We start from the raw sequence: 57,671 nt of genomic DNA on the forward strand, positions 1-57,671 counted from the left end.
TTTTGGAACAATTTGCCATAACATGGCACGGCCAACAGTGGTATCAACCATCTTGGTTTCTGTTGTGCTGTTACCATCATCATCAATCACTGTCTCAGTGATACGGACTTTAACACGAGCGTGAAGTGCCGCAGTCTTAGTACGATATGCTTTCTCAGCCTCTGTCGGGCCGGAAAGGTACATACCTTCACCTTTTGCGTTCACCATTTCACGAGTCATGTAGTAAAGACCCAATACCACGTCCTGAGAAGGAACGATAATAGGATCACCTGATGCTGGAGACAGAATGTTGTTTGTCGACATCATCAATGTACGGGCTTCAAGCTGTGCTTCTAATGTAAGAGGCACGTGAACCGCCATCTGGTCCCCATCGAAGTCGGCGTTATAAGCAGCACAAACAAGTGGGTGCAACTGAATCGCTTTACCTTCAATCAGAACCGGTTCAAACGCCTGGATACCCAGACGGTGAAGGGTAGGTGCACGGTTTAGCATAACCGGATGTTCACGGATAACTTCGTCCAGAATATCCCATACCACCGCTTCTTCACGCTCAACCATTTTCTTAGCAGCTTTGATTGTCGTAGCCATACCACGAGTTTCAAGCTTGCTGTAAATAAATGGTTTAAATAATTCCAGCGCCATCTTCTTAGGAAGACCACACTGATGTAAACGCAGGTAAGGACCTACTGTGATTACAGAACGTCCAGAGTAATCAACACGTTTACCCAGAAGGTTCTGACGGAAACGACCCTGTTTACCCTTGATCATATCCGCAAGAGATTTCAGAGGACGTTTGTTTGAACCTGTGATCGCACGACCACGACGACCGTTATCCAGCAACGCATCAACAGACTCTTGCAACATACGTTTTTCGTTACGTACGATGATGTCCGGAGCAGCCAGCTCTAGGAGACGTTTCAAACGGTTATTACGGTTAATCACTCGACGGTATAAATCGTTAAGATCCGACGTTGCAAAACGGCCACCATCCAGAGGAACAAGTGGACGAAGATCCGGTGGAAGCACAGGTAACACTGTCAGAATCATCCACTCTGGGTTATTACCAGATGCGACAAACGCTTCAACCAGTTTTAAACGCTTAGTGACTTTCTTACGTTTGGTTTCAGAGTTAGTGGTTTCCAACTCTTCACGCATAAGTTCCGCTTCAGCAGAAAGATCCATTGTCGAAAGCAGGTCTTTAATCGCTTCAGCGCCCATTTTCGCAACGAATTCGTCACCCCACTCTTCCAGGCGATCCAGATATTCTTCTTCTGTCAACAACTGACCTTTTTCCAGATCAGTCATACCTGGTTCAGTAACAATGTACATTTCAAAATAAAGTACACGCTCAATATCACGCAGCGGCATATCCATAAGAAGACCGATACGAGATGGAAGAGATTTTAAGAACCAGATGTGAGCAACAGGTGACGCTAACTCGATGTGACCCATACGATCACGGCGAACTTTAGTTTGAGTTACTTCAACGCCACATTTCTCACAGATCACACCACGGTGTTTCAGGCGCTTGTATTTACCACAAAGACATTCATAGTCTTTAACTGGACCAAAAATACGCGCACAGAACAAACCATCACGTTCTGGTTTGAACGTACGATAGTTGATCGTTTCAGGTTTTTTCACTTCACCAAATGACCATGAACGAATCATGTCCGGTGAAGCTAGACCGATTTTGATAGCATCAAATTCTTCGGTCTTATGCTGCGCTTTAAGAAAGTTTAATAAGTCTTTCACAATCAGCTCCTGTGAGGAGTTAAAAGGCGCTCGTAAAGCACGAGCCCCTTTCTACCAGGTAACCCGGTTTTTCTTATCGAAAAACCAAATTACTCTTCGTCTTCTAGCTCAATATTGATACCCAGTGAGCGAATCTCTTTCAATAACACATTGAAAGACTCAGGCATACCAGGTTCCATACTATGGCTACCGTCGACAATGTTTTTATACATCTTCGTACGGCCGTTAACGTCATCCGACTTAACGGTTAGCATTTCCTGTAGAGTATAAGCAGCACCGTAAGCTTCAAGTGCCCACACTTCCATCTCACCGAAACGCTGACCACCGAATTGAGCTTTACCGCCAAGTGGTTGTTGAGTCACAAGGCTGTAAGAACCTGTTGAACGAGCATGCATTTTGTCGTCAACCAAGTGGTTCAGTTTCAGCATGTACATGTAACCTACAGTAACCTGACGTTCAAATGCATCACCAGTACGTCCGTCAAACAGAGTTAACTGACCGGACTCTGGCAAATCAGCCAGTTTCAGCAATGCTTTGATATTTGGCTCAGAAGCACCATCAAATACCGGAGTGGCAATTGGTAAACCTTTACGTAGGTTACTTACCAGTGTACGAACCTCGTCATCAGACATGGCATCAATGTTAACTTCCTGACGAACATCGTTACCAAGATCATAAACCTTCTGTAAGAAGCCACGGAATTTCGCTATTTCCTGTTGCTCTTTCACCATCTGATTGATCTTGTCACCAATGCCTTTCGCAGCAGCACCCAGGTGAACTTCCAAAATCTGACCGATGTTCATACGAGACGGTACACCCAGTGGGTTCAGAACGATATCAACCGGATTGCCTTTTTCATCGTATGGCATATCTTCAATAGGGTTAATCTTAGAAATTACCCCTTTGTTGCCGTGACGACCGGCCATTTTATCACCAGGCTGGATACGACGTTTCACGGCAAGATAGACTTTAACGATTTTCAGGACACCCGGTGCTAAATCATCACCTTGAGTGATCTTACGGCGTTTCGCTTCAAATTTCTTATCGAAGTCCGCTTTCAGCTCATCCCACTGTTCAGCAAGCTGTTCAAGCTGTGATTGTAACTCATCATTTTCCAGAGTCTGATCAAGCCATTTCTTACGCTCGATACCATCTAATCTGGATTCAGAGAAACCACCGGCCAACAGAACGGCTTTAACACGGGCAAGCAAACCGCCTTCAAGAATCTGGAACTCTTCGGTCAGATCTTTTTTCGCTTCTTTAAGCTGCATCTGTTCAATTTCCAGAGCACGCTTATCTTTTTCAACGCCATCACGAGTAAATACCTGGACATCGATAACCGTACCGGTTACAGATCCTGGTACACGCAGAGACGTGTCTTTCACATCAGAAGCTTTCTCACCAAAGATAGCACGAAGTAGTTTTTCTTCTGGTGTCAGCTGAGTTTCACCTTTTGGTGTTACTTTACCAACCAGAATATCGCCACCTTTCACTTCAGCACCGATATATACAATACCGGACTCGTCAAGTTTCGATAATGCAGCTTCACCCACATTAGGGATATCAGCCGTAATCTCTTCAGAGCCAAGTTTAGTATCACGCGCCACACAAGACAGTTCTTGAATGTGAATCGTAGTGAAGCGATCATCCTGTACAACTTTTTCAGACACTAAGATAGAGTCTTCGAAGTTATAACCATTCCATGGCATAAATGCGATACGCATGTTTTGACCAAGTGCCAGTTCACCTAAGTCGGTAGACGGGCCATCAGCCAGAACATCACCACGGGCAACCGGTTCACCAGGCATAACGCAAGGACGCTGATTGATACAGGTATTTTGGTTTGAACGTGTGTATTTCGTTAAGTTATAGATATCGATACCGGCTTCACCAGGAACCAATTCATCTTCATTAACTTTAACAACAATACGAGACGCATCAACAGACTGAACATGGCCACCACGTTTCGCAACAGCCGTAACACCAGAGTCAACAGCTACGTTACGTTCAATACCGGTACCAACTAAAGGCTTATCTGCTTTTAGTGTCGGAACCGCCTGACGTTGCATGTTTGCACCCATCAATGCACGGTTAGCATCATCGTGTTCCAGGAATGGAATCAACGACGCAGCGATAGAAACAACCTGGTTAGTAGCAACGTCCATATAATTAATGGACTCACGAGGGTGCAGGCCTGATTCACCTCTCTCACGAGCAGTGATCAGTTCATCGGCAAATGTGCCTTCTTCAGTCAATTTCGCATTCGCCTGAGCAATGACAAACTGACCTTCTTCAATTGCTGATAAATAATCAACTTCATCGGTAACCACACCATCGATAACACGACGATAAGGCGTTTCCAGGAATCCATACTCATTACAACGCGCAAACGCTGACAATGAGTTGATCAAACCGATGTTTGGACCTTCAGGAGTTTCGATAGGACACAGACGACCATAGTGAGTAACGTGTACGTCACGCACTTCGAAACCGGCACGTTCACGAGTCAAACCACCAGGACCCAATGCTGAAATACGACGTTTGTGCGTCACTTCAGATAATGGGTTGTTCTGGTCCATGAACTGAGATAATTGTGAAGAACCAAAGAATTCTTTAACTGCAGCAGAAATCGGTTTCGCATTAATCAAATCCTGCGGCATGATGTTATCCAGATCGCCTAAACTCAGACGTTCTTTGACCGCACGTTCCACACGAACAAGACCAACACGGAATTGGTTTTCTGCCATTTCACCAACGCTACGAATACGGCGGTTTCCTAAGTGGTCGATATCGTCCACTTCACCTTTACCATTACGGATAGCAATCAGTTTTTTCATTACTTCGATGATATCTGTTTCATCGAGAGTTCCCTGCTCTCCGGCATCTTCACGACCGATAGAACTGTTGAACTTCATACGACCAACAGTTGACAAGTCGTAACGATCTTCAGAGAAGAACAAGCTTTCAAATAAGGCTTCAGCCGCTTCTTTTGTTGGCGGCTCGCCAGGACGCATCATACGGTAAATTTCAACTAACGCGGAAATACGATCTGTTGTGCTGTCAACCCGGAGTGTGTCTGCCATGAACGGACCATTGTCCAAATCATTGGTATACAACACTTCGATTTGCTTGTAACCGGCCTGAGACAGGTTCGCCAGAACTTCAAGAGTGATTTCCTGGTTTGCTGCAACAATCAGCTCACCAGTTGATTCGTCAACATAATCTTTAGAAGAAATCTTGCCAACAATATACTCAACTGGAACTTCAATAAATTCAACGCCGTCTTTATCAAGCTGGCGAATATGACGAGCGGTTACACGACGACCTTGCTCAACATACACCTTGCCATTTGCTTCGATATCGAAACTTGCGGTTTCACCACGTAAACGATCAGGGACCAACGCCATCATCAGAGTCTGATCTTTTACTTCGAAGTTCACTTTTTCGAAGAATAGATCAAGAATTTCTTCCGTCGACTTACCTAAAGCACGAAGGATAATTGAAGCTGGTAGTTTACGACGGCGGTCTATACGCACGTACAGATGATCTTTCGGATCAAATTCGAAATCCAACCATGAACCACGGTATGGGATCACACGTGCATTATAAAGTACTTTACCTGATGAGTGGGTCTTACCCTTATCGCTGTCGAAGAACACGCCTGGGCTTCGGTGCAGCTGGGATACGATAACCCTCTCGGTACCATTAATTACGAAGGTACCATTATCTGTCATGAGTGGAATTTCACCCATGTAGACTTCTTGTTCTTTAATATCTTTTACAGTACCCGCCGGCGCATCTTTATCATAAATCACCAGGCGTAGTTTAACGCGAAGTGGCTTCGAATAAGTTACACCACGTATTTGACATTCTTTAACATCAAATACTGGCTCACCAAGACGGTAGCTAACGTATTGCAGCTCAGAGTTACCATTGTAGCTCTGAATAGGAAATACAGAACGAAAAGCAGCCTCTAGACCATATTGTCCCTCAGGATCCTGTTCGATAAATTTATCGAATGAATCGAGCTGGATCGATAGCAAGTATGGAATGTCCAAAACTTGTGGACGAGTACCAAAGTCCTTACGGATGCGCTTTTTCTCGGTATAAGAGTAAACCATGGGGTTCCTCAGCTCGCTGATAAGTGACCCAAACTGTCCGCCTGAAAAGGCGTAGGACAGTAACTAACTAGCTGTTTATTGTAGTAACGAACACATAAAAATAAATAATATGAACGTTTTTTTGCACGGATATCTGACGCTTAAACAGCGGAAAAATTCGCCGACACCCTACAGCGCAAAAAGGCCGGTGGTCAATAAACCACCAGCCATTAGCCTTTCGGCTAAGCAATTATATAATAATTACTTAAGCTCAACAGTTGCACCAGCTTCTTCAAGTTGTGCTTTAAGAGCTTCTGCTTCAGCTTTCTCAATGCCTTCTTTGATAGCCGCTGGAGCACCGTCAACAAGACCTTTAGCTTCTTTAAGACCAAGGCCAGTTGCACCGCGTACAGCTTTGATTACAGCAACTTTGTTACCGCCTGCAGAAGACAGGATAACATCAAATTCAGTTTGTTCTTCAGCCGCTTCACCAGCAGCAGCACCGCCAGCAACAACAGCAGCAGCAGCAGAAACGCCGAATTTTTCTTCCATCGCTTCTACTAGTTCAACAACTTGCATTACAGACATTTCTGCAATAGCGTCTAGGATTTGCTCGTTAGTAATAGACATAACAATTCTCTTTTAAGTCAACAATTAGTTTATTATGCAACCAGTAAAAAGCAAGGCTTATGCTGCTTCTTCTTGTTTTTGGTCGCGGATAGCAGCGATAGTACGTGCCAGCTTGCCTGCTGAAGCTTCTTTCATGCACATCATCAAACGTGCAATCGCTTCGTCGTAAGTTGGTAGTGTCGCCAGTACTTCTACGTCAGTAACTGCGCCTTCAAATGCAGCTGCTTTGATCTCAAATTCTTTATTTTCTTTCGCGAAATCTTTAAAGATACGCGCTGCAGCACCTGGGTGCTCGTTAGAAAAAGCGATCAAAGTAGGACCTACGAATACGTCTTTAAGACATTCGTAGTCAGTGCCTTCTACTGCGCGACGTGCCAAAGTATTACGAACAACTCTCACGTAAACACCCTCTTCACGAGCTTGTTTACGTAGAGAAGTCATTGCACTTACTTCAACGCCACGAGAGTCAGCAACAACTGCAGAAAGTGCACCACTGGCCGCTTCGTTGACTTCAGCAACAATTGCTTTTTTGTCTTGAAGGTTTAAAGCCATCTTGGATTTACTCCTGGTTGTCGTTACACCACTCACTACAAAATAGTGAGAGATCATTTGGTGCATTCCCAGAAGAAAGGTATAAAAATAGAGCTTTCTGTCAGTTCGGGCACCATCTACGTAGGTTCGATTAAGTCATTAAACAGATTTAATAACGCCTACGGTCTTGGACGGAGACTGGGTTATTGTTCCGAAAAGAACCAAAGTTCAGCCCCAACCACAAATATAGGCGCAAGATTATACATCAATCATGCGCCTACGCAAATAGAATTATGCTTGCGTATTTAGTGTTGCCTGATCAACAGAAACACCAGCACCCATCGTAGTAGAGATGCTTACTTTTTTCAGATAAACACCTTTAGCCGCAGATGGTTTTGCTTTTTTAAGAGCCACCAGAAGAGCTTCCAGGTTCTCTTGAATTTGGTTAGCTTCAAAAGAAACTTTACCAATTGTTGTATGGACGATGCCATTTTTGTCATTACGGTAACGAACCTGACCTGCTTTAGCATTTTTAACAGCTTCCGCAACATTAGGAGTTACAGTACCAACTTTAGGGTTTGGCATAAGACCACGGGGGCCCAGGATTGTACCCAGCTGACCTACAACACGCATCGCATCAGGAGAAGCGACAACAACATCAAAGTTTAGTTCGCCTTTCTTAACCTGAGCAGCAAGGTCTTCCATACCAACGAGATCTGCACCTGCTTCTTTTGCAGCTTCAGCATTTGCACCTTGAGTAAATACAGCAACTCGTACTTCACGACCAGTACCATGAGGTAGCACTGTTGCACCACGTACGTTTTGGTCTGATTTACGAGCATCAATGCCCAAGTTTACAGCAACGTCAACAGATTCTACGAATTTGGCTGTTGCCAGTTCTTTAAGAAGAGCAACGGCTTCATTGATTTCGTATTCTTTAGTCACATCCACTTTCTCGCGGATTGTGCGCATGCGCTTAGTTAGTTTTGCCATCGTATTAACCCTCAACCACTAGGCCCATTGAACGAGCAGTACCCGCAATTGAGCGTTTCATTGCTTCAACGTCAGCACCAGTCATATCAGCAGCTTTAGTTTCTGCGATTTCCTGAAGTTGAGCGTCAGTGATTGTACCCACTTTTTCAGTGTTAGGACGACCAGAACCAGACTTAACGCCAGCCGCTTTTTTGAGTAAAACAGCAGCAGGAGGAGTCTTAGTAATGAACGTGAAAGAACGGTCATTATAAACAGTGATTACTGTTGGAATTGGTAGACCTTTCTCAACAGATTCTGTTTTTGCATTAAATGCTTTACAGAATTCCATGATGTTAACACCACGCTGACCTAGAGCAGGACCAACCGGTGGACTTGGGTTTGCCATACCAGCTGCAACTTGCAGCTTGATATAAGCTTCAACTTTCTTAGCCATGATATTTCCTAAATTATGGGTTCAAACGCTAATCCTCTGATCAGCTCCCCGCTTTCTTTTCATAAAGACCTGTAAAAAGGCGCGAAATTATAAACAGATTCCGCGCCTTTCACAAGAATAAAATGACGATTATTTAGTCAAGTTTTTCAACTTGTCCAAATTCAAGCTCTACAGGCGTCGCACGACCAAAGATCGAAACAGACACCTTCAAGCGACTTTTCTCGTAATCAACTTCTTCAACGGTACCATTAAAGTCAGCAAATGGACCATCAGTCACACGAACCACTTCACCAGCTTCAAACATCGTTTTAGGTCTTGGCGCTTCACTCGCTTTTTCCAAACGATTTAAAATAGCATCCGCTTCTTTATCAGAAATCGGTGCTGGGCGGTCTGAGGTACCACCAATGAAGCCCATAACTCGAGGAACGCTGCGTACTAAATGCCATGATTCGTCATTCATGATCATTTGAACAAGTACATATCCGGGGAAGAATTTACGTTCACTTTTACGTCTCTGACCAGCACGCATCTCTACCACTTCTTCCGTAGGGACAAGAACTTCACCGAATAAGTCTTCCATACCATGCATTTTGATATGTTCACGTAGCGATTGAGCTACCCGACCTTCAAATCCAGAGAAGGCTTGAACTACATACCAGCGTTTTTTTGGAGCTTCACTCATGTATAAACCCTCTATGCTCCAGTCGCTAAGGCAACAAGACGAACCATAATGCCGTCAATGCCCCATAGAGCCAGAGCCATTACAATACTAACAGCTAACACGATTAACGTAGTTTGCATCGTTTCCTGACGTGTAGGCCATATCACCTTACGTATTTCCAAACGAGCTTCACGTGCAAAACTAATCGCAGCTTTACCTTTAATTGTTGTAGCAGCAACGCCTAACGCAGCTGCAATTAGCACAACAACACCTGCAGTGCGAATCACTACATTGAACGTCTCACTATAAAATGAGTTACCCACAACAGCCACAGCCAGTAAAAGAATGGTAATAAACCATTTGAACTTATCTGCTGCACTTGAGCCATCAGGAGTTTCAGCATGATTTGCTTTCATAAACCAACCTGCACAAGTCTTACTATAGACGACAATAACCCCGCTGTTGCAGGGCAAAACCAATAATGATGTTCAGAATTTCTTTAACATCTATCTAAAAAGCACTTTTTCTAAACCAATCTTATTCTTAATCTGGCATTTCGTTCAAAAATAACACTTTTCGATTACTAAATCACCGCCATTTGAGTTTAGCGCAGAAAAAGGGCATCAAATGATGCCCTTTTTACTAGTGATTAGTCAAATCATTATTCAATGATTTTAGCAACAACACCAGCACCAACTGTACGACCACCTTCACGGATCGCGAAACGTAGGCCATCATCCATCGCGATTGGGTGAATCAAAGTAACAGTCATTTTAACGTTGTCACCAGGCATTACCATTTCTACACCTTCTGGAAGCTCGATGTTACCAGTGATGTCAGTCGTACGGAAGTAGAACTGTGGACGGTAGCCTTTGAAGAATGGAGTATGACGGCCGCCTTCATCTTTAGACAGTACGTATACTTCTGATTCGAACTTGCTGTGTGGAGTGATTGAACCCGGTGCAGCCAGTACCTGACCACGTTCAACTTCATCACGTTTAGTACCACGTAGTAGTGCACCAACGTTTTCACCCGCACGGCCTTCGTCCAGAAGTTTACGGAACATTTCAACACCAGTACAAGTTGTTGTTGTAGTTTCGTGAATACCCACGATTTCTACTTCATCACCAACTTTCAGAATACCACGCTCGATACGGCCAGTTACTACTGTACCACGACCCTGAATTGAGAATACGTCTTCGATAGGCATCAGGAATGGCTGATCGATTGCACGCTCTGGCTCTGGGATGTACTCATCAAGCGCTTTTGCCAACTCAAGGATTTTTTCTTCCCACTGTGCTTCACCGTTTAGTGCGCCTAGTGCAGAACCCTGGATTACTGGTAGGTCATCTCCTGGGAAATCGTATTCAGACAGAAGTTCACGAACTTCCATTTCTACCAATTCAAGTAGCTCTTCATCATCTACCATGTCACATTTGTTCATGAATACGATGATGTATGGGATACCAACCTGACGACCTAGAAGGATGTGCTCACGAGTTTGTGGCATTGGGCCATCAGTCGCAGCTACTACCAGGATACCACCGTCCATCTGCGCAGCACCAGTGATCATGTTTTTAACATAGTCAGCGTGTCCTGGGCAGTCTACGTGTGCGTAGTGACGAGTTTCAGTATCATACTCTACGTGTGAAGTCGCGATTGTGATACCACGTTCACGTTCTTCCGGTGCGTTATCGATTGACGCAAAGTCACGAGCTTCACCGTCACCATGTTTTGCAAGTACAGTACAGATAGCTGCTGTTAGAGTTGTTTTACCGTGGTCAACGTGGCCGATAGTACCAACGTTTACGTGCGGTTTCGTACGTTCAAATTTTTCTTTAGACATGGGTTGTCCCTCTAGGTACGGATTTAAGGTGGCTTAAATGACCACGCAACCAAAGTTTATTGGTAATAAAGTATATATCAAAAGGAAAAATTTGCTTAGAGTGGTGCTGATACCCAGAATTGAACTGGGGACCTCATCCTTACCAAGGATGCGCTCTACCGACTGAGCTATATCAGCACTCATAAAATTGGAGCGGGCAGCGGGAATCGAACCCGCATCATCAGCTTGGAAGGCTGAGGTAATAGCCATTATACGATGCCCGCACACGTAACTCTGAGAGCTATTTCCTTATGAAAATGGTGGAGGGGGACGGATTCGAACCATCGAAGGCGGAGCCGGCAGATTTACAGTCTGCTCCCTTTGGCCACTCGGGAACCCCTCCAAAAACCTAAAAATACTATGGTGCCGACTGCCGGAATCGAACTGGCGACCTACTGATTACAAGTCAGTTGCTCTACCTACTGAGCTAAGTCGGCGTAAGTGGAGCGCATTCTATTGAATGATTTATTTCCTTGCAACCCTTTCCTTAAAAAAAATAGTAAAATATTCATGTTTTTGTTCGATCGCCGCTTTTTGAGGCAAATTTTGCTGCAAAAGCATACGAAACATCACTTCTGGGTTGCTTTATCTGCTCCTTAAGGTATTTTGCAGTCTACCTTATTCACTTAGAGAGCAAAGATGAGCCCTTTTCTTTCATTCTCCAGAGAACAATGGTCCCATTTAAGGGATAGTGTCCCTATGACTTTGTCGGAAGACGATCTGCAAGAGCTTCAGGGGATCAATGAAAATCTGACAATGAAAGAAGCAGTAGAAATCTATTTGCCATTGGCGCGTCTTCTTAATCTGTACGTTGCGGCAAGACAAAGCCGGAATTCCGTTCTTCATGAATTTTTGGGCAACGATGAAACATCCCCCCCTTTTATTATTGGTATTGCCGGAAGTGTTGCCGTCGGGAAAAGCACCACAGCTCGTATATTGCGGGCACTTTTAGCTCGCTGGGGAAACCATACTAATGTGGAATTGATAACAACCGATGGATTTCTTTACCCTAATGAAGTTCTGATGGAAAAAGGCATAATGCACAAGAAAGGGTTTCCTGAATCTTATGATATTAAGAGGCTAATTGAATTCGTTTCAGATGTAAAAGCATGCAAACAAGACGTTTATGCGCCTATCTATTCTCACATTACTTATAATATTACCAATAAAATAAAGGTGGTTAATGTCCCCGATATTTTAATTATTGAAGGACTTAATGTACTTCAGAGTGGTATGAATTACACTCATTCGCCCCATAGGGTTTTTATTTCGGATTTCCTCGATTTTTCTATTTTTGTTGATGCTCAACCAGAACTTATTGAAAAATGGTATATTGAGCGCTTTATGAAATTAAGGCACAGTGCATTTAAACAGCCAGGCTCTTATTTCAGTCACTATACCAAGCTATCTGAAGAACAGGCTGTCAATAAGGCAAAAAACATTTGGCATACGATTAATGGTAAAAACCTCAAACAAAATATTTTACCTACCAAAGGCCGCGCACATCTAATACTCACAAAAGGGGCCAATCATACCGTGGAAGAAATATTACTGAGGAAGTAGTTATCCCGGGGAAGCAATATTCCCCTATTCCGTCTGGTCATAAATCATTTTTTCTTAATGATATTTCCCCACCGATATACGATTCGATTCCTTGTTCTGTTTCAAGAATAATCGCACCCCGGGAATCAATTCCTTTGTCAATACCGCAAATTTCTCTTTTGCCAATCAGTAACTTCACTGAACGGTCAATAAAGTTATCCAGTTGATTCCACCGGGCAACAAATGAACTCATACCTTTAAATTCATACTCTTCTAATGCGTTGTTCCAACAAGAAATTATCTCCACGGCCAGTTTATTTCGATCAACTGATTCACCGTCAAGCACATCAGATAAACAGCTCCATGGCTGGTCAATAATTTCTGAATTTCCAACCTGCATAGAAAGATTCATCCCCATGCCGACTATCAAACTGGCTGACCCGCCAGCCTGTCCAGACATCTCAACCAAAATTCCAGCTAATTTTTTATCATTAAAATAAAGATCATTAGGCCACTTCAACTTAACGCCAGATATACCTAATGATTCAAGAGCATCTATCACGGCAATTCCAGCAACCAAACTTAGTCCCATCGCCCCGGCAATACCTGCTTCTAAATTCCAATACATGGATAAATACAAATTGGAACCAAAAGGAGAATACCACTGCCTTCCTCGTCTTCCTCTGCCATTTTCCTGATATTCCGCCAGACAGACAGTTCCAGATTCTAAACTGTCTGTTCTATCCATTAAAAATTGGTTCGTTGAATCTATAACTGGATACAGATAAAGAGGATTATGGATGCGCTGCTTCAAATAAACTTCATTTAATAAATTCATGGGCTTAGCCAACTGGTAACCTTTCCCCTGAATCCGGAAAATGTCAACACCCCATTCTTGTATCCCTTTAATATGTTTACTGATTGCGGCCCGGGAGATTCCCAGAGATATCCCTAATGCTTCCCCGGAATAAAAGGCACCATCAGAAAGCGTCTTTAATAAAGCTATTTTCACACTATGATCTTTCAATTTTACTATCCATAAATTTATCCAGAAATACCTCTCCGGTTTCTCCCATAAAGCGAACTTCATGCTCTAACATCACACCATAGCGTTCATAAACCTGGCTACGAACATGAAGTGCCAGATTAATCACATCTGCAGACGTTGCGTTATTTTCATTAACCAGAACCAAGGCCTGTTTGGGATGGACCTTTGCTCCTCCAATACAAAGACCTTTCAAACCACACTGTTCGATCAGCCAACCGGCAGCCAATTTCATCCCATTCGAAGTATGATAATGAACAATATCCGGATACTGTTGCCTCAATAAATCGAACCGATCTGACGTAACAACCGGGTTTTTAAAAAAACTTCCGGCATTGCCGGAAACGATAGGATCAGGCAGTTTTTCAGATCTGACCTTACAAATAACATCAAAGATTTTTTGACACGAACTATCACTAGCAAGTGACCGTAATGGCCCGTAATCCAGTAAAGGGACATACCGTTTTGATACTTTCAAACCAACAGAAGTAACAAAAGCCTTAGTTTTCAGGCTGTGCTTAAATACAGAATCCCTATATCCAAATTGGCATTCGCGAGCACTCAACTGAACCATATCCTGTGTCTCTGTGTTAACGTATTCAACATATTCACAAATATCTTTGAACTCAAGGCCATAAGCGCCAATATTCTGGACAGGAGCACTCCCCACACATCCAGGAATCATTGCCAAATTTTCAAGCCCGGCAATTCCTTTTTTCACCGTGTGTTCAACCAGTAATGGCCAGTCTTCTCCACCTGCTACATTCAGATAATAAAACGAGTCGTCTTCTCTGACATTGATGCCCATGATCCTGTTAATAATGACAACACCCCGATAATGTTCGGTAAACAACACATTGCTTCCTTTACCCAGAACTAACTTAGGCAAACCTCTCCATTTATCGTTTCGAAAGACATCCTTTACCTCTTCAACACTAAAAACCTCGATAATGACATCTGCAGTCTGATTAATAGAGAAAGTATGGAAAGGCTTTAAACTTGAGTTATAGTAAATTTGCATATCGTTCATCAATTCAAATACACTGTGGTCATTCTACAACAGTTAAGTCAGATAAAGTGCTGGAAATGGAAAAATTACAGTTTCATCATCTAGAACCTATCCAGTTTCCATTAATACAACGCTTTTATAAGCAATTTTACCCGACATCAAAACCAAAACGAAATGAGAAAGCCCTTATCGTTCGCGCTGCTGACACATTGAATATTGTTGCTTGTGTCAGATTCAGACAGGTAGATCCACACTATCAACTTCTTACCGGGATGGCAGTATCAACCGAACAAAGAGGGCAAGGTATTGGAAAAGCACTGTTAGCATATTGCCAACAAAATATTTTGGACAATAAGTGTTATTGTTTTGCCTATTCACACCTGACGGATTTTTATAAAGCACATGGTTTTGTTCCTTTGGAAGCGGGCCAACTGCCACTATCAATTAAAGTTCTGTATCATCGCTACACAAATAGTGGAAAATCATTAGTTGCTATGCAATATTTGTAGAATATTCATCATATTTACACTGCTCGTGTAGCTTTTATAAACCTGAATTTGGTAGTATCAGACATTCGCAACTTTGCAAGAAATGAAGGTAATACACTAAACATGATCGCTCGTAGAAATCTTTTCGAACAGCTACCTACTGTTGCGCTCAACCCAGATAACTTTGAAGCATTATATTCCGCAGAGCAATTTCGAACCTATCTTATAAACAAAATTCGCAACGCAAGTAACCGAATTTATATTGTTGCTTTATATTTGGAAAACGATGAAGCTGGACGAGAGATACTGACAGAGCTATACGAGACGAAGCAACGAAACCCAGGTTTAGATATACAGATTTGTGTCGATTGGCATCGGGCTCAAAGAGGACTTATCGGTGCGGTGAAATCTCAGGGTAATGCCCAGATGTATCAGGAGTTTGCCAACAATTATGATCACAAAATACCCGTCCATGGTATACCGGTAAGAAGCAGGGAAGTCTTTGGCGTACTCCACCTGAAAGGGTTCATTATTGATGATACTGTAATATACAGTGGAGCAAGCCTGAATAATGTCTATTTAGGCTATAAAGATCGGTATCGCTACGACAGATACCATACTCTTGAAAACAAAACACTGGCAGATGCAATGGTTTCTTACATTCTTGATTCCATTATTACTCATTCAGCCGTCCATGAATTAACAAATGAGTCCCGGCCAACGACCAAAGAGTTAAAACCGGCAATTCGTCAGTATAGAAGCAGTCTAGCACTGTCTTCTTATCGCTTTGATTCCCAGCAAATATCAGAAAATGAAGTTGCAGTAACGCCTCTGGTTGGTTTAGGGAAAAGACGTAACAATCTGAATCGTCATATCGTCAATTTAATTGCTCAGGCAAAAGAAGAGATCTTTATTTGCACCCCTTACTTTAACTTTCCGAAAAGTGTGTCATCCCAGGTAAAAAAAGCGCTCAAACGAGGAGTAAAAGTACATATAATCGTGGGTGATAAAACTGCAAATGACTTTTATATCCCTCCAACAGAAACATTCAAGACAATTGGCGGACTTCCTTATTTGTATGAACTAAATCTGCGCCGGTTCGCTAAGTTAAACGAAGCGCGAATTGCCAGCAGACAACTGTCAATCCACCTATGGAAACACGATGACAATAGTTTTCACCTAAAAGGTATCTGGGTTGATAAGAAATTCATGTTGCTTACAGGGAATAACCTGAATCCAAGAGCATGGAAACTTGATTTAGAAAATGGTCTGTTTATACAAGATAGAAATTATCTTATCAAAGATAAATTTGAGCGAGAATTTGATTGTATACTCCAACATACCCAGCTGATTTGCTGTTACAAACAAATTGAAAAGTTGGATGACTATCCTCTGGCTGTTCAGAAGTTAATTAAACGAATACTACGAATTAAAGCAGATCGAATCCTGAAACAAATATTGTAAATCTATAGTGGGGGGCCATCCCCTCTCTATTCCTTTCCTCAGGTTAAACGAACCGTTTGTACCAATCTGTATATGCACTTAGACAAGGCATAATGCAAAAAGCCCCGACCAGAAGGTCAGGGCTTAAAATCAAGTGGCGGAGCGGACGGGACTCGAACCCGCGACCCCCGGCGTGACAGGCCGGTATTCTAACCAACTGAACTACCGCTCCGCATTGGCTAGCTAAAGTGCTAATCTGTGTCATCAGAATCTCTGATAACAGAAAATAAAAGCCTGGCGATGTCCTACTCTCACATGGGGAAACCCCACACTACCATCGGCGCTAATTCGTTTCACTTCTGAGTTCGGCATGGAGTCAGGTGGGTCCAAATCGCTATGGCCGCCAGGCAAATTCGTTAATTCAGAAAGCTGTCTTATTCTCAACCCACAACCAAGATTCTCTCTTGAGTCCGCCAAAACCTTTTCGGTGTTGTATGGTTAAGCCTCACGGGCAATTAGTACAGGTTAGCTCAACGCCTCACAACGCTTACACACCCTGCCTATCAACGTTCTGGTCTCGAACAACCCTTCAGGACACTTAAAGTGCCAGGGAAGACTCATCTCAGGGCTCGCTTCCCGCTTAGATGCTTTCAGCGGTTATCGATTCCGAACTTAGCTACCGGGCAATGCGATTGGCATCACAACCCGAACACCAGAGGTTCGTCCACTCCGGTCCTCTCGTACTAGGAGCAGCCCCCTTCAATCTTCCAACGCCCACGGCAGATAGGGACCGAACTGTCTCACGACGTTCTAAACCCAGCTCGCGTACCACTTTAAATGGCGAACAGCCATACCCTTGGGACCGACTTCAGCCCCAGGATGTGATGAGCCGACATCGAGGTGCCAAACACCGCCGTCGATATGAACTCTTGGGCGGTATCAGCCTGTTATCCCCGGAGTACCTTTTATCCGTTGAGCGATGGCCCTTCCATTCAGAGCCACCGGATCACTATGACCTGCTTTCGCACCTGCTCGAGCCGTCACTCTCGCAGTCAAGCGGGCTTATGCCATTACACTAACCTCACGATGTCCAACCGTGATTAGCCCACCTTCGTGCTCCTCCGTTACTCTTTGGGAGGAGACCGCCCCAGTCAAACTACCCACCAGGCACTGTCCTCATCCCCGATTAGGGGACCAAGTTAGAACATCAAACATACAAGGGTGGTATTTCAAGGATGGCTCCACACAATCTGGCGACTGTGTTTCATAGCCTCCCACCTATCCTACACATGTAGGCTCAATGTTCAGTGCCAAGCTGTAGTAAAGGTTCACGGGGTCTTTCCGTCTAGCCGCGGGTACACTGCATCTTCACAGCGATTTCAATTTCACTGAGTCTCGGGTGGAGACAGCGTGGCCATCATTACGCCATTCGTGCAGGTCGGAACTTACCCGACAAGGAATTTCGCTACCTTAGGACCGTTATAGTTACGGCCGCCGTTTACCGGGGCTTCGATCAACCGCTTCGACCAAAGTCTAACAGCATCAATTAACCTTCCGGCACCGGGCAGGCGTCACACCGTATACGTCATCTTACGATTTTGCACAGTGCTGTGTTTTTAATAAACAGTTGCAGCCACCTGGTATCTGCGACTCCCGTCAGCTCCATCCGCAAGGGACTTCACCATCAGGAGCGTACCTTCTCCCGAAGTTACGGTACCATTTTGCCTAGTTCCTTCACCCGAGTTCTCTCAAGCGCCTTGGTATTCTCTACCCGACCACCTGTGTCGGTTTGGGGTACGATTCCTTACTGTCTGAAGCTTAGAGGCTTTTCCTGGAAGCATGGCATCAATGACTTCACCACCTTAGTGGCTCGACGTCGTGTCTCAGCCTTAAAAAGAGCCGGATTTACCTGACTCTTAAGCCTACGCACTTGAACCTGGACAACCATCGCCAGGCTCATCTAGCCTTCTCCGTCCCCCCATCGCAACAGTAAGAAGTACGGGAATATTAACCCGTTTCCCATCGACTACGCTTTTCAGCCTCGCCTTAGGGGTCGACTTACCCTGCCCCGATTAACGTTGGACAGGAACCCTTGGTCTTCCGGCGTGGAGGTTTTTCACCCCCATTATCGTTACTCATGTCAGCATTCGCACTTCTGATACCTCCAGCGTGCGTTACCACACACCTTCAGCGGCTTACAGAACGCTCCCCTACCCAATACGATAAATCGCATTGCCGCAGCTTCGGTTTACAACTTAGCCCCGTTACATCTTCCGCGCAGGCCGACTCGACTAGTGAGCTATTACGCTTTCTTTAAATGATGGCTGCTTCTAAGCCAACATCCTAGCTGTCTGAGCCTTCCCACATCGTTTCCCACTTAGCTGTAATTTGGGACCTTAGCTGGCGGTCTGGGTTGTTTCCCTCTCCACGACGGACGTTAGCACCCGCCGTGTGTCTCCCGGATAGTACTTACTGGTATTCGGAGTTTGCAAAGGGTTGGTAAGTCGGGATGACCCCCTAGCCTTAACAGTGCTCTACCCCCAGTAGTATTCGTCCGAGGCGCTACCTAAATAGCTTTCGGGGAGAACCAGCTATCTCCGAGTTTGATTGGCCTTTCACCCCTAGCCACAGGTCATCCGCTAATTTTTCAACATTAGTCGGTTCGGTCCTCCAGTTGATGTTACTCAACCTTCAACCTGCCCATGGCTAGATCACTCGGTTTCGGGTCTATATCCAGAGACTAAACGCGCAGTTAACACTCGCTTTCGCTACGGCTCCCCTAATCGGTTAACCTTGCCACTGAATATAAGTCGCTGACCCATTATACAAAAGGTACGCAGTCACCTAACTAGTAGGCTCCTACTGCTTGTACGTACACGGTTTCAGGTTCTGTTTCACTCCCCTCACAGGGGTTCTTTTCGCCTTTCCCTCACGGTACTGGTTCACTATCGGTCAGTCAGGAGTATTTAGCCTTGGAGGATGGTCCCCCCATTTTCAAACAGGATATCACGTGTCCCGCCTTACTCGATTTCACTCATACAATGCCGTCAGTTACGGGGCTGTCACCCTGTATCGCGTGCCTTTCCAGACACTTCACCTGACACTGTATCAGCTTAAGGGCTACTCCGATTTCGCTCGCCGCTACTTTCGGAATCTCGGTTGATTTCTTTTCCTCGGGGTACTTAGATGTTTCAGTTCTCCCGGTTCGCCTCATTAAGCTATGTATTCACTTAATGATACTTACTGCTGTAAGTGGGTTTCCCCATTCGGAAATCTCAGATTCAGGTGGCTCTTACTGCCTCATCTGAGCTTATCGCAAGTTAGTACGTCCTTCATCGCCTCTGACTGCCAAGGCATCCACCATGTACGCTTAGTCACTTAACCATACAACCCGAAAAAGTTTCGGAATGTGGTCTTGTCACCAAGATTTGTCTGCCATTTTTATACATGCGGCAGACTATGATATTGCCGGACTCAATTTCCAAGAACACTTGATTGTGTTGGTCTTTCTTATACAAGAAAGTATTGAGAACTTTTACAAACAGTTTTGTTTAAAAACAAAACTGCTTTGTCAGCTTTCCAAATTGTTAAAGAGCGTGATTCATAAAGAACCATGTTTAACCATTCTCTTCCCATTCACAAAGAAAAGAACACTTAAAGATGGTGGAGCTATGCGGGATCGAACCGCAGACCTCCTGCGTGCAAGGCAGGCGCTCTCCCAGCTGAGCTATAGCCCCATCAGGTGTCGATACCGCTTCAATTCAATGTGAATTGGTGGGTCTGAGTGGACTTGAACCACCGACCTCTCGCTTATCAGGCGAACGCTCTAACCACCTGAGCTACAGACCCAGTATCGTCTCTTAATAACATAAACCTTCAATCTGTGTGAACACTCGACAATAATCATCATCGTGTAAGGAGGTGATCCAGCGCCAGGTTCCCCTAGCGCTACCTTGTTACGACTTCACCCCAGTCATGAACCACAAAGTGGCAAGCGTCCTCCCGAAGGTTAAACTACCTGCTTCTTTTGCAGCCCACTCCCATGGTGTGACGGGCGGTGTGTACAAGGCCCGGGAACGTATTCACCGTGGCATCCTGATCCACGATTACTAGCGATTCCGACTTCATGGAGTCGAGTTGCAGACTCCAATCCGGACTACGACGTACTTTTTGGGATTCGCTCACTTTCGCAAGTTGGCCGCCCTCTGTATACGCCATTGTAGCACGTGTGTAGCCCTACTCGTAAGGGCCATGATGACTTGACGTCGTCCCCACCTTCCTCCGGTTTATCACCGGCAGTCTCCCTGGAGTTCCCACCCGAAGTGCTGGCAAACAAGGATAAGGGTTGCGCTCGTTGCGGGACTTAACCCAACATTTCACAACACGAGCTGACGACAGCCATGCAGCACCTGTCTCAGAATTCCCGAAGGCACTCCTCTATCTCTAAAGGATTTTCTGGATGTCAAGAGTAGGTAAGGTTCTTCGCGTTGCATCGAATTAAACCACATGCTCCACCGCTTGTGCGGGCCCCCGTCAATTCATTTGAGTTTTAATCTTGCGACCGTACTCCCCAGGCGGTCTACTTAACGCGTTAGCTCCGAAAGCCACAGCTCAAGGCCGCAACCTCCAAGTAGACATCGTTTACGGCGTGGACTACCAGGGTATCTAATCCTGTTTGCTCCCCACGCTTTCGCATCTCAGTGTCAGGTATCTGTCCAGGGGGCCGCCTTCGCCACCGGTATTCCTTCAGATCTCTACGCATTTCACCGCTACACCTGAAATTCTACCCCCCTCTACAGTACTCTAGCCAACCAGTTTCAAATGCGATTCCGAGGTTAAGCCCCGGGCTTTCACATCTGACTTAATCAACCACCTACATGCGCTTTACGCCCAGTAATTCCGATTAACGCTCGCACCCTCCGTATTACCGCGGCTGCTGGCACGGAGTTAGCCGGTGCTTCTTCTGCAGCTAACGTCAAAATAACAGAGTATTAATCTGTCACCCTTCCTCACTGCTGAAAGTACTTTACAACCCGAAGGCCTTCTTCATACACGCGGCATGGCTGCATCAGGGTTTCCCCCATTGTGCAATATTCCCCACTGCTGCCTCCCGTAGGAGTCTGGACCGTGTCTCAGTTCCAGTGTGGCTGATCATCCTCTCAGACCAGCTAGAGATCGTCGCCTTGGTGAGCTCTTACCTCACCAACCAGCTAATCTCACTTAGGCGTATCCGGTAGCGCAAGGTCCGAAGAGCCCCCGCTTTGACCCATAGGTATTATGCGGTATTAGCCATCGTTTCCAATGGTTATCCCCCTCTACCGGGCAACTTCCTAAGCATTACTCACCCGTCCGCCGCTCGTCAGCAAGAAAGCAAGCTTTCTTCTGTTACCGCCCGACTTGCATGTGTTAGGCCTGCCGCCAGCGTTCAATCTGAGCCATGATCAAACTCTTCAATTAAAGTTTTTTGATGCCTTAGCATCGGCTCAATGAATACTGATAACATGCACTACTTTATCAAAAGTAATGTTATGTTGAATTGACTGTGCCAAACATTCATTCTAAAAAGAAATCCTGTTCGTTTTGGTCACTCGTATCATTGATAAAATCTTTTGGATGTTTATCCGACGAGTGCCCACACAGATTGATAGGTTTATATTGTTAAAGAGCTCTAGCCTTCATGCTTACCACTCTCGGCCAGGGGAGCGTATAATACGCTTTTAAAATTCAGAGTCAAGGTTTAATTTACATTAACTTCTTTTTCTCTTTTACCTTGGGTTTGTGAGTTATCTCACATCCCTTTGGTGGAGCGGCATTATAGAGAGCTTTCGACACATGACAAGCTTTTTTGTATCATTTGGGTTTAAACGGTCAAAAAGAAGGCAAATACTATCAATATTAAATTCAAGCTTTGAAATCAATCACAGCAATTCGTTGGCAAAACCGTGAAGTTACACGTAAGATTAAATTATCTGTTCTCTAAAAAAGATTCATTTACTCTATCTTTCTATTAACAAAATTAGAATGTTAACTATGTATTCAAACAAAACATTATTAATCGTTGCTCTGGTAACTATCTTAGGGGTGGTCATTCTTTCATATGTCGATCACTTATCTCCTGTTCTTACTTTCGTTATAGGAGTCGTCGCTACATTTATTATCTTCAGTCTTTTTGGCAAGTCATCAGGTGATCAATCATCATCTTCTCAACTGGGTACAACCACTTTATACGTCGGTAACCTACCTTATAAAGCGAATGAATCTCATGTAAAAACGCTTTTTTCTGAGTATGGTGAAGTTTTTGCCGTTCGTCTTATGAAGGATAAGAAAACCGGTAAGCGTCGTGGCTTTGGGTTCGTTGTCATGTCTGAATTAGATGCACCGAAGACCATCGATGCTTTAAACGAATATAATTATATGGATCGCACGCTCAAAGTAAGAATTGCCAACGATCCAAAATCTACTGATAAGGAAAACAATCTGTAACGTTGAATCCAAACCAATTAAGGCATTCTTCTAACGCGATACTTTTGTCATCGATTTGCGTGGAGAATGCCTTGTTTACTCTCCGCACCCGCAGCGCTTGAGACTGTCCTAACAAATCAACCACTCTCCTTGCTATGGCTTCCCCTGAATCAATCAATTTAACAGCGGGACCAAGAACTGTCTTAATTTCTTCTCTAATTAGTGGGAAATGCGTACACCCTAGTACCGCGACATCGATTTTATCCTTTAGCCCGTACAACTCAACCGTCAGCGAATCAAGATTAACGGCTTTTCCCTGTAACTTATTCTCAGCCATATTCACCAGTGCAGTACTTCCCAACATATGAACCGGTATATTATTTGAGAACTCATTAATAAGTATATTGATGTAATCTCTCTTTACTGTTGCCGGGGTAGCAATTAATCCAACGGCTTTTTCAGCCGCCAGACAAGCGGGTTTAATGGCAGGGACGACACCAACAACCGGAATTGTCAGCGTCCGACGCAAGTCCGGTAACGCTATGGTACTGGCTGTATTACATGCAATAACAACAAGGTCAATCGCTTCCTGCGCTACAACCCGGGAGACCAGATTTACAACCCGGTCGATAAGAACCGACTCTGGAAGTTCACCATAAGGATAGCCTTCGTTATCATAGAGATAAGTATAGTTACACTCTGGTAGCTTCTGTTTTACCTTTTGAAAAACGGAAAGACCTCCGACGCCGGAGTCGAATAGCAATATATTTACAGTTGAGTTAACGAACACAAGGTTACAACTATCAAACAGAAAGGTGGAAATAATACTCCACAACGACACTGAGTCAAACAAACCCATTCACTTTAGATAATTTGGCCGCCTTCCTACGGCCAAATTCTCCTAGAACTGATAAGTCAGCTCCACAAAAACCGTTCTACCTTCTCCTCGGTAATAACCACCGCTGCCATACCCTGTCTGATAGCCTTTATCAAAAAGATTATTTGCTTTCAATCCAGCAGAAAAGTGATCGTTAACTTGGTATTTTAGAGCTGAATCTAGGGTTATATAGGAATCTAGCCACTCACTACTACTGACTCTTTGACCTACATAGTTTGTGACTATTGAACCAGACCATTTATCTAAGTTATAGAGCATAGTCCAACTATAAGTATGCCGTGCTCTTTTATCCAATTGTGCACCATCTGATGCGTCCTCTGGATCTTTCCAATCGGCCGTCAACTTATGATTAATATCCCACGTATCAAAACTAGCACTGAGTTCTATACCCGTAATTACGGCATTCTCTACATTTGAAGGCCGCCAAACACTATCACTTCCAACTTTCCAGTCAATCATATTCTTAATGTCATTCCGGTAGACTGACATTTGCCAAGACAAGAAGCTGTGATAGCCTCGGACACCAAATTCCCGAGAAGTAGAACTTTCTGGCTGTAGATCGGGATTACCTGCAGTAAAAGTCGAAGCTGGCCAATACAAGTCATTGAACGTTGGTTCTTTATACCCAGTGCCATAACTTGTAAATAGTTGCAGTTCATCTGTAAACCAATATCCTAACCCGGTATTCCAGGTGGAATGATGACCAAATGCACTCGAATCATCATACCGAGCACTAAGCTCGTACGTGAAATCATTGTATTCTGTTGAAGACGTAACATACGCAGACTGTATGTGCTTTTCGGTTCCGCCATAGTTAGTGGTATAACCGCCAAGCCGATCTGCTTTATCCTGAGAATATTCAAACCCGAGTTGTAGATGAGTGATATCTTTTACTGAGAAGGTATTCAACCAGCTCAGTGAGTTCTTTCGAGTCCTGAGAATTTGCTTGGCATCAGAGTCATCCGCAAGTCCATAACCATCTTTATTATATTTAGTTGAGACTTGAAATTCTGACGATAAATTGTTCTGTGTATATCTGAGTAAACCTGTAAGAAGCTTAAAATCTATATCATCACGATATTTAGAATATGGAGATGAGATACTAGAACTCTCATTATATGAATTTTTCATATAACCGGAAAACTGACCTAACCACTTATCATTAAACTGATTACGTAAGTGACCGACTAAAGTTTGAGCCTCATACCCATGGTGATCTGAAGACAGACTATAGACGTTGTAACCCTTACTTCTTTCTTGAGAGGCAATGATTTCACCTTTCGCAGAATCGCTAATTTTTCCAACACTCTTAATACCAACAAAACTATGATCATGTGAACCATAACCCAATTTTGCTTTGTGCTCAGATTTAAATTCTGCACTGGTCGTAATACTAATCACACCACCTATAGCATCAGAACCATACGCAGCAGCTCTAGGTCCTCTTATAACCTCAATCTGTTCAATTGCAAAAGCAGGGATGAGGCCAATAGACGAGCCACCGCTAGTAAGAGAATTAATACGAACACCATCCAAAAGAACAAGTGAGTGTTTAGAACTCGTCCCTCTTAAAAAGATAGAAGTTGCTTGCGCTTTTCCACCGGATGAGACGACTTCCACACCGACAAGCGCTTTTAAAATGTCCAAAACGTTATCCGCAGGTAGAGCTTCAATATCCTGTTTAGTAATGGTTGTTGTTGCAGCTAGTACCGATGTTGCTTTCTGCTGAAACCGATTCGCCGTCACAACCACAGTATCGGTATCATTATCAGTGGATGTCTGGGCGTAAGAAAATGAGGTGTAAGAAGATAGCGATATGGCGACGGCCATCGCTAAAGCTGACTTTTCCATTGTTATATCCTAAATCGCGTTAAAAATAACCGAACACTCCTAAAATTCGGCTGTTGGCAGGTCTTCGGACTTAAGAGCTCAGCAAGGATGAATTGCCACCTAGGATTCGACTTCCCCTATTTACAAGAGTGTCTGATGAATCTTCGTTCTCTTTTACCGCTGCGCGTCAGTTCTGGATTTACACCAGATTCCCTTTTCAGTATTCGTAGCACGACAAATACACCAACATTTCGAGAGCAGGATGATATTGACCAATATTGAATTTGTCTACACTAAATTCAGTACGACTGAACGATTTGATACACAAAATGCCAGTGAATTCTCGATGAAGACTGGACATCAACAATGAATTGACTAAAATCTGCGCTCCCTAAGCTTGAACTAGATAAAGGTAATATTAGAATGGCGATTTCGGATATGAACTCACAGCGCTACCAAACTCAGTTAGCAGAAAAGATTTCCCGCCTGACTGACCTGTTTTCACCTTTTGGTATACCTGAATTAGAAGTTTTTGAATCACCAGAAAAAAATTACCGTATGCGGGCAGAATTCCGAATCTGGCATGAAGGTGATGACCTTTTCTACATCATGTTTGATCAGGAAACAAAATCGAAATATCGGGTTGATCAGTTCCCGGCAGCAAGTCGACTCATCAACACAATGATGTCAGAGCTGATCACTCAGCTAAAGGCGAATGACATTCTAAGAAAAAAATTGTTTCAGGTGGACTTTCTGTCAACACTCAGTGGCGAGATTCTAATTTCATTGCTCTATCACCGGCAGATAGACGAAACATGGACAGAAAAAGCGAAAGAATTAAAACAAACACTACAAGGGAAAGGCTACAACGTTAATTTAATCGGACGGGCAAGAAAAATTAAAATCGTCGTCGATCAGGATTACGTAACCGAAAAGCTTCATGTGCATGGAAAACCCTATGTATACCAGCAAATTGAAAATAGCTTTACTCAGCCGAACGGTAAGGTAGCTGAAAAGATGCTGGACTGGGCTGTCGATTGTACCCGGCAAAGTGTTGGCGATTTACTTGAGCTCTATTGTGGAAATGGCAACTTTTCACTGGCATTAGCACAAAATTTTCGTCAGGTACTGGCGACGGAACTGGCAAAACCTTCAGTTCAGTCTGCTCAATTTAATATTGCCGCCAATAAAATCGATAATGTACAAATCATTCGCATGTCTGCAGAAGAATTTACTCAGGCAATGGAAGGAAAAAGAGAGTTTCGCCGCCTTAAAGATGCCAATATCGATTTGCAGAGCTACGACTGTCATACTATCTTTGTCGATCCACCAAGGTCAGGAATGGATGCTGATACCTGCAAAATGGTACAAAACTATGAACGTATTATGTATATTTCCTGTAATCCGAAAACGCTGAAAAGCAATTTAAACATCCTGTCCCAAACCCATAAAATTACCCGCTTTGCTCTTTTTGATCAGTTCCCTTACACCCACCACATGGAATGTGGCGTTTTGCTAGAACGATTATGATTCTGCCCTAACAAAACAAGCCGCGAATTCGCGGCTTGTTTAACTTAGCTCACCAGCTAATCCCGACTGAAGTACCCCATTTTTTTGCCAATCCATAGCATTAATACCAAAACAATCACAATCGCAATGAAATTGGAACCGGATTCCGGATATTCAGCTTTTACAAACGCCGAATGTCCAAACACCCCGACAAAGAAACTCGCCAGCCCAACAAGAGGAAAATCCTCCGAGACTGGTTTTTTTAAATATTCTTGGTAAAGCGACTGCACTGAAAGTGCTAGCGCAATGATCGGAAAAATTGAAAAATTGATTTCAGCCATGGTTAACCAAGATAGGATCGCATCACAGCACATCCCTGCAATCAATGCTAACACTAAGTTTTTTAACTCTGTGTTTCTGTATGTATTTTTACCTTCATTCGACATGAATTGAATCCACCTTCGGTTTATTACTTATGCAATCATGGTGATAGCTACGCACTCCTTTTGCTATCACCCTCAGTTGAGTAATAAGACGCTCAGCCAAAGCATCCCGTTCACTTTTATCCAAATCCAAAGCCAAAGCCCCCGAGCTGAAAACTAACGTCACTGAAGCTTCCGCCTGAATCATGGCATGTTCTCGATCTAATCCGGTTGCCACCAGATATTCCGTCAATTCAGCAATAAAATGCTGAATCTCACGAGCAACGGCGGCACGGAAAGCATAAGACGTTCCAGAACGCTCCCGGAGTAAGAGACGAAAAATATTTGGGCTGTTTTCGATAAACTCCATAAACGTTGCTACTGACGTTTTAATCACACTTCCCTGAGCCACAATCCGCTGCCTTGCCTGACGCATCAATTGTCGTAAAATCAATCCACCTTCATCAACCATGGTCAAACCCAGTTCGTCCATATCCTTAAAATGACGATAGAATGATGTCGGAGCAATACCGGCTTCTCTTGCAACTTCCCGAAGACTTAAATTAGAAAAACTGCGATCCGTACCCAGTTGTCTAAAGGCTGCATCAATTAACGCACGTCGAGTTTTTTCTTTTTGTTGAGCGCGAATACCCATCAGATGACATCCCAGACCAGAAATCAATCAAACCACAAAACACCGTGGATGCAGATAAAATTAATTTACTCATTAAAAGGAGAATCTACAACATAACATTCTTGCTGACATTTATAAAACAGACATTTCACTATTAGAATAAAAGTCTCTGAATAGCGTCACATTCTCGAAAGGAAACATTAAGTTACAATCACAAAAAAATAACGTACAAAGCCGAAAGGAAGAAAAAGGAAGGTATATGCCACAATTAAACCATTTTGATGTCATTGTTATTGGCAGCGGTCCGGGAGGAGAAGGTGCTGCCATGGGATTAACAAAGGCAGGATTGGATGTCGCGGTTATAGAAAAAGAAAGTAGTGTCGGAGGAGGCTGTACGCACTGGGGAACTATTCCATCAAAAGCATTAAGACACGCGGTCAGTCGTATTATTGAATTTAATAACAACCCGATATTTCATACTGAAAATACGGAATTACATTCAACTTTTTCGACCATTCTTTCACATGCAAAAAACGTAATTGATAAGCAGACAAAGCTGAGACAAGGTTTTTATGACCGAAACCAATGCACGATTATCAATGGCACAGCCAGCTTTACCGATGAGCACACTGTTCAGGTCATCCACAGCGATGGTAGCATCGATTACTACTCTGCCAACAAATTCGTTATCGCAACCGGTTCACGCCCTTATCATCCGAATGATGTAGATTTTTCTCACGAACGTATTTATGACAGTGATTCAATCCTCAGTCTTGAGCACGATCCAAGGCATATCATCATCTACGGAGCTGGTGTTATCGGATGTGAATACGCCTCAATCTTCCGGGGATTGGGGGTTAAAACAGATTTAATCAATACCAGAGACCGGCTGCTCGCTTTTCTTGACAATGAAATCTCAGATTCTCTGTCTTATCATTTCTGGAATAATGGTGTCATCATTCGCAACGATGAAACTTACCAGTCAATAGAAGGCGTTGATGACGGTGTGATTGTTAATCTTAAATCTGGTAAAAAAATGAAAGCCGACTGTATCCTCTACGCAAATGGTCGGACCGGTAATACAGACACACTTAATTTAGAAGCCGTTGGCCTGGAGGCTGATTCCAGAGGCCAGTTGAAAGTTAACAGTAATTATCAGACAACTGTCGCGCATATTTACGCAGTTGGAGATGTTATCGGCTACCCCAGCCTGGCCAGTGCGGCTTACGATCAAGGACGCTTTACTGCCCAGGCTATAAGTCAGGGGCAGGCTGCAAACAGATTGATAGAGCACATTCCAACAGGCATTTATACCATTCCAGAAATTAGCTCTGTTGGTAAAACGGAACAGGAACTAACGGCAGCTAAAGTCCCTTATGAAGTGGGACGTTCTGCTTTTCAACACCTGGCCCGAGCACAGATCGCAGGAAAAGATGTCGGCAGTTTGAAGATTTTATTTCACAGGGAAACTAAAGAAATCCTGGGAATACACTGCTTTGGTGGACGTTCGTCAGAAATTATTCACATCGGACAAGCCATCATGGAACAAAAAGGGGAAGCAAATACTATCGAATACTTTGTTAATACCACCTTTAACTACCCAACGATGGCCGAAGCCTACCGGGTGGCGGCTCTTAATGGTTTAAACCGTTTATTTTAATCGTCGTCGGTTCCATCATATTAAAGCCTGACAACTTATCAGGCTTTAATGAATAATAACAATGTGTTACGAAATTAGCACAATTCTACATCCAGTCTGTATTGCGAATGATGCCAACAGCTAAACCTTCAATAGTCAACTGCTGATAAGTCAGATCGACCTCGATTGGGGAAAATTCTTCATTTTCGGCATGAAGAAGTACCTTTTCGCCTTTCCTCTCAATGCGCTTGACCGTTACATCATCTTCGACCCGGGCAACGACGACCTGACCATCACGCACATCCTGTGTTTTATGCACCGCCAGTAAATCACCATCCATAATACCGATGTCTTTCATACTTTCGCCATGAACTCTCAGCAGAAAGTCAGCCTGCGGCTTAAACATCGTTGGATCAACCTGATAATGTGTCTCAACATGTTCCTGTGCCAGAATAGGCTCACCAGCGGCAACCTGACCAATTAACGGTAATCCGCTTTCCTCATCGCCTACCGGGTCCGAAACGGATCCTAAAATACGTAAACCTCTGGATGCACCAGGAACAATTTCAATCACCTGCTTCCGGGCCAACGCTTTCAAATGCTCTTCTGCTGCATTGGCAGAACGAAAGCCTAATTCTTTTGCTATTTCAGCACGCGTTGGAGGCATGCCGGTTTCGTCTATCTTTGTCCGAATTAAATCGAACACTTCTTGCTGTCGGGGAGTGAGAGGCTTCATGATTCACCTGTTTTTTTATACAGTTAACTGTGAGTATATCCAGTATTTTATGAAATGAAAAGCTATCAACCCATTTTTTAATCAACTAAAACCAAATAATGCTGATCCAAACAAAAATCGCCAGTCCCATAGCAATAAAAACAGCCGCCGAGCCCATGTCCTTAGCCTGACCGGCCAGTTCATGATGTTCAAGACCGATCCGATCGACAACGGCCTCAACGGCACTATTCAGTAATTCTACCACCAGCACGAATAAAAGAACGCCAATCATTAAAATTCGTTCAACTGTGGTTACGTTCAGGTACGTCGCTAATGGAATAAAAACAAGACACAATAACAGCTCTTCCCGAAAAGCAGCCTCATTAACAATCGCGGACTTCAACCCCTGATATGAGTATCTGGCAGCCTTAATAATTCGAGTTATACCCTGAGGATTTTTTTTCTGCACATTTATTCCTTTCTGCCAAACTGACATGGCTTAATTGATTCCGGTTATCCTGATTAAATCTTAAGTAAACGAACAACGATAACTAACAGGTTCGACCAGTATCTGTTATCCTGACACAAGAGTGATGCGAACGATGCTCTTTTGACGAACGTATATCAAAAAAGACGGACTACAATCTTATGTCTTACAGACAAAATTTCACCAGCGCTATTCTACAGTTCCCTTTATCCCTTTTCACTAAAAGTAAAATCATTCCAAGGGATTATAGCGTTAATTCACAGCAACCGATTATTTATACGCTACCTTTTTCTTCCAATATTGATCTGGCGACATTGAGAAAAAGCTGTAAAACACTGGGACTTCCTGATCCTAACGATCCACTGATTATCGACAGTAAGTCCTATCCAAGAGTCGTTTTTATTCGGCCTTCGCCTTCTCTTTTCAGCAATAAGCGCTTAATGCACAGTAATGCGACTTCTTATCTTACGGATCTTCTGGAACTTCACAAAACCAAACCCGATCTGGATATTCACATTATCCCGGTGGCCATCTTGTGGGGAAGAAAACCTGGCAAAGAAAACCAGACGAATCCCATGTTGCACCCTATGGGATTATTAAAAAAATGGAAAACCATCATCCGATATGGCCGGGATTGCGTTATACGATTCAGTCCCTCATTTTCTCTAAGACACATTACTGATACGCACGGTTCGGATACCGGGATTGCCCACAAACTTGCCCGTGTTGCCCAAATTCATTTCGCCAGACAACAACTTGCGGCTTCAGGGCCTGCACTACCAAAAAGAAAGCAGTTATTACGGCGGTTAATTCAGTCAAATATTGTAAGAAAGACGATAAGAGAAGAAGCAAAGTCACGCGATGTCAGTTATGAAAAAGTTCAGAAAGAAGCGTTTCATATCCTGGATGAAATTGCTGCGGATTTCTCTTATTCACTGGTAAAAAAAGGTGACAAGCTGCTGGGGTGGCTATGGAACCGGATCTATCAGGGCATCAATGTCCATAATGCCGACACGGTCAGAAAATTAGCTCAGGATGGCCACGAAATCGTATACGTTCCCTGCCATAAAAGCCATATTGATTACCTGCTGCTTTCCTATGTGTTATTTCACGAAGGGCTGGTTCCTCCCCACATAGCCGCAGGAATCAACCTTAATTTTTTCCCCGCTGGACCGTTATTCCGCAAAGGCGGAGCCTTTTTCCTCAGGCGCACATTTAAAGGCGACAAACTCTATTCCACAATTTTTAAAGAGTATCTGGCCGATCTGTTTGCGAAAGGTTATGCCATTGAATTCTTCAGCGAAGGAGGACGTTCCCGGACAGGAAGACTGCTTCCGGCGAAAACCGGTATGCTTTCCATGACCCTTCAGGCCATGCTAAAAGGTTTACACCGCCCCGTTACACTGGTTCCTGTTTACATAGGTTATGAGCATGTTTTGGAAGTCTCCACCTACGCAAAAGAACTACGGGGCAAACAAAAGGAAAAAGAAAATGCCGGTATGGTATTTAAAACAATAAGAAAGTTAAAAAACTTTGGACAGGGTTATGTTAACTTTGGTGAACCTATCCCTCTGAACCAATACCTTAACCATCATGTTCCTGAGTGGTCAGATGCGATTAATAAAATGGCTTCACCACACCCATCCTGGCTAAAACCAACGGTTAATGACCTTGCCGTAGAAATGATGAACCACATCAATGATGCCGTTGCAGTGAATGGAATCAATTTATGTGCAATGACCTTGCTATCATCAAAACAAAGAGCTCTATCAAAAGAAAACCTGATTGAACAGATATCACTGTATCTTACTTTATTAAAAAATGTACCTTATTCCGATTATTGCACTTTACCGCAACAATCGGCCTCAGAGCTGGTTGAAAGCGCAATTGAACTGGATAAATTTCTTATCGAAAACGATTCCATGGGACAAATTATCGCCCAGGATCGAAAAGAATCGGTTCTCTCTACCTACTATCGGAATAACATCATTCACTTATTTATTATCCCTGCCATTTTGGCTCAGTTGCTACTAACAGATAAAGACATAACGTTACACATGATTCACCACCGGATCGGAAAACTCTTTCCATTCATTAAAAATGAGCTGTTCTTAAGCCTGACAAAAGAGAAGTTGCCTCAGAAAGTCACGTCCTATATTGCTGAATTTAGTAAGCAACATTTAATTTTAAAAAATGCCGAAACAATCCGAATCAATCCGGAAAAGGTTGATACCCTGATTCTGTTTTCCCAGATAGCCATCGATACCCTGCAAAGATACGCAATCACAATGCACATCTTATGTCAGAATGCATCCATTAAGCCTGACGATTTACAGGAGAAAGGCCAGAAAATGGCAAGACGACTGGGGCGTTTATATGGGATTAATGCTCCGGAATTCTTTGATAAGCATATCTTTGCCACGATGGTAAACACCATTCAGGAACAAGGGTACATCAACAACATAGACCAAAGCCGGGAGTTTAAAGATCAACTCTTTGCTTGCTTATCGCCAGAAATTCAGCTGGCTATAAAAGAACATCGGGCTTAATCATTAAATACACCTCTTTATCTGTCTTCTTCCGACCAAAGTCGTCAGCCAGCTAAAGAGGTCCTTTCTATAAGAGATAAGTACTAAACAAACCCACCGTAATGATCATTCCAACATAGTTGTTATTAAGGAAGGCCTGAAAACACAGCTCTCGTTTTCTGTCTCTGATTAAATGCTGCTGATAAACAAAAAGGCCGCAGACAACTAAGACACTCCAGTAATACAAAGCGCCCTGATGGTATATTGATCCTAAACCGATTAACAATCCAAGCGTAACCAGCTGCAAAAAACCAATGATTAATTTATCAAAACGCCCGAAAAGAATAGCTGTAGATTTAATACCAATAGTTAAATCGTCGTCTCTGTCTACCATCGCATATTGAGTATCGTAAACGATTGTCCATATAGCATTAATGGAAAAAATCACCCATACCCCGACAGGCAAATGATTCGACTGTGCGGCCCAGGCCATTGGTATTGACCAACTGAAAGCCAGTGCGAGAAATAACTGAGGCAGGTGTGTAAACCGCTTCATAAAGGGATAGATAAACGCCAGTACAATACCAACAAAAGACAATTTAACGGTCAGTGAATTCATCGTAAGAACAAGAAAAAAAGAAATGACAGACAATACTAAAAATAAAGTAACGGCTTCCCCTGAAGTCACCATTCCGGAAGGAAGCGGCCGGTTTTGAGTTCTTTTGACAAACCCATCCACTTTTCGGTCAGCATAATCATTAATGACACATCCAGCGGAACGCATGAGAAACACACCGGAGATAAACACGATCAACACATCGATGTCGGGAGTTCCCTGAGCCGAAATAATCAAAGCCCATAACGTCGGCCACAAGAGCAGAAGCGAGCCAATGGGTCTGTCCATCCGCATTAATTGCCAGTACGCTTTTGCTTTTATCATTGTCATTCAGATAGTTCCTTAAGCATAAATCGGAGAGTCCGACAGAAATAATTCAGTAACCAGTAAAGGATTCTCTTCCATCCAGAGACGAGAACGACGAATATCCAACATGTCACCATCCGTATTCTTAATTTTAGACATCATCAGACAATCCCGTCTTACTTTATTTGCACTAAAAATGGTCTCACCCAATGGTAATTCGCCAATATTGGTTAAATCATAATGCTGACTTAATGCCGTGGTTTCAGGAATAACAGAGTACCCGAAAACCCATGGCATTCCATCTCCTCTCAAAATAACCTTTCTTATCAGGTAATGGCTTTGGTCTGGCAATAACCATTTTTCATCGTCCTGTAGTTGCTCATAGCCTACCCAGGAATTTTCCAATAATTCAACCGTCAGAGAATCACAGTGAGATTTAAGCAAAACGGATAGCGATCCCTGTTCTGACAACCAGTGTAATGTTTTTTCTGATGAAAACGTAAAGTCCGTCGGACATACCCATTTTATGTTTTTTATTTGAGATAAATTGAGCGAAAAAGTTTGATTCATACTAGTATTCAATTAGAAATCTTCATATACAACACGGTAACTGATACTGTTTACTTTATCTTTATGATATATAAACCATTACTGTATGATAATTTTAGTTATCAACCATATGCTAATTGTAGCAAGGCTGACGCTATCCGAATATCAATTAACCCGAAATTAAGATGATTATGCTAAAACGTTATTTACCTCTTATTTTTTTAGTAATCGCTACCCTCTTCTTATCTATAAATGTAAAAGCAGAAGATCAAGAAGGAGCACCGAAGCTTGCCTACTTTACTTTAGAGCCAGATTTAACCACAAACTTTTATACTAAAGGAAAGAATTTAGGCTACATTCAGGTCCGGATCGATATCATGGTTGCCGACAGCAAAGATTTACCAGTTGTAGAACATAATCAACCTTTAATCCGGGACGCTATCGTCGAACTACTGGGTAAACAAACCGAAGACACCATAAAGTCATTAGCAGGGCGGGAAGACCTGAGAAAATCGCTGGTAAAAATCATTAATGACCTGTTACTTCCCGAAACAGGACGGGCTGTTGTTGCCGATCTTCTCTTTACAAAATACATGTATCAGTAAAAACAACATATCCCCTTCTCATACTATACACCCAACTCTCGCCGTTATTTTTCGTAACGGCGGACATCCATGGCTCCGAACAACACCCCGACAATCAAACCGGTCAGATGAGCCGTATTAGCAATTGCCATAAACGGCTGAACAAAACCAAGAACCAACCAGACCAAAAGAAAAACCAATACCGGCTTTTGAATGGTTAACCCAACCTGAGGACATTTCCACCCCATCACCCAGATATAGCCAACGAGGGCATAAACGACACCAGATAAGCCACCAAAATAAATCCCTTTCACCCAGTCCTGCCCCAAACCGGAACAAGCCGATGACAGGATAAAAAGACCAATTAATTTCCCAGAACCAACCCGCTTCTCTATATCGCCACCGAGTTGCCACCACCACAGCATGTTAAATACAATATGAATGACGGAAAAATGCAATAAAGCATGGGTCACCCAACGCCATAACTGCCACTGCTGTAATGATGACGCCGGAAAATGCAGCAACGAAAAAACGTCCTGCTCAAAACCAAAGATTTGCAGAAAATAAATAATAAACGACAGCGCAATAATAGTCAGGGTAAACCAACCCGCTTTACTCTTAATCAAAGTAAGTAAGCTAGGGGATGCATAACTGAATGCAATATTTCTTTTAGTATTTAACGACCAGGAAGCTGCCTGATATCTAGGCGCATTGGGTTCAGATAAGAAATGTTTCAGTTCAGCTTCAGCTTCAATATAATACTCATCATTCAATAATAAGAGCTCATAACTGTTTTGCTCCACGGCCACCATTTTCATGGGTATGTGTCTGGAAGCCATATAATCAATGAAGGCCTGCCCCATTCTGGGATTATTGAGAGTAATCAGTCTTATCATAGGTTTTAGTTCTCAACGGGTAACTTTGCTTTTTGCCAGGCTTCAAATCCTCCATCAATACTGTAAACATCTTCGAAACCCTGATTAATTAAATATTGTGCAGCACTCATACTACTAATTCCGTGATAACACATCACCAGAACAGCCTGATCAAAATCGACCTGATTCATGAAACTTACAATTGTATCATTTGTCAGGTGATAAGCAGATACCGCATGAACGGATCGATAAGACTGAGGATCACGTATATCAACTAATACGATCTCTTCATCTTCCATTAGCTTATGTGCACCATGCACATCAATATGTTTTACCTGACTCACAGAAATCTCCGAACTTAAAAAGAACAACTATTATAACCTATCCAACCAGTCGGAAGTACTGACAGAAAATGAGGTTATCATAGTCTGTTCAATATTACGCCATCTGTGGGTAAGTTTGTGGATTATGTTGATAAGGTATCTTAATGCTTTTTGATCCACTACATCTTGTGATGATCTTTATTTTTCTGTGTGTAAAATTTTTAATATCCCCAACGACTATATTTATGTAATGTCTTTATATACGCAGGATGATGACAATCAATCAATCAATTAAGCACAGACTTATCCACATAATAAAATGAGTAAAAACACCTTTACGGATCAAAAAATAAAAGGCTGAGATCGAATGATCTCAGCCTTTTATTTTTTGATCAAATCGCTGGCTCACTCAGATGGCCATGCCCTACTAAGGAAAATTAAAACTCGCCAACCGCTTCTTTTAATTTCCTCATTGCATTTTTTTCCAACTGACGGATTCGTTCAGCAGAAACACCGTACATATTAGCAAGATCCTGCAACGTGGTTTTCTCATCGTCCAACCAACGAGAACGAACAATATGCTGGCTTCTTTCATCTAATCCCGAAATGGCAACTGCTAACCGGTGATTGGTATGTGCTTCCCAGTTTTCAGCTTCAAAACTTTCAGCGACATCGGAACCTTTATCCTCAAGATACAAAACAGGAGCAGAGTTCGGTGTCGAATCATCGTCATCAGAAGTCAATTCAAATGTTGCATCCTGAGCAGCCAGACGAGATTCCATTTCCCGTACTTCAGAAGGATCGACACCCAATTCTCTTGCTACAGTTTCAATTTCTCCGTTATTAAACCAGCCCAGACGCTTTTTTGACTTACGTAGATTAAAGAATAACTTACGTTGTGCCTTAGTCGTTGCAATTTTTACAATACGCCAGTTTTTCAGTACATATTCATGTATTTCCGCTTTAATCCAATGGACAGCAAACGAAACCAGCCTTACGCCAACTTCCGGATTAAACCGTTTTACGGCCTTCATTAAACCGATATTGCCTTCCTGAACCAGATCTGCCATCGGCAAACCATAACCAGAATAACCACGGGCAATATGAACAACAAATCTCAGGTGGGACAAAATCAGCCCTTTTGCTGCTTCGATTTCACCATGATAATGTAGCCGTTCAGCTAGCGAGCGTTCTTCTTCAGCCGTTAACATTGGGTATGTATTTACTGAACGAATATAGCTATCAAGACTGTCTTGAGTCACTAGTGCCATTGGATACGATTGGTTAGCCATTCAATTCCTCATCATTTATGATATGGAGTGTTCGTAATAAAAATCTTTATCAACAGATATGAATATAGGATCTTTCCCTTAAAGTCAACCTATACTGCCCATTGTTCGTTGCATTTGTATGACCAGATATTTTTATACAGGTTCAATTTCTTTTAAATGCCTTTGAGCAGAAAGTTTCGCTGCAATACTACCGATAACAACACCTATCATTAAAAGGATAAGAGACTCATCCCAGCGTAATCCCAGTAAACGGTATTGGCTGTCATAAAGCTGAGCCAGTTTTTCCACCGCCCCATTCATCAAAATAGTAAGAACGGCCGTTAGCAACCAGGCAATTAAAGCGCCAATGCAACCAAACCACATACCTGAATATAGATAAGGACGCAGAATAAAGCTATCTGTGGCACCAATCAGTTTCATTGTTTGTATTTCATCTTTATTTGCCAGTACATTGTATCTCAATGTATTCCCAACAATTAAAAAGACAGCCGCAAACATAAGGCAGGTTAAGCTGATGGCAACAATACCGGCCAGATTTTTAAATGCATCCAACCGGGTCAGCCAGTCTTCATCCATGCGCACATCCGTCACCTCATCCTGAGATCTTATCTCTCTTACTAACGCCTGTATCTGCTGATTGTTGGTAAAGTCAGGAGAAACAACGAGCACTCCGGGTAAAGCAAAATCATCCAGCAGACTGATTGCCTGATCAAATCCGGATGCCTGACTTAAATCATCTAACCCTTGCTGAGGCGAAATGTACTTCACCAGCCTGACACCATTCAACCTTTCTATATTGTCTTTTACTACCATAACTCTCGCTTCAGGTATGCCATCTTTCAGATACACACTGATTTGAGAAGAGGTTGCAACACTACTGACAGCAACCGCTATATTTTTACTTAACAGGTATAAACTTGCAGGCATTGCCAGCGCTATAGAAACTACAGCAATGGTTAAAATACTTCCGAATGGCCGCTTCCATAAATCAAAAAAAGACTGTTTAGCCTGACGATAATGAATCATGACAAAACGATCACGTTGGGCCCCTTTCCTATCCCGGTTTCGTGTATGCCGCTTATTTTTTTTAACTGTCATAATCTTCTACCTCACTGAGAAAACCCTGATTAAGTTCAAGGTGACGATATTGAGGACGAGAATTCACTAAATTAATATCATGCGTTGCCAGCAAAATAGTCACACCGGCACGATTAAACTCTTCAAACAAACGCAGAATACGATTGGACAATTCAGGATCGAGATTTCCGGTCGGCTCATCCGCTAATAATAAAATAGGCCGGTTAACAACTGCCCTTGCAATTCCAACCCGCTGCTGTTCACCGCCTGATAGCTGAGAAGGAAGACAACGAGCTTTATCTAACAATCCGGTTTTATCCAGAGCCGCAGACACCCTACGTTTAATTTCATTTTCTGCTATGGACTCTATACGCATCGGCAGAGCAACGTTTTCATACACAGTTCGATCCATCAATAACCGGTGATCCTGAAAAACAATACCAATGTTTCTTCTCAGAAAAGGAATATCATGGTTAGGTATCCGGGTAATGTCATGACCGTTAAAGTGAATTTTTCCATCAGAGGGACGCTCAATGGCACAAATCAGTTTGAGCAACGTACTTTTACCAGCGCCGGAATGACCACCAACAAAAGCCATCTCACCTCGCCTCAGGTGAAAGTCGACCTTCTGCAGAGCCTGACGACCACCCCGATAAGCTTTACTCACATGATGAAACCTTATCACCCGTTGCTCCTATTTCCATTTCCAGACAATAATCAGTGCGGCGCTTAGATTCACCGCTCTGCCTTTTTAACACTTTCTGCGATTAGTCTTCGCTACTGAATAAAGCATCGATAAATTGCTGTGTTTCAAAAGGTCGTAGATCATCAATGCCTTCACCAACACCAATAAAACGAATTGGAATACCAAATTTATCCGCAATAGCAAAGATAACCCCGCCTTTCGCTGTACCGTCTAACTTAGTTAAGGTAATACCGGTAACCGGTGCTACATCACTAAATAACTTAGCCTGACTGATCGCATTCTGTCCGGTTCCGGCATCCAGAGTCAGCATAATCTCATGTGGTGCAGACTCATCAATTTTTTTCATAACCCTCACGATCTTACGTAATTCTTCCATCAGATTATTCTTATTTTGTAAACGTCCGGCCGTATCAGCAATAACGACATCAACCCCTTTCGATTTCGCTGATTCGATGGCATCGAAAATAACAGAGGCACTGTCTGCACCGGTATGCTGAGCAACAACCGGGACATCATTTCGTTCCCCCCACACCTGCAACTGTTCGACGGCTGCAGCCCGGAAGGTATCGCCGGCGGCCAGCATAACTTTTTTACCTTCTGCCTGAAACTGCTTCGCTAACTTACCGATAGTGGTTGTTTTACCGACACCGTTAACACCCACCATCAAAATAACATAAGGCGTTTTTTCCGTATCTACCACCAAAGGCGATTCAACGTTCACCAGAATATCGGCCAGTTCTTCTTTTAACAGTCCGTACAGAGCTTCGCCATCTTTCAGTTCTTTACGGGACGCGTTTTCAGTCAGATTATCAATAATCTTCATGGTGGTATCCATGCCCACATCCGCGATTAATAGCTGTTCTTCCAGTTCTTCAAAAAGATCATCATCGATTTTCTTTCCTTTGAACAACCCGAAAAATCCAGCTCCGATGTTCAGTTTTGTACGACTCAGGCTACGTTTAAGGCGGGCAAAGAAACTTTCGGTTGGTTTTTCCTGCTCCTGAACTCTGGCCTGAACCGGTTCCGGATCAGGCTTATCTTCAGATTCATCGATACGATTGTTATCGTCTTCCTGAATGTATTCCTCTTCACCAGCGACACTCTCAGACTCGGATTCTGACTGAATGTCCTCCACCAGTTCCGCTTCGGGTTCCTCTACAATTTCATCCGTTTGTGTGGGTTTCTGGGCCAATTCCGCCTCAGTAACGTCTTCCTCCAGCACTTCGGTCGATTCAACAGGTTCAGCTTCTTGTTCAGTTACCTCAGGTTTTCCGGGTTCTTCATCCGCAAAACCAAGCCATGAAAGCAGACCACGTTTCTTTTTTTCTGTCATCTGGAAATATCCTGGATTTATATATTCAATAACATACAATCTTTTCTTGTAGAATTATCCCTCTAAAGAAAAGAAAAATGACAAAGCAGTGAAAACTTTTCACCAAGGTTGGTAAACTTCGTCACTACCGTTAACTATTCTTTATTTTTACACCAGTTTTATACTAGCGGACTGGGTATAGTAACATTTTATTTGCAGGCAAAAAATCATGGTAAAACGACGACCTAAAAGCTCATCACAAAAACGCACAGCTTCCGGATTCGTCAGAATCATCAGTGGCCTGTGGCGGGGAAGAAAACTTCCCGTTTACGATGTCGAAGGACTGCGACCCACGACCGACCGGGTAAAGGAAACCGTATTTAACTGGATAGCTCAGGATGTCCCCATGTCTTCCTGCCTGGATTTATTCTCCGGTTCAGGCTCGCTCGGATTTGAAGCCGCATCCCGACAGGCAAAAAATGTTGTCATGATTGAGCTGGATAAACAAGTAGCGAACCAACTCAAGACAAACGCAAGCACGCTAAAAGCTGAAAATATTGACATCATTAATGCCAATGCACTCTCGTTTTTAGAACAGCCCGCCACACCATTTGATATGGTATTTATCGATCCACCTTTTAGAAAAGCGTTAATTGAACAGGTCATCTCCCGTCTTGAAACGGATCAATGGTTATCTCATGACGCTTTGATTTATATCGAAAGTGAAAAAGACTGGCCAACGAATAGTATCCCATCTCACTGGCATCTCTATAAAGAAAAATTTGCCGGACAGGTAGCATTCCGGCTATACCAGCGCCAATGTTGATTCTTATCACATTGGCAGTCAGCAATAATTTCCCAGCGATATCCACTTGTGCCTGGGTCAGTGATTCGCTGTCTGCCTGGCGGTGTATTGAAAATGACCGATAACTCTGGCGAAGATGCAAAAATTGTTGCTGTTCCTCACAGGAAGCTCAATAAAGAATATGATCATATTCAGGACGTAAACTTATCCTCCTGAATTGCTGAAAGCACAGATCACGCATTTCTTTGAACATTATAAAGAACTTGAATCGGGTAAATGGGTTAAAGCCACGTCATCGACCTGATACGTGGCTTTATTCTCACACAATATGTATTCTCAGCAACATGCTCTCAATACCTAGTCCTGTTTATGAATACTTAGTCATAATCAGACTCAGACATATTCGAACCGGTACTGAAATCATCATCCCACTGACCTTGTTGGTAAGCAGACCGGAATTCAGGTTTCAATCCATCACACACACCATGGTAAGGCCGTTGCATTTGACCTAATTTGTAAGCATCCTGCTCACAATAAACTTTGATACCTTGTTCATAACCTTGTGTATACATACTATACAATGATTCATCAATACCTTGCCCCGATTGTTCAATGTCAGTCATAGATGCTTTGACAAACCCTTGTAGGCCCTGAAGGTGACCATATTCTTTCCAGTCTTCCTGACTTGAGGCAGTTGGGTACGACTGAGCACTGCATCCGGCCAGACCTGTAAGCAATAAAACTACACATAACTTTTTCATCGTAAATCCCCTAAGCTAAGTAAGTATTGATAGTATAGATATTACTTATGTATACATCATTCGGGTAAATGTAAAACTTCGAAAAGATATGTCATTCTTTGCAAAGTAAGTCTGCCAACGTCAGGGGATAGCATTGATCAATGAGATACGGGAGCTCCAGCGCTTCCAAGATGAAACGTTCTTAGCTGAACATGATGGCTAAGATAGTATTTTAATGATTAACAATAAAAGTGCTGCCACTTTATCTGACTGATTACCACTTCCAGAAATCATTTAGTTAGCAAGTGAAATATAGCTTTTTATACCATCTAAGAACATTTGAGTGGACACCATAACGAGTAGCAACCCCATTAGTCTTTCAACCGCTTTTAAACCTCTCTCTCCCAATATTTTCAGAAAGAACCCGTAGAACATCAAAATAACAAAAGTACCAAACCAGGCCAGTAAGACAGAAATCGATAACTCGACCAGATGATCCGGATATTGAGAAGACAATAATAATAATGTCGCAATTAAAGAAGGACCGGCAATCATTGGAATGGCCATTGGTACAATAAAAGGCTCTTCACCAACAGCAAGACCGGTAATGGAACCGGCACTGGGAAAGATCATCTTAATCGCAATGATGAATAAAATTAACCCGCCAGAGATACTCAACGTTTCAGGCTGAACGTGTAAAAATCCAAGGATGTTTCTACCGGCAAAAAGAAACAGCATCAGAACAATCAAAGCACAAACCAACTCACGGATAAGAACCACCCGACGCCTTTTCGGATCAAGGTGTTTCAAAATGGACAGCACAACAGGCAGGTTACCCAAGGGATCCATAATGAGAAACATCAAAGTCGCAGAAGATACAATATCCAATACACACTACTCCAGGGAAACGGACTCTTAATACAAAAATCAAGTATATCAATCCACTCAATGGTTATCGACACGAGCCGGATACAAAATTTTTCTTTCTAGCCCATTAACTTCGATTGTCAATCATATGCTAAAAAAGCGGTATATCAGGGCTGATGGCATAAATTTTCGACAGGCGATGAAAAAAAACACACCAATCATCACATATACATCATTCGTCAGAAAAATCGCAAAAAGACAATTAAAGTTTAAATAGCAAACGTTTACCTATCATAAAAACCAAGCAAAGAGGGAAAAATAATAAATATAAGATAATGATTTTAAATATATTTTTTTAAATTTTCTTTTGTTAACAACACCAAGGAACATTGTCATAAAAATAAAAGACAAATAAACAGTTTCTTATATATATGGCAGGTAAGATATTCATCTTAAAGAATAAATTGTTCACTATCCAGACAACTAAAAATCAACACCTTTACTTTTATACAAAAAAAAACAAACTGACGGACATATTACAAAAAATTGACAGTCATAAAAATGACACATAAATTTAACATAAATAATTTATTGAATATAAAGAAATTTATTTCAAGTTTCTTACTAAAAACACTTATACCCTCTCTGTAAAAAACTATATTTCTAATGCTAAAAAAGCCTTTTTACCTCGGTTTAACAAAAAGAAATCTTATTCTTTTGAAGAAAATATTGACAATAGGTTGATCAACACTCAAAAGTAATGTTATTCTTATTTCATACGGTAAAGAATAGAAAGGAGCAGTGTTATGATCACTTCATCTCAAAAGCAAGGTCTGGTTATGATCGCGGTAATCTTTGGCTTAATGACACTGCCAATGTTTTACTAAGATAATAAAATAAAACAAAAAAGGACGCCTCGGCGTCCTTTTTTGTTGGAAAGTCTATTTAAAAAAATGTGGCTCAAGATATTCCCAGTGAATGTAATAAAAAAGTAACGATGCAATCGTCATCACCATCATCAAAAAAAAGGCAAAACGCCAGATAAAACGGTTACTCCTTGGCGCCAGCTTAAACATGCACTCGTCATACACCTTAAGAAAATCACGCTTATTCTCCAACTTAAAGGAATCTTCATGTACGGCCTTATTGCGAATCGTTGCAATGAATCTCAACTGACGAACAACATCATGAGGTAGGCGTTCTTCACAACTGGATATTAGCTGATGCATACCCTGACCTTCTGCGTGATATCTGTCTTTCAGTAATTGTTCCAATTTTCTGGATCGGACAACAATCGTTTCAATATCTGACATAACACCTCTCCCAGATGCTGTTAAATACAAACCGAGCGATAAGCAAGATAAGGCACTAACCATGCGGTTATCCTAAAACGGGATAAAAACCAACTTAATCCTAAAGCACCACCTGTACTAATTATAAGCCATAATGGAATGATCCATATCGGATGTGCATGATATGCTTCAAAATTTTGCATTGGCCAAAGAAAAATGGGATGTAACAAATAAATTCCTAAGCTATATCGGCTAATAATGCATGCCAGTTCACGTTTAAACGGAGACAGGACAGATTTCATTATCTTCCACTCCGACGATGTTTCTCATTCCCAATGGCTAAAAGATAGGTAATACCTATTGATTTAATCGTTTTAATCCAATTTTATTTAACAACAATATCCGTAATATAGTCCCTGTAGATTCTGAACAAACAACGGAGAAACATCATGGCTAAAAATATAATTGGATTAGACAAATCCGACAGTCAAAAATTATCGGATTCCCTGAACAACCTACTGGCAAACTATCAGGTGTTCTATATGAATGTCCGGGGGTATCACTGGAATATCAAAGGCCCGACCTTTTTTGAACTTCACATGAAATTCGAAGAGATCTATAACGAATTGCAAACCAACATTGATGAACTGGCAGAGCGGATCTTAACTCTGGGAGCGATGCCGGATCATAGTTTTTCTCACTATCTGGCGGTTTCAGAGATAAAAGAACACACCGAAGCAACAGAAGCAACCGAAACGGTCACCGGACTTGTTGAAGGATTCAGCACCTTAGTTTCTCAACAAAGGGCCGTTCTTGAACTTGCCGGCGACGCCAGCGATGAAGGAACCGCTGCACAAATGAGCGATTACATCCGGGCACAGGAAAAACACATCTGGATGTTTAATGCGTGGCTTCAAAAATAAGCGCAGGACTCTGTTGTGACAGGAATAGCAAGGACACCAGACGGTATCCTTGCTTGTCTGGGGACACAAAAAATATTAATGATGAACGTAATGAGGCAACTTCAGAGAGATCAATACAGTCATGATTAAAAAGGCCAGAGAAACCCACAAACAGGCAGCAAACCCTGACACCTGAAACACCCAACCGGATAAAACCGTCCCGATTAATCTTCCCATAGCATTGGCCATATAGTAAAACCCAACATCCAGCGACGCACCGTCTTCTTTTGCATAACTGACAATCAGATAGGAATGCAACGATGAATTGACGGCAAAGGCAGCACCAAACGCAAGCAGTCCGACCACAATAACAGTTTGGGGATGCCACTGATACTCGACGCCAACCGCAACACCAGCCATAATGACAACCAGTACAGCAGCCCAGAGCGTTGCAACAAACCCATTAGGAACCTTACCGGAGCGTTTACCAGTCAGGCTTGGCGCAAATCCCTGAACCACCCCATAGCCAATAACCCAAATGGCCATAAAGCCGCCTACCCAATAGTAATCCCAGTCAAATACCGTTCCGAGATAAATAGGTAAAGCAACAACAAACCAGACATCACGTGCACCAAAAAGAAATAGACGGGCAGCAGCCAATACATTGATCGATGGCGATTTTGAAAAAATATCCTGAAATTTAGGTTTACTCTTAGCTTTGCCCAGATCCTGATCCAGCCAGATAAGGCTTCCGAGAAACACCAGAAGTAGCACGCCTGCCATTACAAACATCGAATACTGAAACCCAATCGTTGAAAGCAGAACCCCTCCCAGAAAAAAACCAGCGCCTTTTAACGCATTTTTCGAACCGGTTAAAATAGCAATCCACTTATAGAGCACGCCTTGCTGATCACTGGCAACCAGTCCCTTAATAGAACTTTTGGCACTCATCTTATTCAAATCTTTCGCTATTCCGGAAAGTGCCTGAGCAATCATTACCCATATAACGGTTAACCAGGAGCCGGGAACCGCCAGCATAAGAAGAGCCAAAACCTGAATAGCCAAACCAATGTTCATAGTCCGGTTTAAGCCCAGTCTTGCTCCCAGCCAGCCTCCTATCAAGTTAGTAACCACACCGAAAAATTCATAAAATAAAAACAGAGAAGCTATCGCAAGAGTGTCATAACCTAACTGGTGGAAATACAGAACCACTAACATCCGCAAAGCCCCGTCTGTTAGTGTGAAGTTCCAGTAGTTAAACGTAACTACCATGTACTGACGAATTGATCTATCCATTTGAAAACCATCGAATTATGATTATTTTGATCGCTTGGTAAGCTTTGGGATCATCATGATCCCAAAGCTTGTTAATGATCACTTCCCAGCGATACCCGAAAGATAATTTCTCTGCACTTCTTTTGAAAAAGCATTTGGCCTTAACTGCTTAACTTCATTGATAATGACTTCCACAGGCCACTCTAATTCAAGCAATACTCTCCCTGCCAGAAGCCCTGTCCGCCCGGATCCCCCCATGCAATGCAAAGCCACTTTGCCTTCACGCAATTTGCTGACGATTTCAGCGCCCAGACTCTGCCATTTTCGTTCAAAACTGTCATCAGGCACTGAGTCATCCTCAACTGGAAGATGAAACCAATGAATTCCCTGCTGCTGAACACTTTCTCCGAACCCTGTAAGCGATACTTTCTCGAATTCCTCATCTGTTATTGCTGAAACAATGGCAACAACCCCCTGCTCAGATAACTGAGTAAGGGTTTGTTTAAGATCCGGTCCTTTTGTCCCCGGACAAGGCATTAATATCAGACCGGAGTCCTGCACTGATAATTCCCACGTTGGGTGTACATTTACCATATTCCGTATCCCCTTACGCCAGACCAACTTTCCGGATTAATTCAGCCGTTCTCGTGGCATAACCCATTTCATTGTCATACCAGGCATAAATTTTAATCATTCGCTCATCGATAACCATCGTGGATAACGCATCGACAATCGTTGAACGCTGGTCCCCCCGGTAATCAATAGAAACTAATGGTTTCTCCTCATAACCAAGAATTCCTTTCAACCCGGTTTCTGATGCCGCTTTTAAAGCCGCATTGACTTCTTCAACACTGGTCTTTTTCGTTACATCAAACACAATGTCTGTCATTGACGCGTTGGCCAGAGGAACACGAACGGCATGCCCATTAATCTTACCGTGCAGTTCAGGGAAAATATCAATGATGGCTGAAGCACTCCCTGTTGTTGTTGGAATCAGGCTCATACCACAGGCTCTGGCACGACGAAAGTCTTTATGCGGTGCATCTAATATGGTTTGGGTATTTGTCAGATCATGAATAGTTGTAAACATCGACTTTTCGATACCAAACTGTTCGTGAATAACTTTAACAACCGGGGCAATACAATTCGTTGTACAGGACGCTGCCGTGACAATCTGATGAGTCTGCGCATCAAAAATATCATCATTGACACCCATGACGATGTTCGCCACACGGCTATCTTTAACTGGTGCCGAAACCACAACCCGCTTCACACCCTGATCAAGATATCGTTGAAGTAACTCAACTTTTCGGTGTACACCCGTCGACTCTAAAACCACATCACAATGAGACCAGTCCACATCCGAAATATTCCGCTCCTGAGTCACTGAAATCGGTTTACCCTCAATAATCATCTGACTGTCTGATGCAGTAATATTTTTATTCCAATGACCGTGAACAGAATCAAATTCAATCAGGTGTGCCAGCATCTCTGCACCACCTGCAACATCATTAATTTGCACAAATTCAATATCAGGCCAATCATAAGCAGCCCGAAAAGCCAAACGACCTATGCGTCCAAATCCGTTAATTCCTACTTTAATCGTCATGATCTGTCTCCGTTAACTGCAAGGGCGATCAGCCATTTGCGCTAATCGTTGCTTATCTGTTTCATATTCCCGGGCCAGGCAGTTCGACTCGGCCAACCCGTCAATCAGTTTTTCAATCCACCGGGGTAAATCAGAAGAAAGATGATAAAAAACCCACTTTCCCTGCCGAGCATCAACCAGCAATCCCGATTGCCTCAGTTGTGCAAGATGGCGGGAAATTTTAGGCTGACTTTCATTGAGCGCATGTGTCAGCTCACAGACACACAATTGCTTTTCTTTCGCAATAAGCAAAAGACAGCGAACCCGGGTCTCATCAGAAAGTAACTTAAATAATTTATGAGGTAGCACTCTTTCACCCTGACTTATATATGGATATACATATATGTTAGAGATAAAAAGCAAAGAATCAATACAGAAAGGAAATGTTTAATAAAAGTTTAATAATCTTTAAAAATAAATGATTCAGAACGTCAAAGCAAAGCTGCATTATTCTGACTCCAGCACTGGGCATCATAAAGATAGTGGGTCACATCTTCAGTTGACAAAGACAGCTCACCACAGAGAAATTCAATGTTTTCCCAGTCAGCGTTCTCAAAACTTTCCTGAATATCCAGCAGTTTACCGAGCTTACCAATATGGGACTCAAGAGCCAGTTTAATCTCAGTATCTAAAGGAAGTTCTGCAATTAAGACACTCATAGGAGAGTCAAGAAATGCATCCAGAATAGAAAAAAGGCCAATCAGAAATGCCTGTTCCCGGTATAAATTAAATATCGAATTTCTGGTCATCACCAGCTGGCAGAACTTCGCCCTCTGGATAGCAACATAATAAAGTTCTCTTGGTTTATTCACACTGATATAAGACGCAACCGTCAGAGAAACAAACATTTTTATCCGGTCTTCACCCAAATAAACTAATGCCTGCTTAAACGAGTTTAATTTCACATGCGGCCTTTCGGACATCGTATTCACGAAGTGCAACAATTTATAGGAGAGAGCCACATCCTGAGAAATGATTTTTTCAAGCCTTGAAAAGTTGACATCTTCTTTACTGAGTTCCTGAAATAAAGCCATCGCCGTCATTTGCTCAGGACCGACGTATTTTTGTTTAACCACTTCCGGCTTTTTAAAAAAGAAACCCTGAAAATACATAAAACCTGCTTTCTTCGCCTTCAGAAACTCCTCTTCCGTTTCCACTTTCTCTGCCAGAAAACGATTCTTACAGTGATTTTCTAATTGTTTACGAACAAATTGACAAGCCCGGTCAATTCCCCAGTCCATAATATCAATCTTGATAACATGAGCATAAGGAATAAACCGCTCCCAGCGTTTATCGTAAACAAAATCATCTAAGGCAATAAGATACCCATTACGATAAAGCTCCCTGATGGCTTCAAATAATTCATCGGTTGGTTTACAGGTTTCCAGAACCTCAATGACAATGGATTGTTTCGGTAAAGAGAAAGGTAAGCGCCTGATTAGGCTGGCATAGGGAAAATTAATAAAGCATCGGGAATAATCAAGATTCGGATTATGCCCAATTGTCATAAAATTTTCGACGATCAAACGGTAGGTTGCCCGATCAGAACTGATATTATCGGGAAATGAGTTTTCTTCACCATCCCGAAATAACAATTCATAACCAAGAGTAATCAATTTTTTATTCAGAATCGGCTGTCTTGCGACATAAGTATATTCCATGCCTATTCCTTTATCATTTATGATACCCAACCAACCGATGCATCATACTCAGTGAATATTCAGCGACATTAATAAGTATCATGTATATATTTCAAGATGCCACTAATTTACACATAATACGGACCCGATACGTCATTATTCCGTTAAACATAAAATACCGTCGCCTGGCTGATGAGTCATTGTAATTTCAAATAACTGCTTTAACCTATACGGGTCATTTTTTTCATCAAAGCCTAAGCTCATGCAAGACCATTTGCCTCAGTATCAATTATATACTTCAGAAAAAGACGCCAACCAAATCATTAACCGGGATATTGAGAGATTCTGGGAGAATATGGCATTTGGTACAGTCCGGACTAGGGATAAAAAAACGCTTCGCTGGTGCAAATGTATTGATGCAAACCATTCAAAATCCCTGTTAATCATCAATGGCAGAGTCGAGAGTATTGAAAAATACCGTGAACTGTTCTTCGAATTGTTTAATCAGGGTTATGACATTTACTCTTATGATCACCGGGGACAAGGATTATCTTCCCGCCTGACTTCTGATCCTCAGATGGGCTATGTTGACTGGTTTAATGATTACACTGACGATCTGCATTGTATCATTCAGCATTTTAATTTTAATGAACATTCGGATGTTGCCATCCTGGCTCATTCCATGGGGGGAGCCATCGCATTAAGGTACCTGCAGTCTTACCCTTCTATCTTTAAAGCATTAATACTGACCAGCCCAATGCTTGGTTTTACTATGCCGTGGTATTTACGCCCGGTTGCCATGTTTTATGCGCAGATACGGAGCGGTTTGTCCTCCATACCCAAATACGTTAAAGGGTATGGCCCCTATACCAATACGCCGTTTAACAGCAATCCGCTCAGCCACAGTCAAACACGCTATCAATGTTATCGTCGGCTATATCTTAAAAAGCCGGAGTTGCAACTTGGCGGCCCGAGTTACCGGTGGGTATGGCAGTCTCTGATGGCAGTCAAACAATGCTATCTGATGACAAGACAAATTGACCTTCCGGTACTCGTTATGCAGGCAGGTAACGACCTTATCGTTGATAATTCGGCTCAGGATCGCTTCTTTTCTAAATTAAAACGCACGAACCCAAAGGCCAGACTGACCGTTATCAAAGAAGCTTATCATGAGTTATTCTTTGAAAGTGATAAATACCGGGATCAGGCATTAGCTAAAACTCTGGATTTTCTGCAGCAACATATGAAATAGCCGGCCATAAAAGAGGAAAAATAACTGGCCGATGTTTACCCTCTTTTCCCTATTTAATATTACTTACAATATAAACCAGTCAACACATCGGCATTAACACAGCTAAGAGAGAAACATGACTTCATCAGCCAAACGCTACAGTATCGTTGCTTCCGATTTAGACGGTACATTACTGAATCCGAACCATCAGCTAAGTGAATTCACAAAAGTCACTCTGAAAGAGTTGCACCAACAAGGGTATACTTTTGTTTTCGCAACCGGACGGCACCATGTTGATGTTGCAGGAATCCGTGAAATGACCGGTATTCCGGCATTTATGGTAACGTCTAACGGGGCTCGTGTTCATACGCCGGAAAACAAACTCCTTGTTAACCGGAATATACCTGCAAATCTGATTCAGGACATCATTGATACCCTAAAAGAGGAGGATGATATTTATGTCAATATCTATCAGAATGATGCCTGGTTTATAGATAAATACTGTGAGGAATTACACTCACTTCATCAGGAATCAGGCTTTATGTTTGATCTCTTTGATGCTTGTAAAGCCCCCACCGATGGCGTTGCAAAAATCTTCTTCATCCACCGCTATAAGAACCATGAACTCCTGGCAAAATATGAAACGTTGTTGAATGAGCGCTTCAATGGACTGATATCAGTTGCTTTCTCAACACCGTGGTGCCTTGAAGTGATGGAAGCGGGAACATCGAAGGGCATTGCTCTCAAAGTGGTCGCAGAATCGATGGAAAAATCGCTTCAGGATTGTATCGCCTTCGGTGATGGAATGAATGATGTCGAAATGCTATCCATGGCTCATAAAGGCGCACTCATGGGAACCGCACATGAAAAAGTGTTAACGGCCCTGCCAAATATCGAGCGGATCGGCAGTTCTTCCGACGATGCTGTTCCACACTACTTAAGAGAGCACTTACTCCGTTAGTTCAGAAAGTTAAATACAGATAGAGCCGAAGCTTCCGGCTCTATCTGTATTTAAGCATCATCGGTATTATTTCCCTCTCCCATTTCCTCAGTTTTTCTTTACCCGGTCGGTTCTGTCTGTATAATCCAAATCGAAAACGATATTAATAATTATTATCAATTGGATTGTAAAAATGAAGGGATTATCCGGCTTAATTATGACACTCATTGGCTTTAGTTCACCCACAGTAGTAAATGCAGAAAATGTCAGTAAAAGCATTCATGTCTCAGGTAAAGCGTCTGTTTCACTAGAAGTACAGGCTCCAGAGTATTTCCGGGGAAACATATCAAGTAATACCGCTCTCAAAAACATTACTCTCTCCGGCCCGGGAGACGATATAACCAAACAAATACTACGTACCGGTGAAAAAGAAACAGAAATCTTCTGGCTGGTGACCAAAAGTGGTAAATATATCTTTGATATCACGACACCAGGAGCCAAAACTGCAAAAGTTTCAATTCAGCTGCACTCATTGCCGCTCAAAAAAAATCAGTATGTCTCACCGGAACAAACTATCATCAGCCCACTTCTGAAAGAGACCACACAAAAAATACAGCAAGGGTTACCGCAAGCTGAGGAGCATTTTTGGAATGCGATTGAAGCAAAAGGTACTCCCCTGATTGAGAAGGACCAACAGCAAAAGAATACGGTTCTTATGACCTTCTTATACCGCGGAAACGCGAAGAATGTCCGGGTACTGGGCGCTCCTTACGATGGTCATGCTCACCTTTCAAAAATTCCCGGCAGTCGTATCTGGTTCAAATCCTACCGCATTCCGGATACCAGCCGTTTTTCTTATCGTATTGCCCCGGATGTCCCACAAATTGCAGAGAAAAACTGGGCAGAACAACGACGGGCCGTACTGGCAACCACTCAGCCAGATCCTCTCAATCATTTGCCCCGGTTCAGTCAGAATGACAACTTGTTTGGCGCCGCATCAACCGTAACCCTACCGAAAGCCCCAGACGACCACTATACACAAAATCTGAATCACCCCCGTGGTCAGGTAACGGAATACCACTACCAAAGTCAGGCTCTGAATAATACAAGAAAAATAAGCCTCTACCGGCCCAATAACCGTTATCCGGTGTCAGAATCATCGCCACTTCTGATTTTGTTTGACGGTGACGATTACCTGTCAAAAGTGCCCACTCCACTCATTCTGGACAACCTGATAGCCGAGAAGAAAATCCCACCGATGAGGGCAGTATTTATAAATACGCCGTCCCCCAGTATGCGTTCCAGAGAACTGCCTCCAAATCGCGCTTTTTCTGATTTCATGGCCAATGAATTCAAGCCCTGGCTCTGCCAAAAATTCTCTGTCTGCCCTACTGCCGGGAATACGATCCTATCCGGTTCCAGTTATGGGGGGCTGGCATCGATGTACATTGCATTCAGGCATCCGGAATCTTTCGGGAAAGTACTCAGCCAGTCAGGTTCGTTCTGGTGGTCTCCGGAAGCCAAGCAAAAAAATGGAACAAAGCCCCACAACTGGATTGCTGAGCAAGTTGCAAGCTCAGCCAAACAACCTGTTGACGTTTATCTGAATGCCGGTTTGTTCGAGACCAAACCCGACTTCGCCAACATTCTCGAAACAAACCGCACGTTATACAACACACTCAAAAATAAAGGCTATAAGGTTCATTTCACGGAAATAGCCGGCGGACATGACTATTTTAGCTGGCGGGTTATGCTGTCCGATGGGCTGATAAAGCTATTTCAATCTAACAGTCATCTATAAGTCTAAAAGTATTCAGAGCTGAAGGAAGAAATCATAATGCAGGCACATTAATCTCATTCCCGGCTCTGTTTTAATCCATCTGTATGCCATAATACAAGACACTACGGTGAATTAACGAACAAATAAAAAATGAAGCCATTTAAAATTCTAACGTTTTTATGTGCGTGCCTGTTGATGCAATCCTGCTCGTCTCCAGCCCAAAAGTACCAGCATTTAGTAGCATCCTCGCAACCCGTTAGTTATTTTAATGGACATCTTATTCTGGGGGCACAAACACAGTTATTTTCTCCCTGTGACAGTCAGATACAATATCAGATCTATTTTTCACAGGCTCAGCTTAAAAGGATACTTCCCCGTATCAGACACCCTTATGATGAACTGTATGTCGAACTGACAGGAAACCTGATTCCCCCCAGCCTAAGTGGATATAATGCGGACTACAGAGCAATATTAAAAACCGCACAGATTAACCGAATTCAGGAAGCCCGTAAGAGATGCTACCCGATACCGGAAAATGTATCGCAGAAATGGGTTGGCCATTATTCGGCACAATCCACAAAATCTGACATGGTGACTACGCTGGAATTACATCCAGACCACAGTGCCCGAACGACTTATCATCATAGTAGCCATAATGAATTACCTGTGGTTGAAAAAGGATACTGGCAAGCATTAGGAACCAATAAAGTTCAGGTTGTTATGACACTTTATCAACAACAATTTCTGATCACTGAACGGGTATTTACCAAAAAAGAAAACACTCTGTTTGCTGATAAAGAAAAAATCGGTCAGAAAGAGTACACCATCGCCCCTGATGGTCTTCTCCTGTTCCGGGAAAAATAATTAATGTCTTCCGTACTTCCCTGTCCTGATTGTGGCCTCTTCCATCAATGCCTGTGTGGTGATGTTCCGCTGCTCAATAGCAACCTGCATATCTCATTACTGACTCACCAAAAAGAATTTGACCGACCTACCAATACAGGACGTTTCATTGCTCAATCGATGAAAAATGCACACAGGCACCAGTGGCAAAGAACCGAGGCGACTCCACCGCTGAGAGAGGTTCTGAATCACTCAGACTATTCGCCCTTCTTATTGTATCCGGCGACTCACAGTCTTTCGGTCAGTGAAGTCATCACCGAGGCAGAACAACAAAGCAAAACCCCTTATTTCATTGTACTGGACGGCACCTGGCAGGAAGCCAGAAAAATGGAAAGAAAAAGCGCTTGGTTAGCTTCCGTACCCCGTGTTGCTTTAACACCATGTCATCCATCGGAATTCCACCTGAGAAAGAACCAGAAAGCTGGTTCGCTATGCACTCTTGAGGTCATCGCAGAACTGTTAGACGAGCTTTGCTGGCAAAAAGAAGCAGAGCAATTAAGGGCGTTTCTGAATCACTTTATGGCCATATTTCACGCAGATAAAAGTGGCCATAAACTAAAAAAGAATAAAAGTAAAAACCGCTTTTAATGTATTAACTCAAGCAATTCATCCAGATGCCGAATCTCAATATCAGGTAAAATGGTTAATTTCTCAAACGTCCGGGCCGTATAAACCCGATCATTAAACCAGCAGGCACTTAGCCCATGATTTTTCGCTCCCAGCACATCGGTACGTCCATGATCTCCAACGTGTAAAACAGACTCCGGACACACTCCTAAATGTGCGATTGCAACCTCGAACATATCCGGATAAGGCTTAGCCCGGCCATCAGGACCTGCTCTTAATTCCAGTTGAAAATACTGGCTTAAACCAATCGATTCCGGATTCGCATTGCCGTTTGAAATAGCCACCAACGGAATTTTTTTACTTAACAGACGGAGAACCCGATGGGTTGATTCCGGGACAGAAATAAGATTTCTTAACCGTAACACTTCCTGCATGGCCACATCCGCAGCCTGATTTGCCTCCGTGTCATTGTAGCCTAGTTTTATCAGTCCACACTTTATCTGGGTATGACGCCATAAGGTCACATCATGAACGATATCCGGATGATCAATTAACACGGCTCGTTTCAGCTCTAACCACCAATCACGATCCTTCAGTCCACTTACCGGATGATTGGCTACCAGCCACTCACGAAACTTCACTTCCATGTTATCGATCACGGCCTGATTCTTATAGAGCGTATCATCCAAATCGAATGACATTGCCTGTATTTCAGGAAGGCGACGGAAAAAATGCATAAAACCAACTTACTCTTTTTTAGACTTTTTCGCTCTTGGATGAGCCTGATCATAAACCTGAGCCAGATGTTGAAAATCCAGATGCGTATAGATTTGGGTAGTCGAGATGTTCTCATGTCCAAGCAATTCCTGCACTGCACGCAGATTATTGCTGGATTCCAAAATATGCGTTGCAAATGAATGGCGTAATTTATGAGGACTGATATGGCTGTTCACTTCCTGTTTCTGTCCCCACTCAGCCATTCTTTTCTGAACATTCCGGTGAGAAATTCGTGTTCCCCGGCGGGAAATAAACAGTGCCGGTTCATCAGCAGAAGCAAACTGTCCACGGACTTTTAACCATCTGGCAACCCACTCTCTCGACATCCCGGAAAAAGGTACTTTGCGCTCCTTATTGCCTTTACCGATAACCCGGATCTCACCGCGGCTCAAACTGATATCTTTAATATTAATGCTGACCATCTCAGCCAAACGTAACCCGGCGCCATACATGAGCTCCATCATGGCCCGATCCCGAATCGCTAATGGTTCATCGTCTTTTACTTCCAACAACTGAGCCACTTCATCCACATCCAGATTTTTCGGCAGTGGCCGCTGTTTTTTGGGTGCTGAAACCCCTTTCGCCGGGTTTGCCGCCAGAACACCCCGCAAAATAAGAAAGTCAAAAAAACTGCGCAAAGAAGATAAATGAGTGGCAATACTGCTCGCTTTCATCCCTTTTCGCATCAATTTTCCCGTCAGCTGACGAACCCAGGCGGCATCGACATTTTTCCAGGAAAGCACATTCAGCTCGGCCAGTTGGAATGCCATCGCTTCCAGGTGTTGTTTATAATTTCTCTGCGTATAAAGACTCAGCCCCTTCTCGCTACGAAGATATTCATAAAACGCGATAAGAGGCTTATTTAAACTGGAAGGAAGCTCAACCGGAGTCTGGCTCATCGTGCTACGCCCGCCACGGAAGAGTATCAACAAGATAAGTCAATACGACCGCAAGGTGCCGGAGAAACAGAGTGTCCATACAAGGCTGAAAATGACCACCGTCATCGCTTGAAAATGCCATAATAC

At 42.9% G+C, this 57,671-nt stretch carries 52 protein-coding genes, 7 tRNA genes, 3 rRNA genes, 1 pseudogene and 1 riboswitch (2 of these 64 cut by a window edge); of the genes and pseudogenes, 16 read left to right on the forward strand and 47 right to left on the reverse strand.

All coding sequences use genetic code 11. From position 1 onward, the window contains the following. The 13 genes from rpoC to LRQ06_RS06095 form a co-directional block, all read right to left on the reverse strand. A protein-coding gene (rpoC, locus tag LRQ06_RS06035; protein WP_232765526.1) for a DNA-directed RNA polymerase subunit beta' crosses the window boundary here: on the reverse strand, nt 1–1,755 show its 5' portion. The gene continues 2,448 nt to the left of window position 1, outside the view; 1,755 of the gene's 4,203 nt are visible here — the first part of the coding sequence; its start codon is at nt 1,753–1,755; the stop codon falls past the left edge of the window. Between the two features lie 89 nt (nt 1,756–1,844). Next, nucleotides 1,845–5,876 carry a DNA-directed RNA polymerase subunit beta gene (rpoB, locus tag LRQ06_RS06040; protein ID WP_232765527.1) on the reverse strand — a complete coding sequence of 1,344 codons (4,032 nt, stop codon included), beginning with the start codon at nt 5,874–5,876 and terminating at the stop codon, nt 1,845–1,847. 240 nt (nt 5,877–6,116) lie between these two features. Further along, a complete protein-coding gene (gene rplL / locus LRQ06_RS06045; protein WP_232765528.1) occupies nt 6,117–6,485 on the reverse strand; it encodes a 50S ribosomal protein L7/L12 in 369 nt (122 codons plus the stop codon). Between the two features lie 57 nt (nt 6,486–6,542). After that, nucleotides 6,543–7,037: a 50S ribosomal protein L10 gene (gene rplJ / locus LRQ06_RS06050; protein WP_232765529.1), complete on the reverse strand. Its 495-nt coding sequence runs from the start codon at nt 7,035–7,037 to the stop codon at nt 6,543–6,545. A 270-nt stretch (nt 7,038–7,307) separates the two neighbouring features. Then, nucleotides 7,308–8,009, reverse strand: coding sequence for a 50S ribosomal protein L1 (rplA, locus tag LRQ06_RS06055; protein ID WP_232765530.1), 702 nt, complete (start codon nt 8,007–8,009; stop codon nt 7,308–7,310). 4 nt (nt 8,010–8,013) lie between these two features. Beyond that, entirely contained in the window at nt 8,014–8,442 is a 429-nt protein-coding gene (gene rplK / locus LRQ06_RS06060) for a 50S ribosomal protein L11 (RefSeq protein WP_232765531.1), read from the reverse strand. Nucleotides 8,443–8,575: 133 nt separating this feature from the next. Next, on the reverse strand, nt 8,576–9,124 hold the full coding sequence (gene nusG, locus LRQ06_RS06065; RefSeq protein WP_232765532.1) for a transcription termination/antitermination protein NusG: 549 nt from the start codon (nt 9,122–9,124) through the stop codon (nt 8,576–8,578). 11 nt (nt 9,125–9,135) lie between these two features. Next, a complete protein-coding gene (gene secE, locus LRQ06_RS06070; protein ID WP_232765533.1) occupies nt 9,136–9,519 on the reverse strand; it encodes a preprotein translocase subunit SecE in 384 nt (127 codons plus the stop codon). 245 nt (nt 9,520–9,764) lie between these two features. Continuing rightward, the gene (gene tuf, locus LRQ06_RS06075; protein WP_232765534.1) at nt 9,765–10,949 is read right to left on the reverse strand and encodes an elongation factor Tu; all 1,185 of its coding nucleotides are present in this window, start codon (nt 10,947–10,949) and stop codon (nt 9,765–9,767) included. 101 nt (nt 10,950–11,050) lie between these two features. Next, nucleotides 11,051–11,126, reverse strand: a tRNA-Thr gene (locus tag LRQ06_RS06080). Nucleotides 11,127–11,137: 11 nt separating this feature from the next. Further along, nucleotides 11,138–11,212 (reverse strand) — tRNA-Gly (locus tag LRQ06_RS06085). A gap of 34 nt (nt 11,213–11,246) precedes the next feature. Continuing rightward, nucleotides 11,247–11,331, reverse strand: a tRNA-Tyr gene (locus LRQ06_RS06090). A gap of 18 nt (nt 11,332–11,349) precedes the next feature. Continuing rightward, nucleotides 11,350–11,425 (reverse strand) — tRNA-Thr (locus LRQ06_RS06095). Nucleotides 11,426–11,627: 202 nt separating this feature from the next. On the opposite strand from LRQ06_RS06095, the gene coaA reads away from it, so the two are divergent. Further along, entirely contained in the window at nt 11,628–12,551 is a 924-nt protein-coding gene (gene coaA, locus LRQ06_RS06100) for a type I pantothenate kinase (protein ID WP_232765535.1), read from the forward strand. 37 nt (nt 12,552–12,588) lie between these two features. Here the strand turns inward: coaA and birA are convergent, their stop codons facing one another. Both birA and murB read right to left on the reverse strand, forming a co-directional pair. Further along, a complete protein-coding gene (birA, locus tag LRQ06_RS06105; protein ID WP_232765536.1) occupies nt 12,589–13,557 on the reverse strand; it encodes a bifunctional biotin--[acetyl-CoA-carboxylase] ligase/biotin operon repressor BirA in 969 nt (322 codons plus the stop codon). Next, nucleotides 13,544–14,596, reverse strand: coding sequence for a UDP-N-acetylmuramate dehydrogenase (murB, locus tag LRQ06_RS06110; protein ID WP_232765537.1), 1,053 nt, complete (start codon nt 14,594–14,596; stop codon nt 13,544–13,546). The genes birA and murB overlap by 14 nt, the downstream gene beginning before the upstream one ends. Between murB and LRQ06_RS06115 the strand changes: the two genes are divergently transcribed. Continuing rightward, entirely contained in the window at nt 14,575–15,093 is a 519-nt protein-coding gene (locus tag LRQ06_RS06115; protein WP_232765538.1) for a GNAT family N-acetyltransferase, read from the forward strand. The two genes, murB and LRQ06_RS06115, sit on opposite strands and share 22 nt — an antisense overlap. Before the next feature lie 102 nt (nt 15,094–15,195). Continuing rightward, on the forward strand, nt 15,196–16,536 hold the full coding sequence (pssA, locus tag LRQ06_RS06120; protein ID WP_232765539.1) for a CDP-diacylglycerol--serine O-phosphatidyltransferase: 1,341 nt from the start codon (nt 15,196–15,198) through the stop codon (nt 16,534–16,536). Between the two features lie 134 nt (nt 16,537–16,670). On the opposite strand, the gene LRQ06_RS06125 is transcribed toward pssA, so the two are convergent. From LRQ06_RS06125 to LRQ06_RS06150, 6 genes are all read right to left on the reverse strand, one after another. Further along, nucleotides 16,671–16,747, reverse strand: a tRNA-Asp gene (locus LRQ06_RS06125). Between the two features lie 60 nt (nt 16,748–16,807). After that, nucleotides 16,808–16,923 (reverse strand): 5S ribosomal RNA (gene rrf, locus LRQ06_RS06130). An 86-nt stretch (nt 16,924–17,009) separates the two neighbouring features. Next, nucleotides 17,010–19,899 (reverse strand): 23S ribosomal RNA (locus LRQ06_RS06135). 277 nt (nt 19,900–20,176) lie between these two features. Beyond that, a tRNA-Ala gene (locus LRQ06_RS06140) sits at nt 20,177–20,252 on the reverse strand. Between the two features lie 35 nt (nt 20,253–20,287). After that, a tRNA-Ile gene (locus LRQ06_RS06145) sits at nt 20,288–20,364 on the reverse strand. 65 nt (nt 20,365–20,429) lie between these two features. Further along, nucleotides 20,430–21,972 (reverse strand): 16S ribosomal RNA (locus LRQ06_RS06150). Together the 16S, 23S and 5S rRNA genes with 3 tRNA genes alongside form the textbook arrangement of a ribosomal RNA operon. A 573-nt stretch (nt 21,973–22,545) precedes the next feature. Between LRQ06_RS06150 and LRQ06_RS06155 the strand changes: the two genes are divergently transcribed. Continuing rightward, nucleotides 22,546–22,998, forward strand: coding sequence for an RNA recognition motif domain-containing protein (locus LRQ06_RS06155; RefSeq protein WP_232765540.1), 453 nt, complete (start codon nt 22,546–22,548; stop codon nt 22,996–22,998). On the opposite strand, the gene murI is transcribed toward LRQ06_RS06155, so the two are convergent. Both murI and LRQ06_RS06165 read right to left on the reverse strand, forming a co-directional pair. Next, the gene (gene murI / locus LRQ06_RS06160) at nt 22,973–23,767 is read right to left on the reverse strand and encodes a glutamate racemase (RefSeq protein WP_308218821.1); all 795 of its coding nucleotides are present in this window, start codon (nt 23,765–23,767) and stop codon (nt 22,973–22,975) included. The genes LRQ06_RS06155 and murI overlap by 26 nt on opposite strands. A gap of 111 nt (nt 23,768–23,878) precedes the next feature. Further along, on the reverse strand, nt 23,879–25,726 hold the full coding sequence (locus LRQ06_RS06165) for a TonB-dependent receptor domain-containing protein (protein ID WP_232765541.1): 1,848 nt from the start codon (nt 25,724–25,726) through the stop codon (nt 23,879–23,881). 38 nt (nt 25,727–25,764) lie between these two features. Next, nucleotides 25,765–25,968, reverse strand: a riboswitch (cobalamin riboswitch). Nucleotides 25,969–26,128: 160 nt separating this feature from the next. On the opposite strand from LRQ06_RS06165, the gene trmA reads away from it, so the two are divergent. Then, a complete protein-coding gene (gene trmA / locus LRQ06_RS06170; protein ID WP_232765542.1) occupies nt 26,129–27,235 on the forward strand; it encodes a tRNA (uridine(54)-C5)-methyltransferase TrmA in 1,107 nt (368 codons plus the stop codon). A gap of 56 nt (nt 27,236–27,291) precedes the next feature. Here the strand turns inward: trmA and LRQ06_RS06175 are convergent, their stop codons facing one another. Together LRQ06_RS06175 and fabR are read right to left on the reverse strand one after the other, a co-directional pair. Continuing rightward, nucleotides 27,292–27,660, reverse strand: coding sequence for a YijD family membrane protein (locus LRQ06_RS06175; protein ID WP_232765543.1), 369 nt, complete (start codon nt 27,658–27,660; stop codon nt 27,292–27,294). Continuing rightward, nucleotides 27,650–28,291, reverse strand: a complete 642-nt coding sequence (gene fabR, locus LRQ06_RS06180) for an HTH-type transcriptional repressor FabR (protein ID WP_232765544.1) — start codon at nt 28,289–28,291, stop codon at nt 27,650–27,652. The genes LRQ06_RS06175 and fabR overlap by 11 nt, the downstream gene beginning before the upstream one ends. Nucleotides 28,292–28,529: 238 nt before the next feature. Here fabR and sthA point away from each other — a divergent pair, with 238 nt between their 5' ends. Continuing rightward, nucleotides 28,530–29,930 carry a Si-specific NAD(P)(+) transhydrogenase gene (gene sthA, locus LRQ06_RS06185; RefSeq protein ID WP_232765545.1) on the forward strand — a complete coding sequence of 467 codons (1,401 nt, stop codon included), beginning with the start codon at nt 28,530–28,532 and terminating at the stop codon, nt 29,928–29,930. A gap of 85 nt (nt 29,931–30,015) precedes the next feature. On the opposite strand, the gene lexA is transcribed toward sthA, so the two are convergent. Together lexA and LRQ06_RS06195 are read right to left on the reverse strand one after the other, a co-directional pair. Continuing rightward, the gene (gene lexA, locus LRQ06_RS06190) at nt 30,016–30,645 is read right to left on the reverse strand and encodes a transcriptional repressor LexA (protein WP_232765546.1); all 630 of its coding nucleotides are present in this window, start codon (nt 30,643–30,645) and stop codon (nt 30,016–30,018) included. A gap of 85 nt (nt 30,646–30,730) precedes the next feature. Beyond that, entirely contained in the window at nt 30,731–31,093 is a 363-nt protein-coding gene (locus LRQ06_RS06195) for a diacylglycerol kinase (protein ID WP_373054809.1), read from the reverse strand. A gap of 179 nt (nt 31,094–31,272) precedes the next feature. On the opposite strand from LRQ06_RS06195, the gene plsB reads away from it, so the two are divergent. Further along, nucleotides 31,273–33,660: a glycerol-3-phosphate 1-O-acyltransferase PlsB gene (gene plsB / locus LRQ06_RS06200; RefSeq protein ID WP_232765548.1), complete on the forward strand. Its 2,388-nt coding sequence runs from the start codon at nt 31,273–31,275 to the stop codon at nt 33,658–33,660. A gap of 67 nt (nt 33,661–33,727) precedes the next feature. Here the strand turns inward: plsB and ubiA are convergent, their stop codons facing one another. Beyond that, nucleotides 33,728–34,585: a 4-hydroxybenzoate octaprenyltransferase gene (gene ubiA / locus LRQ06_RS06205; protein ID WP_232765549.1), complete on the reverse strand. Its 858-nt coding sequence runs from the start codon at nt 34,583–34,585 to the stop codon at nt 33,728–33,730. Nucleotides 34,586–34,597: 12 nt separating this feature from the next. Then, on the reverse strand, nt 34,598–35,131 hold the full coding sequence (locus LRQ06_RS06210) for a chorismate lyase (protein WP_373054810.1): 534 nt from the start codon (nt 35,129–35,131) through the stop codon (nt 34,598–34,600). Nucleotides 35,132–35,301: 170 nt separating this feature from the next. Here LRQ06_RS06210 and LRQ06_RS06215 point away from each other — a divergent pair, with 170 nt between their 5' ends. After that, a complete protein-coding gene (locus LRQ06_RS06215; RefSeq protein ID WP_232765551.1) occupies nt 35,302–35,715 on the forward strand; it encodes a flagellar basal body-associated protein FliL in 414 nt (137 codons plus the stop codon). A gap of 44 nt (nt 35,716–35,759) precedes the next feature. Here LRQ06_RS06215 and glpG read toward each other — a convergent pair whose 3' ends face one another. The 6 genes from glpG to ftsY all read right to left on the reverse strand — a co-directional run bounded on the left by glpG (nt 35,760) and on the right by ftsY (nt 41,300). Continuing rightward, nucleotides 35,760–36,590 (reverse strand): rhomboid family intramembrane serine protease GlpG, encoded by an 831-nt coding sequence (glpG, locus tag LRQ06_RS06220; protein WP_232765552.1) that lies wholly within the window; start codon nt 36,588–36,590, stop codon nt 35,760–35,762. Nucleotides 36,591–36,595: 5 nt separating this feature from the next. Further along, a complete protein-coding gene (glpE, locus tag LRQ06_RS06225; protein WP_232765553.1) occupies nt 36,596–36,913 on the reverse strand; it encodes a thiosulfate sulfurtransferase GlpE in 318 nt (105 codons plus the stop codon). A 416-nt stretch (nt 36,914–37,329) separates the two neighbouring features. Then, the gene (gene rpoH, locus LRQ06_RS06230; protein ID WP_232765554.1) at nt 37,330–38,184 is read right to left on the reverse strand and encodes an RNA polymerase sigma factor RpoH; all 855 of its coding nucleotides are present in this window, start codon (nt 38,182–38,184) and stop codon (nt 37,330–37,332) included. A 132-nt stretch (nt 38,185–38,316) separates the two neighbouring features. Beyond that, nucleotides 38,317–39,282, reverse strand: a complete 966-nt coding sequence (ftsX, locus tag LRQ06_RS06235; protein ID WP_232765555.1) for a permease-like cell division protein FtsX — start codon at nt 39,280–39,282, stop codon at nt 38,317–38,319. After that, on the reverse strand, nt 39,272–39,946 hold the full coding sequence (ftsE, locus tag LRQ06_RS06240; RefSeq protein ID WP_232765556.1) for a cell division ATP-binding protein FtsE: 675 nt from the start codon (nt 39,944–39,946) through the stop codon (nt 39,272–39,274). The genes ftsX and ftsE overlap by 11 nt, the downstream gene beginning before the upstream one ends. Before the next feature lie 82 nt (nt 39,947–40,028). Then, on the reverse strand, nt 40,029–41,300 hold the full coding sequence (gene ftsY, locus LRQ06_RS06245) for a signal recognition particle-docking protein FtsY (protein WP_232765557.1): 1,272 nt from the start codon (nt 41,298–41,300) through the stop codon (nt 40,029–40,031). A gap of 208 nt (nt 41,301–41,508) precedes the next feature. Here ftsY and rsmD point away from each other — a divergent pair, with 208 nt between their 5' ends. Both rsmD and LRQ06_RS06255 read left to right on the forward strand, forming a co-directional pair. Continuing rightward, nucleotides 41,509–42,105, forward strand: coding sequence for a 16S rRNA (guanine(966)-N(2))-methyltransferase RsmD (gene rsmD / locus LRQ06_RS06250; RefSeq protein ID WP_232765558.1), 597 nt, complete (start codon nt 41,509–41,511; stop codon nt 42,103–42,105). Between the two features lie 36 nt (nt 42,106–42,141). Next, nucleotides 42,142–42,370, forward strand: a pseudogene (locus LRQ06_RS06255) (inorganic diphosphatase); the annotation flags it as partial. A gap of 91 nt (nt 42,371–42,461) precedes the next feature. Here the strand turns inward: LRQ06_RS06255 and LRQ06_RS06260 are convergent. The 4 genes from LRQ06_RS06260 to LRQ06_RS06275 form a co-directional block, all read right to left on the reverse strand. Then, nucleotides 42,462–42,845 carry a DUF2799 domain-containing protein gene (locus LRQ06_RS06260; protein ID WP_232765559.1) on the reverse strand — a complete coding sequence of 128 codons (384 nt, stop codon included), beginning with the start codon at nt 42,843–42,845 and terminating at the stop codon, nt 42,462–42,464. Between the two features lie 273 nt (nt 42,846–43,118). Beyond that, entirely contained in the window at nt 43,119–43,712 is a 594-nt protein-coding gene (locus LRQ06_RS06265; RefSeq protein ID WP_232765560.1) for a YhgN family NAAT transporter, read from the reverse strand. 920 nt (nt 43,713–44,632) lie between these two features. Next, nucleotides 44,633–45,004 carry a DUF4145 domain-containing protein gene (locus LRQ06_RS06270; protein ID WP_232765561.1) on the reverse strand — a complete coding sequence of 124 codons (372 nt, stop codon included), beginning with the start codon at nt 45,002–45,004 and terminating at the stop codon, nt 44,633–44,635. 20 nt (nt 45,005–45,024) lie between these two features. Further along, nucleotides 45,025–45,285: an acyltransferase family protein gene (locus tag LRQ06_RS06275; RefSeq protein ID WP_373054811.1), complete on the reverse strand. Its 261-nt coding sequence runs from the start codon at nt 45,283–45,285 to the stop codon at nt 45,025–45,027. A gap of 147 nt (nt 45,286–45,432) precedes the next feature. On the opposite strand from LRQ06_RS06275, the gene LRQ06_RS06280 reads away from it, so the two are divergent. After that, complete coding sequence (locus LRQ06_RS06280) at nt 45,433–45,906, forward strand: Dps family protein (protein WP_232765562.1); 474 nt, start codon at nt 45,433–45,435, stop codon at nt 45,904–45,906. 75 nt (nt 45,907–45,981) lie between these two features. On the opposite strand, the gene arsJ is transcribed toward LRQ06_RS06280, so the two are convergent. The 5 genes from arsJ to LRQ06_RS06305 all read right to left on the reverse strand — a co-directional run bounded on the left by arsJ (nt 45,982) and on the right by LRQ06_RS06305 (nt 50,469). Continuing rightward, nucleotides 45,982–47,181 (reverse strand): organoarsenical effux MFS transporter ArsJ, encoded by a 1,200-nt coding sequence (gene arsJ, locus LRQ06_RS06285; protein WP_232765563.1) that lies wholly within the window; start codon nt 47,179–47,181, stop codon nt 45,982–45,984. A 78-nt stretch (nt 47,182–47,259) separates the two neighbouring features. After that, a complete protein-coding gene (locus tag LRQ06_RS06290) occupies nt 47,260–47,754 on the reverse strand; it encodes a phosphatase domain-containing putative toxin (protein WP_232765564.1) in 495 nt (164 codons plus the stop codon). Between the two features lie 13 nt (nt 47,755–47,767). Next, nucleotides 47,768–48,769 (reverse strand): ArsJ-associated glyceraldehyde-3-phosphate dehydrogenase, encoded by a 1,002-nt coding sequence (locus tag LRQ06_RS06295; RefSeq protein ID WP_232765565.1) that lies wholly within the window; start codon nt 48,767–48,769, stop codon nt 47,768–47,770. A 12-nt stretch (nt 48,770–48,781) separates the two neighbouring features. Beyond that, nucleotides 48,782–49,117, reverse strand: a complete 336-nt coding sequence (locus LRQ06_RS06300; protein WP_232765566.1) for a metalloregulator ArsR/SmtB family transcription factor — start codon at nt 49,115–49,117, stop codon at nt 48,782–48,784. 122 nt (nt 49,118–49,239) lie between these two features. Next, on the reverse strand, nt 49,240–50,469 hold the full coding sequence (locus tag LRQ06_RS06305) for an EAL and HDOD domain-containing protein (protein WP_232765567.1): 1,230 nt from the start codon (nt 50,467–50,469) through the stop codon (nt 49,240–49,242). 241 nt (nt 50,470–50,710) lie between these two features. Between LRQ06_RS06305 and LRQ06_RS06310 the strand changes: the two genes are divergently transcribed. From LRQ06_RS06310 to LRQ06_RS06330, 5 genes are all read left to right on the forward strand, one after another. After that, complete coding sequence (locus tag LRQ06_RS06310; RefSeq protein ID WP_232765568.1) at nt 50,711–51,700, forward strand: alpha/beta fold hydrolase; 990 nt, start codon at nt 50,711–50,713, stop codon at nt 51,698–51,700. Between the two features lie 115 nt (nt 51,701–51,815). Further along, nucleotides 51,816–52,640 (forward strand): Cof-type HAD-IIB family hydrolase, encoded by an 825-nt coding sequence (locus LRQ06_RS06315; protein WP_232765569.1) that lies wholly within the window; start codon nt 51,816–51,818, stop codon nt 52,638–52,640. Between the two features lie 172 nt (nt 52,641–52,812). Continuing rightward, nucleotides 52,813–54,420, forward strand: coding sequence for an enterochelin esterase (gene fes, locus LRQ06_RS06320; protein WP_232765570.1), 1,608 nt, complete (start codon nt 52,813–52,815; stop codon nt 54,418–54,420). Between the two features lie 129 nt (nt 54,421–54,549). Then, on the forward strand, nt 54,550–55,263 hold the full coding sequence (locus LRQ06_RS06325; protein ID WP_232765571.1) for a COG3650 family protein: 714 nt from the start codon (nt 54,550–54,552) through the stop codon (nt 55,261–55,263). A gap of 3 nt (nt 55,264–55,266) precedes the next feature. Continuing rightward, entirely contained in the window at nt 55,267–55,890 is a 624-nt protein-coding gene (locus tag LRQ06_RS06330) for a tRNA-uridine aminocarboxypropyltransferase (protein WP_232765572.1), read from the forward strand. Here the strand turns inward: LRQ06_RS06330 and yigB are convergent. The 3 genes in view from yigB to LRQ06_RS06345 are tightly spaced (at most 9 nt apart) and all read right to left on the reverse strand, a layout consistent with a single transcriptional unit that may run on beyond the window. Continuing rightward, entirely contained in the window at nt 55,887–56,606 is a 720-nt protein-coding gene (gene yigB / locus LRQ06_RS06335) for a 5-amino-6-(5-phospho-D-ribitylamino)uracil phosphatase YigB (protein ID WP_232765573.1), read from the reverse strand. The genes LRQ06_RS06330 and yigB overlap by 4 nt on opposite strands. A 9-nt stretch (nt 56,607–56,615) precedes the next feature. Then, on the reverse strand, nt 56,616–57,545 hold the full coding sequence (gene xerC / locus LRQ06_RS06340; protein ID WP_232765574.1) for a tyrosine recombinase XerC: 930 nt from the start codon (nt 57,543–57,545) through the stop codon (nt 56,616–56,618). Nucleotides 57,546–57,549: 4 nt separating this feature from the next. After that, nucleotides 57,550–57,671, reverse strand: the 3' end of a protein-coding gene (locus LRQ06_RS06345; RefSeq protein WP_373054812.1) for a DUF484 family protein. It continues 550 nt past the right edge of the window; the window shows 122 of its 672 coding nt (coding positions 551–672); its start codon lies beyond the right edge, outside the window; it ends in the stop codon at nt 57,550–57,552.

This window comes from Vibrio salinus, from assembly GCF_021272385.1.
In the GTDB taxonomy this organism is placed as follows: Bacteria; Pseudomonadota; Gammaproteobacteria; order Enterobacterales; family Vibrionaceae; genus Vibrio; species Vibrio salinus.

What these genes read in the sequence shown, in the direction of transcription:
- coaA (WP_232765535.1), top strand. Translation starts at nt 11,628, where the DNA reads ATGAGCCCTTTTCTTTCATTCTCCAGAGAACAATGGTCCCATTTAAGG.
- arsJ (WP_232765563.1), bottom strand. Translation starts at nt 47,181, where the DNA reads ATGGATAGATCAATTCGTCAGTACATGGTAGTTACGTTTAACTACTGG.
- trmA (WP_232765542.1), top strand. Translation starts at nt 26,129, where the DNA reads ATGGCGATTTCGGATATGAACTCACAGCGCTACCAAACTCAGTTAGCA.
- ftsY (WP_232765557.1), bottom strand. Translation starts at nt 41,300, where the DNA reads ATGACAGAAAAAAAGAAACGTGGTCTGCTTTCATGGCTTGGTTTTGCG.
- fabR (WP_232765544.1), bottom strand. Translation starts at nt 28,291, where the DNA reads ATGGGTATTCGCGCTCAACAAAAAGAAAAAACTCGACGTGCGTTAATT.
- LRQ06_RS06210 (WP_373054810.1), bottom strand. Translation starts at nt 35,131, where the DNA reads ATGAATCAAACTTTTTCGCTCAATTTATCTCAAATAAAAAACATAAAA.
- rpoB (WP_232765527.1), bottom strand. Translation starts at nt 5,876, where the DNA reads ATGGTTTACTCTTATACCGAGAAAAAGCGCATCCGTAAGGACTTTGGT.
- sthA (WP_232765545.1), top strand. Translation starts at nt 28,530, where the DNA reads ATGCCACAATTAAACCATTTTGATGTCATTGTTATTGGCAGCGGTCCG.
- rpoH (WP_232765554.1), bottom strand. Translation starts at nt 38,184, where the DNA reads ATGGCTAACCAATCGTATCCAATGGCACTAGTGACTCAAGACAGTCTT.
- xerC (WP_232765574.1), bottom strand. Translation starts at nt 57,545, where the DNA reads ATGAGCCAGACTCCGGTTGAGCTTCCTTCCAGTTTAAATAAGCCTCTT.
- LRQ06_RS06290 (WP_232765564.1), bottom strand. Translation starts at nt 47,754, where the DNA reads ATGGTAAATGTACACCCAACGTGGGAATTATCAGTGCAGGACTCCGGT.
- LRQ06_RS06260 (WP_232765559.1), bottom strand. Translation starts at nt 42,845, where the DNA reads ATGAAAAAGTTATGTGTAGTTTTATTGCTTACAGGTCTGGCCGGATGC.
- LRQ06_RS06215 (WP_232765551.1), top strand. Translation starts at nt 35,302, where the DNA reads ATGCTAAAACGTTATTTACCTCTTATTTTTTTAGTAATCGCTACCCTC.
- pssA (WP_232765539.1), top strand. Translation starts at nt 15,196, where the DNA reads ATGATCGCTCGTAGAAATCTTTTCGAACAGCTACCTACTGTTGCGCTC.
- rplA (WP_232765530.1), bottom strand. Translation starts at nt 8,009, where the DNA reads ATGGCAAAACTAACTAAGCGCATGCGCACAATCCGCGAGAAAGTGGAT.
- LRQ06_RS06275 (WP_373054811.1), bottom strand. Translation starts at nt 45,285, where the DNA reads ATGAAATCTGTCCTGTCTCCGTTTAAACGTGAACTGGCATGCATTATT.
- lexA (WP_232765546.1), bottom strand. Translation starts at nt 30,645, where the DNA reads ATGAAGCCTCTCACTCCCCGACAGCAAGAAGTGTTCGATTTAATTCGG.
- LRQ06_RS06155 (WP_232765540.1), top strand. Translation starts at nt 22,546, where the DNA reads ATGTATTCAAACAAAACATTATTAATCGTTGCTCTGGTAACTATCTTA.
- LRQ06_RS06315 (WP_232765569.1), top strand. Translation starts at nt 51,816, where the DNA reads ATGACTTCATCAGCCAAACGCTACAGTATCGTTGCTTCCGATTTAGAC.
- rplJ (WP_232765529.1), bottom strand. Translation starts at nt 7,037, where the DNA reads ATGGCTTTAAACCTTCAAGACAAAAAAGCAATTGTTGCTGAAGTCAAC.
- LRQ06_RS06295 (WP_232765565.1), bottom strand. Translation starts at nt 48,769, where the DNA reads ATGACGATTAAAGTAGGAATTAACGGATTTGGACGCATAGGTCGTTTG.
- murB (WP_232765537.1), bottom strand. Translation starts at nt 14,596, where the DNA reads ATGCAAATTTACTATAACTCAAGTTTAAAGCCTTTCCATACTTTCTCT.
- LRQ06_RS06270 (WP_232765561.1), bottom strand. Translation starts at nt 45,004, where the DNA reads ATGTCAGATATTGAAACGATTGTTGTCCGATCCAGAAAATTGGAACAA.
- rsmD (WP_232765558.1), top strand. Translation starts at nt 41,509, where the DNA reads ATGGTAAAACGACGACCTAAAAGCTCATCACAAAAACGCACAGCTTCC.
- LRQ06_RS06305 (WP_232765567.1), bottom strand. Translation starts at nt 50,469, where the DNA reads ATGGAATATACTTATGTCGCAAGACAGCCGATTCTGAATAAAAAATTG.
- LRQ06_RS06330 (WP_232765572.1), top strand. Translation starts at nt 55,267, where the DNA reads ATGTCTTCCGTACTTCCCTGTCCTGATTGTGGCCTCTTCCATCAATGC.
- rplL (WP_232765528.1), bottom strand. Translation starts at nt 6,485, where the DNA reads ATGTCTATTACTAACGAGCAAATCCTAGACGCTATTGCAGAAATGTCT.
- LRQ06_RS06165 (WP_232765541.1), bottom strand. Translation starts at nt 25,726, where the DNA reads ATGGAAAAGTCAGCTTTAGCGATGGCCGTCGCCATATCGCTATCTTCT.
- glpG (WP_232765552.1), bottom strand. Translation starts at nt 36,590, where the DNA reads ATGATAAGACTGATTACTCTCAATAATCCCAGAATGGGGCAGGCCTTC.
- fes (WP_232765570.1), top strand. Translation starts at nt 52,813, where the DNA reads ATGAAGGGATTATCCGGCTTAATTATGACACTCATTGGCTTTAGTTCA.
- LRQ06_RS06175 (WP_232765543.1), bottom strand. Translation starts at nt 27,660, where the DNA reads ATGTCGAATGAAGGTAAAAATACATACAGAAACACAGAGTTAAAAAAC.
- rplK (WP_232765531.1), bottom strand. Translation starts at nt 8,442, where the DNA reads ATGGCTAAGAAAGTTGAAGCTTATATCAAGCTGCAAGTTGCAGCTGGT.
- ftsX (WP_232765555.1), bottom strand. Translation starts at nt 39,282, where the DNA reads ATGACAGTTAAAAAAAATAAGCGGCATACACGAAACCGGGATAGGAAA.
- plsB (WP_232765548.1), top strand. Translation starts at nt 31,273, where the DNA reads ATGTCTTACAGACAAAATTTCACCAGCGCTATTCTACAGTTCCCTTTA.
- yigB (WP_232765573.1), bottom strand. Translation starts at nt 56,606, where the DNA reads ATGCATTTTTTCCGTCGCCTTCCTGAAATACAGGCAATGTCATTCGAT.
- LRQ06_RS06280 (WP_232765562.1), top strand. Translation starts at nt 45,433, where the DNA reads ATGGCTAAAAATATAATTGGATTAGACAAATCCGACAGTCAAAAATTA.
- tuf (WP_232765534.1), bottom strand. Translation starts at nt 10,949, where the DNA reads ATGTCTAAAGAAAAATTTGAACGTACGAAACCGCACGTAAACGTTGGT.
- secE (WP_232765533.1), bottom strand. Translation starts at nt 9,519, where the DNA reads ATGAAAGCAAATCATGCTGAAACTCCTGATGGCTCAAGTGCAGCAGAT.
- LRQ06_RS06310 (WP_232765568.1), top strand. Translation starts at nt 50,711, where the DNA reads ATGCAAGACCATTTGCCTCAGTATCAATTATATACTTCAGAAAAAGAC.
- LRQ06_RS06325 (WP_232765571.1), top strand. Translation starts at nt 54,550, where the DNA reads ATGAAGCCATTTAAAATTCTAACGTTTTTATGTGCGTGCCTGTTGATG.
- nusG (WP_232765532.1), bottom strand. Translation starts at nt 9,124, where the DNA reads ATGAGTGAAGCTCCAAAAAAACGCTGGTATGTAGTTCAAGCCTTCTCT.
- ubiA (WP_232765549.1), bottom strand. Translation starts at nt 34,585, where the DNA reads ATGACAATGATAAAAGCAAAAGCGTACTGGCAATTAATGCGGATGGAC.